56 protein-coding genes, 8 tRNA genes and 1 pseudogene are annotated in these 57,345 nt (G+C 31.5%); 20 read left to right on the forward strand and 45 right to left on the reverse strand.

From position 1 onward, the window contains the following. Positions 1–189: 189 nt before the first annotated feature. The 3 genes from CLHOM_RS12430 (at position 190) to CLHOM_RS12435 (ending at position 3,155) form a co-directional block, all read left to right on the forward strand. Positions 190–1,329 carry a helicase-related protein gene (locus tag CLHOM_RS12430; RefSeq protein WP_052222024.1) on the forward strand — a complete coding sequence of 380 codons (1,140 nt, stop codon included), beginning with the start codon at positions 190–192 and terminating at the stop codon, positions 1,327–1,329. Between the two features lie 115 nt (positions 1,330–1,444). Beyond that, the gene (locus CLHOM_RS18385) at positions 1,445–1,594 is read left to right on the forward strand and encodes a hypothetical protein (protein ID WP_161803226.1); all 150 of its coding nucleotides are present in this window, start codon (positions 1,445–1,447) and stop codon (positions 1,592–1,594) included. Next, complete coding sequence (locus CLHOM_RS12435; protein WP_052222025.1) at positions 1,545–3,155, forward strand: recombinase family protein; 1,611 nt, start codon at positions 1,545–1,547, stop codon at positions 3,153–3,155. Before CLHOM_RS18385 ends, CLHOM_RS12435 begins: the two co-directional genes overlap by 50 nt. A gap of 14 nt (positions 3,156–3,169) precedes the next feature. On the opposite strand, the gene rlmH is transcribed toward CLHOM_RS12435, so the two are convergent. The 6 genes from rlmH to CLHOM_RS12465 form a co-directional block, all read right to left on the reverse strand. Then, on the reverse strand, positions 3,170–3,649 hold the full coding sequence (rlmH, locus tag CLHOM_RS12440; protein ID WP_052222026.1) for a 23S rRNA (pseudouridine(1915)-N(3))-methyltransferase RlmH: 480 nt from the start codon (positions 3,647–3,649) through the stop codon (positions 3,170–3,172). Further along, positions 3,646–4,500, reverse strand: coding sequence for a response regulator (locus CLHOM_RS12445; RefSeq protein WP_052222027.1), 855 nt, complete (start codon positions 4,498–4,500; stop codon positions 3,646–3,648). Before CLHOM_RS12445 ends, rlmH begins: the two co-directional genes overlap by 4 nt. 64 nt (positions 4,501–4,564) lie before the next feature. Then, entirely contained in the window at positions 4,565–5,068 is a 504-nt protein-coding gene (locus CLHOM_RS12450) for an SEC-C metal-binding domain-containing protein (protein ID WP_052222028.1), read from the reverse strand. 74 nt (positions 5,069–5,142) lie between these two features. Further along, positions 5,143–5,712 (reverse strand): GerMN domain-containing protein, encoded by a 570-nt coding sequence (locus CLHOM_RS12455; RefSeq protein ID WP_052222029.1) that lies wholly within the window; start codon positions 5,710–5,712, stop codon positions 5,143–5,145. A 15-nt stretch (positions 5,713–5,727) separates the two neighbouring features. Continuing rightward, entirely contained in the window at positions 5,728–6,510 is a 783-nt protein-coding gene (locus tag CLHOM_RS12460) for an MBL fold metallo-hydrolase (protein WP_052222030.1), read from the reverse strand. Positions 6,511–6,541: 31 nt separating this feature from the next. Further along, positions 6,542–7,801, reverse strand: a complete 1,260-nt coding sequence (locus CLHOM_RS12465; RefSeq protein WP_052222031.1) for a UDP-N-acetylglucosamine 1-carboxyvinyltransferase — start codon at positions 7,799–7,801, stop codon at positions 6,542–6,544. Between the two features lie 313 nt (positions 7,802–8,114). Between CLHOM_RS12465 and CLHOM_RS12470 the strand changes: the two genes are divergently transcribed. The 4 genes from CLHOM_RS12470 to CLHOM_RS12485 all read left to right on the forward strand — a co-directional run bounded on the left by CLHOM_RS12470 (position 8,115) and on the right by CLHOM_RS12485 (position 11,155). Continuing rightward, positions 8,115–8,660, forward strand: coding sequence for a hypothetical protein (locus CLHOM_RS12470; RefSeq protein WP_052222032.1), 546 nt, complete (start codon positions 8,115–8,117; stop codon positions 8,658–8,660). A 152-nt stretch (positions 8,661–8,812) separates the two neighbouring features. Beyond that, positions 8,813–9,298: a dUTP diphosphatase gene (locus tag CLHOM_RS12475; protein ID WP_052222033.1), complete on the forward strand. Its 486-nt coding sequence runs from the start codon at positions 8,813–8,815 to the stop codon at positions 9,296–9,298. A 70-nt stretch (positions 9,299–9,368) separates the two neighbouring features. Then, positions 9,369–9,800 carry a DMT family transporter gene (locus tag CLHOM_RS12480; RefSeq protein ID WP_052222034.1) on the forward strand — a complete coding sequence of 144 codons (432 nt, stop codon included), beginning with the start codon at positions 9,369–9,371 and terminating at the stop codon, positions 9,798–9,800. Between the two features lie 161 nt (positions 9,801–9,961). Beyond that, positions 9,962–11,155 (forward strand): S8 family serine peptidase, encoded by a 1,194-nt coding sequence (locus CLHOM_RS12485; protein ID WP_052222035.1) that lies wholly within the window; start codon positions 9,962–9,964, stop codon positions 11,153–11,155. 393 nt (positions 11,156–11,548) lie between these two features. Here the strand turns inward: CLHOM_RS12485 and CLHOM_RS12490 are convergent, their stop codons facing one another. Together CLHOM_RS12490 and CLHOM_RS12495 are read right to left on the reverse strand one after the other, a co-directional pair. After that, complete coding sequence (locus CLHOM_RS12490) at positions 11,549–12,793, reverse strand: competence/damage-inducible protein A (RefSeq protein ID WP_052222036.1); 1,245 nt, start codon at positions 12,791–12,793, stop codon at positions 11,549–11,551. A gap of 227 nt (positions 12,794–13,020) precedes the next feature. Continuing rightward, positions 13,021–14,733, reverse strand: coding sequence for a methyl-accepting chemotaxis protein (locus CLHOM_RS12495; protein ID WP_052222037.1), 1,713 nt, complete (start codon positions 14,731–14,733; stop codon positions 13,021–13,023). A gap of 338 nt (positions 14,734–15,071) precedes the next feature. Between CLHOM_RS12495 and CLHOM_RS12500 the strand changes: the two genes are divergently transcribed. Next, complete coding sequence (locus CLHOM_RS12500) at positions 15,072–15,671, forward strand: tyrosine-type recombinase/integrase (protein WP_052222038.1); 600 nt, start codon at positions 15,072–15,074, stop codon at positions 15,669–15,671. Between the two features lie 123 nt (positions 15,672–15,794). On the opposite strand, the gene CLHOM_RS12505 is transcribed toward CLHOM_RS12500, so the two are convergent. The 18 genes from CLHOM_RS12505 to CLHOM_RS12590 all read right to left on the reverse strand — a co-directional run bounded on the left by CLHOM_RS12505 (position 15,795) and on the right by CLHOM_RS12590 (position 31,995). Then, complete coding sequence (locus CLHOM_RS12505; RefSeq protein ID WP_052222039.1) at positions 15,795–16,076, reverse strand: YciI family protein; 282 nt, start codon at positions 16,074–16,076, stop codon at positions 15,795–15,797. A 138-nt stretch (positions 16,077–16,214) separates the two neighbouring features. After that, positions 16,215–18,578, reverse strand: a complete 2,364-nt coding sequence (locus CLHOM_RS12510) for an ATP-dependent DNA helicase (protein WP_052222040.1) — start codon at positions 18,576–18,578, stop codon at positions 16,215–16,217. A 156-nt stretch (positions 18,579–18,734) separates the two neighbouring features. Beyond that, the gene (locus CLHOM_RS12515; RefSeq protein ID WP_052222041.1) at positions 18,735–19,355 is read right to left on the reverse strand and encodes an amidase domain-containing protein; all 621 of its coding nucleotides are present in this window, start codon (positions 19,353–19,355) and stop codon (positions 18,735–18,737) included. A gap of 149 nt (positions 19,356–19,504) precedes the next feature. Continuing rightward, positions 19,505–20,227: an amino acid ABC transporter ATP-binding protein gene (locus CLHOM_RS12520; protein WP_052222042.1), complete on the reverse strand. Its 723-nt coding sequence runs from the start codon at positions 20,225–20,227 to the stop codon at positions 19,505–19,507. Beyond that, positions 20,220–20,918, reverse strand: coding sequence for an amino acid ABC transporter permease (locus CLHOM_RS12525; protein ID WP_082204428.1), 699 nt, complete (start codon positions 20,916–20,918; stop codon positions 20,220–20,222). Before CLHOM_RS12525 ends, CLHOM_RS12520 begins: the two co-directional genes overlap by 8 nt. A gap of 130 nt (positions 20,919–21,048) precedes the next feature. Continuing rightward, on the reverse strand, positions 21,049–21,888 hold the full coding sequence (locus CLHOM_RS12530; RefSeq protein WP_052222044.1) for an ABC transporter substrate-binding protein: 840 nt from the start codon (positions 21,886–21,888) through the stop codon (positions 21,049–21,051). A 128-nt stretch (positions 21,889–22,016) separates the two neighbouring features. Beyond that, positions 22,017–22,961 (reverse strand): acetyl-CoA carboxylase carboxyltransferase subunit alpha, encoded by a 945-nt coding sequence (locus CLHOM_RS12535; RefSeq protein WP_052222045.1) that lies wholly within the window; start codon positions 22,959–22,961, stop codon positions 22,017–22,019. 58 nt (positions 22,962–23,019) lie between these two features. After that, complete coding sequence (gene accD / locus CLHOM_RS12540; RefSeq protein ID WP_052222046.1) at positions 23,020–23,889, reverse strand: acetyl-CoA carboxylase, carboxyltransferase subunit beta; 870 nt, start codon at positions 23,887–23,889, stop codon at positions 23,020–23,022. Between the two features lie 55 nt (positions 23,890–23,944). Further along, positions 23,945–25,288 (reverse strand): acetyl-CoA carboxylase biotin carboxylase subunit, encoded by a 1,344-nt coding sequence (locus CLHOM_RS12545; RefSeq protein ID WP_052222047.1) that lies wholly within the window; start codon positions 25,286–25,288, stop codon positions 23,945–23,947. An 8-nt stretch (positions 25,289–25,296) separates the two neighbouring features. Then, the gene (fabZ, locus tag CLHOM_RS12550) at positions 25,297–25,725 is read right to left on the reverse strand and encodes a 3-hydroxyacyl-ACP dehydratase FabZ (protein WP_052222048.1); all 429 of its coding nucleotides are present in this window, start codon (positions 25,723–25,725) and stop codon (positions 25,297–25,299) included. A gap of 14 nt (positions 25,726–25,739) precedes the next feature. Next, the gene (gene accB, locus CLHOM_RS12555; protein WP_052222049.1) at positions 25,740–26,231 is read right to left on the reverse strand and encodes an acetyl-CoA carboxylase biotin carboxyl carrier protein; all 492 of its coding nucleotides are present in this window, start codon (positions 26,229–26,231) and stop codon (positions 25,740–25,742) included. Positions 26,232–26,235: 4 nt separating this feature from the next. Continuing rightward, positions 26,236–27,477 (reverse strand): beta-ketoacyl-ACP synthase II, encoded by a 1,242-nt coding sequence (gene fabF / locus CLHOM_RS12560; protein ID WP_052222050.1) that lies wholly within the window; start codon positions 27,475–27,477, stop codon positions 26,236–26,238. Between the two features lie 15 nt (positions 27,478–27,492). Further along, a complete protein-coding gene (gene fabG / locus CLHOM_RS12565) occupies positions 27,493–28,245 on the reverse strand; it encodes a 3-oxoacyl-[acyl-carrier-protein] reductase (RefSeq protein WP_052222051.1) in 753 nt (250 codons plus the stop codon). A 33-nt stretch (positions 28,246–28,278) separates the two neighbouring features. After that, entirely contained in the window at positions 28,279–29,217 is a 939-nt protein-coding gene (fabD, locus tag CLHOM_RS12570; protein ID WP_052222052.1) for an ACP S-malonyltransferase, read from the reverse strand. 35 nt (positions 29,218–29,252) lie between these two features. Further along, positions 29,253–30,200: an enoyl-[acyl-carrier-protein] reductase FabK gene (gene fabK, locus CLHOM_RS12575; RefSeq protein WP_052222053.1), complete on the reverse strand. Its 948-nt coding sequence runs from the start codon at positions 30,198–30,200 to the stop codon at positions 29,253–29,255. A 63-nt stretch (positions 30,201–30,263) separates the two neighbouring features. Next, complete coding sequence (gene acpP, locus CLHOM_RS12580; protein ID WP_052222054.1) at positions 30,264–30,494, reverse strand: acyl carrier protein; 231 nt, start codon at positions 30,492–30,494, stop codon at positions 30,264–30,266. Positions 30,495–30,545: 51 nt separating this feature from the next. After that, the gene (locus CLHOM_RS12585; RefSeq protein WP_052222055.1) at positions 30,546–31,520 is read right to left on the reverse strand and encodes a beta-ketoacyl-ACP synthase III; all 975 of its coding nucleotides are present in this window, start codon (positions 31,518–31,520) and stop codon (positions 30,546–30,548) included. Between the two features lie 4 nt (positions 31,521–31,524). Then, positions 31,525–31,995, reverse strand: a complete 471-nt coding sequence (locus tag CLHOM_RS12590) for a MarR family winged helix-turn-helix transcriptional regulator (protein ID WP_052222077.1) — start codon at positions 31,993–31,995, stop codon at positions 31,525–31,527. A gap of 317 nt (positions 31,996–32,312) precedes the next feature. On the opposite strand from CLHOM_RS12590, the gene CLHOM_RS12595 reads away from it, so the two are divergent. The 3 genes from CLHOM_RS12595 to CLHOM_RS12605 are packed head-to-tail and all read left to right on the forward strand — an operon-like array spanning position 32,313 to position 35,307. After that, positions 32,313–33,314: a DnaD domain protein gene (locus tag CLHOM_RS12595; protein ID WP_052222056.1), complete on the forward strand. Its 1,002-nt coding sequence runs from the start codon at positions 32,313–32,315 to the stop codon at positions 33,312–33,314. Continuing rightward, positions 33,307–34,299, forward strand: a complete 993-nt coding sequence (locus CLHOM_RS12600) for an ATP-binding protein (RefSeq protein WP_052222057.1) — start codon at positions 33,307–33,309, stop codon at positions 34,297–34,299. Before CLHOM_RS12595 ends, CLHOM_RS12600 begins: the two co-directional genes overlap by 8 nt. Positions 34,300–34,347: 48 nt before the next feature. Then, positions 34,348–35,307 (forward strand): DnaD domain protein, encoded by a 960-nt coding sequence (locus CLHOM_RS12605; RefSeq protein ID WP_052222058.1) that lies wholly within the window; start codon positions 34,348–34,350, stop codon positions 35,305–35,307. A gap of 46 nt (positions 35,308–35,353) precedes the next feature. On the opposite strand, the gene CLHOM_RS12610 is transcribed toward CLHOM_RS12605, so the two are convergent. The 9 genes and pseudogenes from CLHOM_RS12610 to CLHOM_RS12650 all read right to left on the reverse strand — a co-directional run bounded on the left by CLHOM_RS12610 (position 35,354) and on the right by CLHOM_RS12650 (position 37,023). Next, positions 35,354–35,429 (reverse strand) — tRNA-Thr (locus CLHOM_RS12610). Positions 35,430–35,435: 6 nt separating this feature from the next. Then, a tRNA-Asp gene (locus CLHOM_RS12615) sits at positions 35,436–35,512 on the reverse strand. Between the two features lie 16 nt (positions 35,513–35,528). Then, positions 35,529–35,604 (reverse strand) — tRNA-Val (locus CLHOM_RS12620). Positions 35,605–35,614: 10 nt separating this feature from the next. Further along, positions 35,615–35,689 (reverse strand) — tRNA-Glu (locus CLHOM_RS12625). 11 nt (positions 35,690–35,700) lie between these two features. Beyond that, positions 35,701–35,776: transfer RNA gene (locus CLHOM_RS12630), tRNA-Thr, on the reverse strand. A gap of 6 nt (positions 35,777–35,782) precedes the next feature. Beyond that, positions 35,783–35,859, reverse strand: a tRNA-Asp gene (locus CLHOM_RS12635). Between the two features lie 16 nt (positions 35,860–35,875). Further along, positions 35,876–35,951 (reverse strand) — tRNA-Val (locus tag CLHOM_RS12640). 10 nt (positions 35,952–35,961) lie between these two features. Continuing rightward, a tRNA-Glu gene (locus CLHOM_RS12645) sits at positions 35,962–36,036 on the reverse strand. 169 nt (positions 36,037–36,205) lie between these two features. Further along, positions 36,206–37,023, reverse strand: a pseudogene (locus tag CLHOM_RS12650) (pyruvate, water dikinase regulatory protein). A gap of 173 nt (positions 37,024–37,196) precedes the next feature. Between CLHOM_RS12650 and CLHOM_RS12655 the strand changes: the two are divergent. After that, positions 37,197–38,432, forward strand: coding sequence for a BaiN/RdsA family NAD(P)/FAD-dependent oxidoreductase (locus CLHOM_RS12655; protein WP_052222059.1), 1,236 nt, complete (start codon positions 37,197–37,199; stop codon positions 38,430–38,432). 56 nt (positions 38,433–38,488) lie between these two features. On the opposite strand, the gene CLHOM_RS12660 is transcribed toward CLHOM_RS12655, so the two are convergent. From CLHOM_RS12660 to CLHOM_RS12680, 5 genes are all read right to left on the reverse strand, one after another. Then, entirely contained in the window at positions 38,489–39,241 is a 753-nt protein-coding gene (locus CLHOM_RS12660) for an acyl-[acyl-carrier-protein] thioesterase (RefSeq protein ID WP_052222060.1), read from the reverse strand. 13 nt (positions 39,242–39,254) lie between these two features. Then, positions 39,255–40,091, reverse strand: a complete 837-nt coding sequence (locus CLHOM_RS12665; protein WP_052222061.1) for a methyl-accepting chemotaxis protein — start codon at positions 40,089–40,091, stop codon at positions 39,255–39,257. 408 nt (positions 40,092–40,499) lie between these two features. Then, positions 40,500–40,691, reverse strand: a complete 192-nt coding sequence (locus CLHOM_RS12670; protein ID WP_052222062.1) for a DUF1858 domain-containing protein — start codon at positions 40,689–40,691, stop codon at positions 40,500–40,502. Between the two features lie 108 nt (positions 40,692–40,799). Continuing rightward, positions 40,800–43,418: a beta-barrel domain-containing protein gene (locus CLHOM_RS12675; protein ID WP_052222063.1), complete on the reverse strand. Its 2,619-nt coding sequence runs from the start codon at positions 43,416–43,418 to the stop codon at positions 40,800–40,802. Next, a complete protein-coding gene (locus tag CLHOM_RS12680; RefSeq protein WP_052222064.1) occupies positions 43,415–45,625 on the reverse strand; it encodes a peptidase domain-containing ABC transporter in 2,211 nt (736 codons plus the stop codon). The genes CLHOM_RS12675 and CLHOM_RS12680 overlap by 4 nt, the downstream gene beginning before the upstream one ends. Before the next feature lie 171 nt (positions 45,626–45,796). Here CLHOM_RS12680 and CLHOM_RS12685 point away from each other — a divergent pair, with 171 nt between their 5' ends. The 4 genes from CLHOM_RS12685 to CLHOM_RS12700 all read left to right on the forward strand — a co-directional run bounded on the left by CLHOM_RS12685 (position 45,797) and on the right by CLHOM_RS12700 (position 47,446). Next, on the forward strand, positions 45,797–46,267 hold the full coding sequence (locus CLHOM_RS12685; protein WP_052222065.1) for a GyrI-like domain-containing protein: 471 nt from the start codon (positions 45,797–45,799) through the stop codon (positions 46,265–46,267). Between the two features lie 71 nt (positions 46,268–46,338). Beyond that, a complete protein-coding gene (locus CLHOM_RS12690; RefSeq protein ID WP_052222066.1) occupies positions 46,339–46,581 on the forward strand; it encodes a hypothetical protein in 243 nt (80 codons plus the stop codon). A gap of 16 nt (positions 46,582–46,597) precedes the next feature. Continuing rightward, positions 46,598–46,855: a hypothetical protein gene (locus CLHOM_RS12695; protein WP_052222067.1), complete on the forward strand. Its 258-nt coding sequence runs from the start codon at positions 46,598–46,600 to the stop codon at positions 46,853–46,855. Between the two features lie 393 nt (positions 46,856–47,248). Continuing rightward, positions 47,249–47,446, forward strand: a complete 198-nt coding sequence (locus CLHOM_RS12700; protein ID WP_052222068.1) for a hypothetical protein — start codon at positions 47,249–47,251, stop codon at positions 47,444–47,446. A gap of 681 nt (positions 47,447–48,127) precedes the next feature. Here CLHOM_RS12700 and CLHOM_RS12705 read toward each other — a convergent pair. The 3 genes from CLHOM_RS12705 to proC form a co-directional block, all read right to left on the reverse strand. Then, on the reverse strand, positions 48,128–49,411 hold the full coding sequence (locus CLHOM_RS12705; RefSeq protein ID WP_052222069.1) for an adenylosuccinate synthase: 1,284 nt from the start codon (positions 49,409–49,411) through the stop codon (positions 48,128–48,130). 42 nt (positions 49,412–49,453) lie between these two features. Further along, the gene (locus CLHOM_RS12710; RefSeq protein ID WP_052222070.1) at positions 49,454–50,866 is read right to left on the reverse strand and encodes an NAD(P)/FAD-dependent oxidoreductase; all 1,413 of its coding nucleotides are present in this window, start codon (positions 50,864–50,866) and stop codon (positions 49,454–49,456) included. Between the two features lie 121 nt (positions 50,867–50,987). Further along, the gene (gene proC / locus CLHOM_RS12715) at positions 50,988–51,791 is read right to left on the reverse strand and encodes a pyrroline-5-carboxylate reductase (RefSeq protein WP_052222071.1); all 804 of its coding nucleotides are present in this window, start codon (positions 51,789–51,791) and stop codon (positions 50,988–50,990) included. 161 nt (positions 51,792–51,952) lie between these two features. Here proC and proB point away from each other — a divergent pair, with 161 nt between their 5' ends. The 4 genes from proB (at position 51,953) to CLHOM_RS12735 (ending at position 55,937) form a co-directional block, all read left to right on the forward strand. Further along, positions 51,953–53,086, forward strand: a complete 1,134-nt coding sequence (proB, locus tag CLHOM_RS12720; RefSeq protein ID WP_052222072.1) for a glutamate 5-kinase — start codon at positions 51,953–51,955, stop codon at positions 53,084–53,086. A 16-nt stretch (positions 53,087–53,102) separates the two neighbouring features. Continuing rightward, positions 53,103–54,353: a glutamate-5-semialdehyde dehydrogenase gene (locus CLHOM_RS12725; protein WP_052222073.1), complete on the forward strand. Its 1,251-nt coding sequence runs from the start codon at positions 53,103–53,105 to the stop codon at positions 54,351–54,353. Between the two features lie 32 nt (positions 54,354–54,385). Next, positions 54,386–55,198, forward strand: a complete 813-nt coding sequence (locus tag CLHOM_RS12730; RefSeq protein WP_052222074.1) for an alpha/beta fold hydrolase — start codon at positions 54,386–54,388, stop codon at positions 55,196–55,198. A gap of 178 nt (positions 55,199–55,376) precedes the next feature. Next, on the forward strand, positions 55,377–55,937 hold the full coding sequence (locus tag CLHOM_RS12735) for a biotin transporter BioY (protein ID WP_052222075.1): 561 nt from the start codon (positions 55,377–55,379) through the stop codon (positions 55,935–55,937). 61 nt (positions 55,938–55,998) lie between these two features. Here the strand turns inward: CLHOM_RS12735 and CLHOM_RS12740 are convergent, their stop codons facing one another. Beyond that, entirely contained in the window at positions 55,999–56,985 is a 987-nt protein-coding gene (locus CLHOM_RS12740) for a biotin--[acetyl-CoA-carboxylase] ligase (RefSeq protein WP_052222076.1), read from the reverse strand. A 109-nt stretch (positions 56,986–57,094) separates the two neighbouring features. Then, positions 57,095–57,345: group II intron maturase-specific domain-containing protein (locus CLHOM_RS12745; RefSeq protein WP_278321738.1), on the reverse strand; the 251-nt coding region annotated here is incomplete at its 5' end.

The raw sequence follows: 57,345 nt of genomic DNA on the forward strand, positions 1-57,345 counted from the left end.
TAGAAAAGAGTTCATGAATAATAAAAAGGATGTAATTAACACCCTTATACAATCAAAGTAAAATTTTTTACCTAATCTATGTACTTTTTGAATGGTACTTTTGTGTACTTTTAAATTATTGTTGACAATCAGACTGGAGTTATATTAAAAAATAGCTTATTAACATTCAAAAATTCCCTAAGAATATACATGACTTCTACCCCTGAAGAAATTTTCCCAGTAATTTTACAAAACGAAAAATCTTTAGGGAATACTACTACTAGTTCATTATGTTATATAAATTATGGTAATAACGCTATTATTAAACCCAAAGAGCTATTACTATACGATTTTAGACGTGATTATTCTTATATAAAACCAAAATATTTTAATAGTAAAAATGAAATTATAGAACTGATAAAAAATGATATGTCTCAATCTAAATGGCTTGTTTTTGTCACTAATAAAAAAGATGGTGAAGAATTTGTAAGACAGATAGGAAATGATACTGTTTTTATTACTGCAAACTCTAAAAAATCTAAAAATAGAGATGGTGAGATTTATGCTGAAATAGTAACTCAAGAAAAATTCAGCTGTAAAGTATTGGTTAGCACAAGTGTAATGGATAACGGTATCAACTTCAAAGACGATATTTTAAGAAATATCGTTTTATTTACAAGTGATAGAACTGAATTTATCCAGATGCTAGGAAGAAAAAGAAGAACTGATAATGAAAATTTAAATCTTTATATTTGTGCTAGAGATAGCTTATATTTTAATGCAAAATTATATAACTTAAAGCAACAAATACAAGCTATATGTTGTTTTAAAAGTAATCGTTCATCATTCGCGAAACAATATTCTATCGGTTCAGTAAGTGGTGTTGAATTGTTTAAGGGTTTATTTTATTTTGATGATAATTTAAACATTTGCATTAATGAACTAGCTGAAATAAAGATATATAATGATAAATTGTTTTATGAAAGTATCATAAGTGAACTGAATGATGGAATTAAGGAGGCTTTTATCAATAAACAACTTTCATGGATTGGATTAGAAAAAACATATAATCCATGTTCATGGGTATCCTATGTTGATTCCGACAAGAATAAAGCTGTTTTTTTTAAGTTTTTAGAATATTATTGTGATACTGACTTGTCAGATAAAGATTTTTATTCCTTTGGTGTAAAATTTAAAGAGCTTGCTAATATTGCATATGGAAAACAGCCAGGTGATAGACCTGATCGTAATTATAAAGAAGTAAAAATGCGTAGTTTTTTTAAAAGATACAACTTGGATTATGATATAGCGGTTAAGAATAAAGTATATACTTTGAGGAAAATTACGTAAAAATGACTATATATTATATATATGACAATATTTAATTATTAATTTCAAAATCAAAGATTAATTGGACTTATTTATTTTCTAAATTTATAAGAACAAAGGAAAGGAGCGTCTATTAATGGACAACCTAAATATGAAAAAACCTACATATGATGTAGTTATTGAAATTTTATCTGAGATTCTTTTAAATAAAATAGACTCAAAAGGAGGAATTTACAATGAAAAGGGCAGTGATTTATGCAAGAGTGTCGACAGCAGAGCAAGCTGAAGAAGGGTATTCAATTGATGCACAGATAGATACTGTAAAAAACAAATGCGTTCAGGAAGGAAGAGAAATAATCTGTGACTATATTGATAGAGGAATTAGTGGTAAATCTATTTCTAAGAGGCTTCAGTTGCAAAAGCTCTTAGAGGATGCTAAGCAAAATAAGTTTGATGAAGTATGGGTATGGAAAACCAATAGACTTGCTAGGAATCATCTTGACTTATTGAAAATAGTAGATCATTTAAACAAATATAATATTGGATTTAAAAGCTGTTCCGAATCTTTTGATACCTCTACTCCTACTGGTAAACTTTTAATGAACGTTTTAGCATCTATTGGAGAATTTGAAAGAGAAACCATAGTTGAAAATGTAAAAATGGGCATGAAACAGAGAGCAAGAACTGGAAAATGGAATGGAGGATTAGTATTAGGATATAAATCTGTTCAAAGTGAAGATGATGAGAATAAAACTGAGTTAATTATTGTAGAAGAAGAAGCTGCTACCATAAGATTAATATTCCAACTTTATTCAGAAGGTAAAGGACTAAAAAGTATTTCAAACTATATGAATTCTCATGGGTATAGATCTAAAAAGGGGAACTTATTCTCTATTATAACTATTAAAGAGATTCTTATGAATCCATTATATACTGGTACAATAAGATATAACTTAAGAGAAAATTGGAACGAGAAAAGAAGGCGAGGTATAAATAAAAATCCTATAATTGTTGATGGTCAACATGATGCAATTATCTCCAAAGAATTATGGGATAAAGTCCAAGAAATCTATAGCCAAAAATCTCAAAAACCACAGAGAGTATTCGCAGGAAGCTATCCACTATCAGGTATATTGAAATGTCCAGTATGCGGTTCTTCAATGGTAGCAGGAAGATCCAAGAAAAAGAATAAAAATGGAACATGTAAAATCCATCGTTACTATTATTGCGGTGCTTGGCGGAACAAAGGACTATCTGCCTGTAATCCTAATGCAATAAGAGCAGATGAAATAGAGCAGCAAGTATTTAATAGACTTCGTAAGGTTCTATCAGATGAAAGAATATTAATTGATGTAGTTAAAAGGATGAATGAGAAAAGGCAAAACACTATAAAACCATTAGAGCATAAATTAAATCAGATTGATAAATCACTATCAGATCTAGAAAACAGAAAAAATAGGGTATTCGAGCTATTTGAAGAATCTATTATTGATAAGCAAACTTTATCTAATAGGCTATCAAAAACGTCAGATGAGATGAGTGATCTTATATTAAACCGCGAAGAAATATTAGATAAACTAAAATCTCATACATCAGAGAAAATTGAGTTTAAAGTAGTTAAACATCTTATGCATACATTTAACGGATTACTTGAAAACTCAGATTTTGATAAGAAAAAAACCTTGCTTCATCTAGTCATTAATAAAATAATTGTTAAGGATAGAAAAAATGTTCAGTCTATTATTCTACAATTTAATAATGCAGTGCAAAAGACTATTATGGGTATAGGAAAAGATGAACCGTCAGACGATGATTCATCTTTTTTCAGCTTTTCATTAGAAATATAAATAAAAGTTTGCCGTTACTTATGGTACGGTTCCCCTCCAATAATCCTAAACCCCCTATATACCTGCTCTAAGAGCATAACCCTAAAAAGCTGGTGAGGAAAGGTCATCTTTGAGAAAGACAATTTAAAATCCGCTCTATTTAAAACTTCCTTTGATAATCCCAATGAGCCTCCGATAATAAAGGCAAGATTGCTGTTTCCTTTTATTCCTGAATCGCTAATTAATTGAGCTAAATCCTCCGATGATACCATTTTCCCTTGTATATCTAAGGCTATAACATACATATTGTCCTTAATATGCTTTAGTATGCTGTTTCCCTCTTTTTCTTTAATAAGCAACTCTTCCTTTTCAGAGGCATTGTCTGGAGTCTTCTCGTCATTTAGTTCCACTATATCCAGCTTGCAGTATCTAGTCAGTCTTTTGCTATATTCATCAATGGCAGCCTTTAAATATTTTTCTTTTATTTTGCCTACGCAAATTACAGTTATGTTCATCTTTTTTCCATCTTCTTTACTTCATTAATTTTCTCTACGGTTATATCTTTTGCTTTTATAATCAATTCTTTTTTGTCATTTCCATCCTTAGGGTAATCAGTAAATACACATGCTATGAATATATCTTTGAAAAGGTGGTTCTTTTCTTTTAAGCTAGAGAAAAGTAAGTTAATATTGTGAGTTACCTCTTCTTTAGTTCTTTCACTAATATCATAAAAGCTTGCACAAAAGCTCTGTAAGCCAAGTCTAAGAATGCCCTCATCTTTTTTAAGTATTTTCTTTACGTAAGGATATAATATATTTGTTAGATTTTCATATTCTTTTTCTATATCAGATGTAAACTCTTCAACAGTCTTAAATATGGTAATCATGCATATAGAAATATTTTTACTCTCTTCATTATCTTTTTTGATATCTGCAGCACCCTTAATATTTGTTTCTTTAGCAGCTTCAGCTTGTGATGTATTAGCTTTCTTAATAGTTTTTCCCTTTTCTATATCTCCAACAATCCTCTTTAATAATAGTTTTTCATCAAAAGGTTTTAAAATATAGTCAACAGCTCCTGCCATTATACTCTTTGCAAATTCTCTTTTCCTATTTTCAGTGGTTACTATTAGTATGGGAATATTTACTCCCTTGCTCTTTAATCTTTTTATAATTTCTATGCCACTTTCATTCCCTAAATTTAATTCTGTAATTATCAGATCTACTTTATAATTCAATTCAGCCAATGTATTAAAAAACTGAATAGAATTTATAGCTTCATATACATTTATATCATAGTCGGAAACAATTTCTTTGACTTTGCTTCTAATATAAGCTTTATTATCCAATATTATTATATTTCTCATAATCACAGCCCCTTATGTATATTTAAAAAACCTTACATCATCATGTAAGGTTTTAATTTAAGCTTTAGGCATTTGCTCCACAGCATTTTTTATATTTCTTTCCACTTCCACAGATACAAGGATCATTTCTACCTATTTTATCTTCTTTAACTACAGTTTTAGAAGCTCTCCATTGCTTTACTATTTCTTTTCTCTTTTCTTCTGAGAAAATTCCATCCCATTGTGGTAATGTATATAAGTATTCAGCTTTTGCATCTACCATATTAAAATATAATTTATCATAATCTATGTTTAAGCTAATTTCTGTATCTTCAGTAATGTTCTCCATATCTAATGCTTCAGTAAGGCTATCATTAATACCATCTAAAAATCCAACGAAAAATTTTATTTCTGTTTGAAATTCTTCTGCTAGTGTTTGAACCTTTCCTGAAACAATCTTTCCATGGTTTGCTAATATCTTTGAGTATATTTTTTTCTCCATTTCACCGTATTCTTTCCAGAATGCAGCTTCTCCTTTATGTTTTACATAATCGACAACCATATTTGTCCAACTTTCGTATAGGCTCATTGTTAATTCTCCTTTTGTAAATTATATTATACTATAATCCATAATATTATAATAAAGTTTTACTATTTTTTCAATTATTTATTTTTAATTAAAGCTATATCATTGTTATTGTAAGGTTTTGAAATATTAAAATTTCCACCTAAAGTATCGACATTTTTACTGTCGACTAAAATCTTTACTTTATCTACTGATTCAAGTTCTGTTAAGGATAAGGCTATACTTCTAAGACATGCTTCTTCCCTTATAGCTGTCATTTTGTATTTTGCATTACTACTTAAGTTTATATAAGCAATTTTATCTTTAATTGAAAAGCTAAGGAGCTTTGTTCCTTTAGGAAAAATTGGCTTTAATTGACTTCCAACAGAGGGCCCCTTTATGAGTTCTTGAATTATGATTTCACCAATAAGTTCCTCTTTATTAATAAGCCTTTCTTCTTTAATTGTTTCTGCCTTTTTTTCATCTGCTGAACCATCAAAATATAAATTTAATTTAAACCATTCATCATTTGAATCTGATTTAGATACCTTTAGATTTTTTATCTTTTCGCCATTATTTACAAATGGCATATTATTACTACAGCCAATAAACAGGGATAAAACTGACATAATTAGTATTGCTAGTATAAGTTTGTTAATTTTACCCATATAATACATCTCTCCTTAGAATTCAATGTAATTACTTGGCATGTCCCTTTTAGCCATTGTTACAAACACATCTTCATTGATCTTTACTCCATTTTCTCTTAAAACACTTACTACTGTTTCATAGGCCAATTCAGGATAGTTATTTGTTTTACTTAAATGCCCTAGGACAACTCTCTTACAATTATACTTTAACATATTTACTATTGCTTTGCCACAATCATAATTTGATAAATGTCCAACGTTACTTAATATTCTTCTCTTTAGATTATATGGATATGGCCCAAATTTCAGCATTTCTACATCATGATTACTTTCAAGCAGGACAATATCTGAATTCCTTATGCCCTTATCTACTTCCTCTGAAAAAAATCCTAAGTCTGTTGCAATGCTGACTTTAGTCTTTCCATCATAAACTGAATATCCCATTGGATCAGCAGCATCGTGAGGTATCCTGTAGCTTTTAATATTCATATCCTTTATGTCTACTGTATCCTCTATTATTTTTATATTCTCTTCTTTAATTTTCCCTATGGTTTTCTCCATACCCTTCCATGTAAGTTTGTTGGCGAAAATAGGTATACCATATCTTCTAGATAAAACTCCCACTCCCTTTACGTGGTCTATATGTTCATGAGTAATAAAAATTCCGTCAATGTCCCTAGGGTCTTTACCTATGCCTACAAGAGCATTTTCTATGCTCTTACCTGGCAATCCAGCATCTATAAGTATACTTCCTTTATCAGAAGCAACAAATATACTATTCCCACTACTTCCACTATATAAAGGACAAAAAATCATTATACCTTCTCCATTCGTAACTACATTTATATTAGTTGTCTATTTCTCTTGTAATGTTTGCTCCTAATGCGTTGAATTTCTTTTCAATAAAAGGATATCCTCTGTCAATATGTTCTATGTTAGTAACCTCAGTTACTCCATTTGCTATAAGTCCTGCTATTACCATAGCTGCTCCTGCTCTCAAATCAGTAGCTCTAACTCTTGCACCGCTTAAGTTTTGTACTCCTTCGATTATAGCAAGGTTATTCTTAACACTAATATTAGCTCCCATTTTTTTAAGCTCATCTACATGTTTATATCTGCTTTCCCATATACTTTCGTTAACTATACTTCTTCCTTTGGCTATGCTTAAAAGCGTTGTCATAGGTTGTTGAAGGTCTGTAGGAAATCCTGGGTAGGGAAGTGTTTTTACATTTACTCCTCTTATCTCTCCAGTTCTTTCTACAGTTATGCTGTCGCCATTTTCTGATATATCCACTCCCATTTCTACAAGCTTCGCGGTTATAGATTCTAGATGCTTAGGTATAACATTATTTATATTTATTTTTCCTCCACAAGCAGCTACAGCAATCATATAAGTTCCCGCTTCTATTTGATCTGGAATTACACTATAATTGCATCCTGATAATTCTTTAACTCCATTTATTTTAATTACATCAGTTCCTGTACCTTTAATATCTGCTCCCATGGTGTTTAGAAAATTAGCAACATCAACTACATGAGGCTCTTTTGCAGCGTTTTCAAGGACAGTTTTCCCTTCTGCAAGAGCTGCAGCAAGCATTACATTAATTGTAGCGCCAACACTTACTACATCAAAATAAATATTAGTGCCAACTAACTCATCAGCCTCCACAACTACTGCACCATGCTCTATAGTAACCTTTGCTCCTAAAGCTTCAAAGCCTTTAATGTGCTGATCTATTGGTCTTACACCTATAGAACATCCTCCTGGCATTTCAACTCTAGCTTTTTTAAATCTTCCTAAGAGGGCTCCAATTAAATAATAAGAAGCTCTCATACGTCTTACATCTTCTGTATTTGCATCATTGTTATTTATTGTAGTACTATCTATAGTTACAGTATTCTTATCTCTTTTAACTTTTGCTCCTAAGCTATGTATAATTCTCTCAATGCATTCTGTATCACTAATTTGAGGTATATTATCAATAACACAAATTCCTTTACTAGCCATTATAGCTGCAGGAAGAATGGCCACTGCTGCATTCTTTGCTCCACTTATCTCTATGTCACCATTTAATGGTTTTCCACCGTTAATAATCAGTTTTTCCATGTGATTATCCATCCTTATTTCTAATTTTATTATATTCCAAACCTATATACTTTTTTAATATTCATTTAAAAAGAACCTTTAAGATTTTTATTCATATATTTATCACAAATTTTATTATAGCATATTAATAAATATTTTTAATACAAATTTTTAATAATATTATAATGTAACTTTATAAAAAATTAATATTAATAATCATATTTTCATTCAACTTAGAAAAACTATTATTGAAATTATATCTAAAGTTTGAAATAGACAAATTATACAAATATGATATAATAACAATAAAAATTATTGTAGTCGGGGGATTAAAATGAAATACACTTTAGTTGCATTATTTGATAATGAGTCTAATAAGCTCATTGAAGTGACTCAAAAAAGCCTATGTAAAAAGTATAAGCTATATAAAACAAATCAACAATTTTATATTCCTATACAATCCATTATTGATCCTGAACTAGATAAATTTAATAAAATTGTTTTAGATACAATTAGCCCTTATAAAAAATTTAAGGTTCAAATTAATCCAAATTTTTACCTAGATAAATCTCAAAAGACAATAAACTTAAAGGTAGAAAATAGAGGATACATAACTAGAATTGCACGTAATATAACGGACACTCTCTCTTTAAGCGGATTTAACGTTAATCTAGATAAATGTCAAGATTTATTCATTTCTATTGCTAATTCAAACTATACCTTAAGGAAAACCCTTTCAGCTGAGGCTCCTAATGCCTTAACTTCAAAGGATGAGGATATGTCCTTTGACTTTGGTAAAATAAATCGTTTAGAACTATGGAAGTCTGTAAATAATAAGAAAGATGTCTTAGTAAAAGACTATCCTCTTCGTGAATATTAATACTTGATTTTAAACCGATTTCAAGTCCTAAAACTTGAGGTCGGTTTAAATATTTTAACAAAATTTTAATGTAAACGATTAGTGAACTTTCAATATTTCACGTAATAATATAAAATGTATTTATACAAAGTTTGAAGAAAGGGGAAGCGTTTATGAACCTTGAAAAACTATTTAATTTACAAAGTATACTAGATAAAAGAATTCTCGAAGAACACAATCTGCACGGCAAGTCCTTATTTTCAAAAAAAATTTTAGCACTTCAAGTAGAAGTAAGCGAACTTGCAAACGAAACCCGCTGTTTTAAATTTTGGAGTAATAAAGGTCCCTCTTCTAAAGAAGTGATACTTGAGGAATATGTCGACTGTCTTCACTTTATTTTAAGCATAGGACTTGAAAAAAAGTATTCAGATTTAGAGCTAAATGTAAAGACTGAAAATAAAGAATTGACGAAAAAGTTTATGCATCTTTATCTTGATATTAATGACTTTGTAGTATGTCCTACTAAAGATAATTATAAAACTTTATTTGAAGATTTTTTGCATCTTGGTACAGAATTAGGTTTTTCATTTGAAGAAATCGAGGTCGCTTACCTACATAAGAACAGTATAAATCATCAAAGACAAGATACCGGCTATTAATTTATAATTTACCTTCCACTTTTAATAGAAATTTTATTTTAGGACATAATAATCATGGAAGGTGATTTTCATGTTTGGACTTATTTGTTCCATATTAGCAGGAATTTTTATGAGTATTCAAGGTGTCTTTAACACCCGTTTAAGCGAAAAAATTGGTCTTTGGGAGACTAATACTGTTGTCCAGGGGATTGGTTTTGTAATTACTTTTGTTATCATGTTATTTATAGGTAAAGGGAATATTCGGAATATATCCCTTTCAAATAAGCTGTATTTATTAGGAGGACCCTTAGGAGTTGCAATTATTTTTACTGTAATATGTGGTATTTCAAAGCTAGGTCCGGCTTATGCCATAAGTGCTATTCTCATTTCACAACTAATTTCTGCTGGGTTAATAGAAGGCCTTGGCCTTTTTGATTCCAACAAAGCTGCTTTTGGACTTAGTCAATTTTTAGGAATAGCCATAATGATTTTTGGTCTTATTATATTTAAATGGAAATCATAAGAACTAGTAAAATTTACTAGTTCTTTTTTTATTTATAAATTACTTTGTAAAGTCATATCTATTTAGTAAAATAAAAACATATTATTTATTAAGCATCTAATTAACAAATACAAGGGAAATTAACTATATTATTAATAGAGTAATATTTCAGGAGGATTTGTATGTTTTCCCTAAAAAAAAAGTTAGATATAAATTTGCATAATGCTCTAAAAAATAAGCTCTATAAAAATTATAGAGTTATTATACATTGCAAGGCTCTTCAAAATAAAGTTGAACAAAAACTAAAGACTTATAGATGTGAAATTATTCGTTCTATTCCTTCTATTGGCTGCATTTGCTCAACTATATCTTCAGGAGTTATAGAAAAACTTATTGAACTTCCTCAAATAGACTATATTACCTTTGATACATTCTGTTTGCTATGTGGGAATAGTGTTCTTTCTGCTAATGGTATAGCTTTTGAAAAAAATTATAAATTAACTGGAAAAAACATTGGTATTGGAATAATTGATACAGGAGTATATCCCCATCCTGACTTAAAAAAACCTGGCAACAGGATAGTAAAGTTTTTAGATTTGATAAATAATTTTAATTACCCTTATGATGATAATGGACATGGAACTTTTATAAGTGGAATTATAGCCTCCAGTGGGGAGAGCTCAAATGGTATGTATAAAGGGGTAGCTGAAAAAAGCAATATTTATATGATTAAAGCTTTTAATAAAATTGGCAGGGGATATATTTCTGATATATTATTTGCTTTAGAAACTTTAATAAATGAAAGTAGCGAACACAATATAAGGATTATATGTCTTCCCTTCGAAATGATAGATTATAACGAATCTATATTAGCTTTATTTTCAAATCTCTTTTATAAAGCTATCGAAAAAAACATAATTATAATAGTACCTAGTGGCCATAATAGTAACGTAGAAAACTCTATGAGGGGAATAGCTTTACTTAAAAATTGTATAACAGTTGGCGGCATTGATGATCTAAGAGAAAAGAGGCCATTTCTTTCAGCCTCTGCTGGTAACACCGGAAAAGCAGCAAAACCTGACTTATGTGCTGTATGTGTAGATATTTGTTCTTTAAATTCTGATACCAATTATATTTCTGAAAGGAACGGTCAAAAGATCTATCCTAGACCTCTTGAAACACTATATACTAATTACACTGGAACCTCCTGTTCAGCAGCCTTTCTTAGTGGAGTATGTGCACTATTACTAGAAAATAATCCCGATTTAACATATAAAGATATAGTCTCCTTACTTAAGATATCCTGCAACCTTTTAAATATACCTAAAAACCTCCAGGGTGCAGGAATTATTGATATAAAAAAACTGCTTCCCTAAAATACACTAAAAAAAGTATATGTAAAAAACCAGGTTAATTAGCCTGGTTTTTTATATGATAAAATGTAATTTTTTGCTACTTACATATACTTACTATAAAATATTTAAATGTAACCTGAATGAAATCAAAATAACGCCCCTGATATTTTGAACACCTCTTGTGGTTACTACTATAATTAATATACACAGTAACAAATCCTAATATTATTCAATGAATAATATTAAACCCCATTTTATTTTATGTCTAAGCCCCCTTTTGATGTCCCTATGTTTACCTACGAAACACATTTGTATCTAAATTAAGTACACAAAAATATTATCACCTTTCGGGGGTATTGTCAATGTTAATATATTACATTAGTTTAATAATTTATTGTTTTAATTCGCTAAAGTCTACTTTCCTAAACACTTTAAAATTTCTCTTCTAAGCCATTCCAGAGTCCTAATTACTGTTGCATTTCGTATCCTTTGCCTATCTCCAATCAAATTGAATTCCTTTGTTTTAACCTCACCTTTTATATATAAGCCAACAAATACAAGACCTACTGGTTTTTCATCGCTTCCACCACCAGGACCTGCAATACCAGTAGTAGATAATGCTATATCTGTTCCAGAAGCTTTAGCAGCTCCCTCTGCCATTTCCGCAGCGGTTTGACTACTAACCGCTCCGTACTTTTCTAAAACTTCCTTCTTAACCTTAAGTCTCTTTATTTTAGCTTCATTTGTATATGTTATAAAACCTTCCTTGAAAACTTCAGATATTCCTGGGTAATTTATTAATGTACCAGATAAAAGTCCTCCTGTGCAGGACTCTGCAATAGCTATTGTAAATTTATTTTCTACCAGAAGCTTTCCTACAACTTCTTCTATAGATACTTCTCCTTCTCCGTAAACAGCTTCCCCAAGCCTATCTCTTATTTCTTTTTCTACAGGTGAAATAAGCTCATTAGCTTCCTCTGGATCTTTAGCTTTTGCAGTAATTCTTAAAGTAACTTCCCCTTCTTTTGCGTATGGTGCCACTGTAGGATTAACGGAATTATCTATTATATCTTCTATCATTGAAGCAACTTTACTTTCTCCTATACCGATAATCCTTAATGTCTTTGATTCAAGGACTCCTTGTTGGAATTTTTTTAGATAAGGAATTAAACATTCTTCAAACATCGCTTTCATTTCTCTAGGCGGTCCAGGTAATACTGCTAATATCTTATCCTTCTCTTGAATTATGCAGCCAGGTGCAGTTCCTACACTGTTATTCATTATAATTGCATCTTTAGGAAAATACGCTTGTTTTATATTGCTTTTATCCATACTTATATTTATTGTATTGAAGAAATTTTCTATGCTCTTTAGAGACTCCTCATGAAGTACTGCTTCCTTTCCAAAATAATCGAAAGCTACCTCTTTTGTTAAATCATCCTTAGTAGGTCCAAGTCCCCCCGTTGTTATTACTAAATCTGCTCTGCTAAAAGCTAATTCATAAGCTTCCTTCAATCTTTCCGCGTTATCTCCTACTACAGATTGATGGTATACCTCTATACCTAACTCTGCTAGCCTATTAGATATATAATGAGCATTTGTATTTACAATATTCCCGAGTAAAATTTCTGTCCCAACAGCCAATATTTCTGCCTTCATCTTTTAACCTTCCTTCTTAAATGTGAAAAATGCTTCGCACTTTTCTTTTATTATATCAAAAAATCAAATTCCCTATAAGTTAATTTTATGATATATGTAAGGTGCCTGCCACCTGAGAAAGGAGAATTAAAACCTTTTATGACATAAAACCTCCAAAACCTCCGGTGGCAGGCACCGGAGGTTTTGGAGGTTCCTTTATGTAGATATAAAGATGTGATACATATATACTATATTTTAAATTTTTGAACGAGTTCATTAAGCTTTTCTGCCAGCTGTGCTTGTGTTTGTGCTGTTTGCGCAATTTGCTCCATGCCTCCTGTTGCTTCGTTTATGTTGCATAGAATACTCATTGTACCTTCTGAAGATGTTTGTGCTGAAGTGGACATATTTTGAACAGCTAAGTTTACTTGATTTACTGTTGCAGAAAGTTCTTCTGATATAGAAGCTAAATCCTCAGACATTTTGCTTACATAGTCTGCATCATTATATAATTCCGTTCCACTTGCTACGAAGTGTGTAAATTCCGGAGTAACTTGTTCATTCATAAATTTTAATATCTCATTACTATTCTCTGATAATCCGTTAAATGCATCCTGAACTTTAGTAATAGTAACTTGTATACTTGAAACTGCCTGTGAAGATTGTTCCGCTAGCTTTCGCACTTCTTCAGCAACAACAGCAAAGCCCTTCCCCTGCTCTCCAGCTCTAGCGGCCTCAATTGCTGCATTTAAGGCAAGTAGATTTGTTTGTTCTGCTATACTTGATATAGTAGCTGCCATTACCTTAATTTGTTCAACTACTTTACCATCTTCTATAGCCTTTAAAATCATAGCTTCTTTTTGATTGTATACGGATAGTATAGATTCTTCTTGTTTCTTACCATTTTCCTTTACTTTTAAAGCTCGTTCCTTAAACTTACCAGCATTTTCACTTCCATCTAAGGCTCTTTGTGACATTTCTGTTATGCTTGAATTTACCTCTTCAACAGAAGCAGTGATTTCTTCCGCTGAAGCACTAACCTCCTGTGAACCTGCAGCAATTTCTTTTGTTGATTTATCTATAGTATCAAGTTTTGCATTCATTTCCTCCACGGTTGCAAATAACTCTTCTGAGGAAGCACTTAAATTTTGGGAATTATTCATTATTTCTTTTACTAGTCCTTTAACATTATCCTGAGCTAAATTTAATGAAGTACAGGTTTCTGCAAATTCGTCCTTCCATGGAAGTGTAATGGCTTTATCAAAGTCATACTCAGACAGCTTTTTAGAAAATCCTTGGATAATTTTTAATGCCACTGATATATGTTTTGTCATAACTATACCCAAAAGCACTGCGATGACAATACCGCCTATAATAAATCCAATCACAGTATTACTTGACTTTTTATAAATTAAATTATTATCCTCGTTAGCTTCTTTTGCAGCATTGACATTTAAAGATATTAATTCACCTATTCGTTTTTCAACCTCCTCTCTGGTACTGGTTACAGAAGATACATAGTTTATAGCTTCATCTACTTTATTTTCTCTAATTAATTTTATTAAAGTATATTGTTGCTCTTTGTATTTTGTTATGATATCAGTAAAATCTTTAAAGATTTTTTGCTCTTCATCACTGAATTTTGTTTTAGAATATAATTCAATATCACTTTCATAGTTTTTTATGTATTTTTCAAGATTTTTTGAGATTTCTTCTCTATTAGAATTTTTATTATACAAAACATTTAGAGTATCTCCCCTAAATCTCAGTAGTTCCTTATTAATATCATTTAATAAATTACTTGCTGTTAAATGGTTGCTGTACATCTCATTTCCATTGACATTAATTTTTTTTAGTGTAATCATACTGATAAGACCTACTACCCCAATAAAGATTGCTACAATCAAAAAAGACACCAGCAGTTTAGTTCCAACTTTAAATTTGCCTAGAAAATTCATCATTTCTATATCCCCCTTCATATATGTAAATAATTTTGTGATTACTGTTAGAAAATTTAATAAAATTCAATGTGTTTTTTTGGATAATAATCAATTTTTACGACATATTAGTACAAAATAAATATTTTGTATAACTTTCCTTTAATTACTTACATGATTTTCTATTATTTGTTACAAATTATGTTACGGCCACTATTATAATAAAGATATAATTCTAATTTTCTTCAAGTTATACTATAATTATACAGAAAATCATTTTTTTTATGTACTTAACAAGTATTTGTGCTATAATAAACTTGTACAAAATATTTATTTTGTACAGCTTTTGGAAAGGAGAATATATGGCAAGAAAGAATCAAGAGACAATAAAGTACTTAACACAAAATGAAATGAGGAATCTGTTCACTGTTATAGAGAATTCTAATAGTATTCATTCAGTAAGGGATTTAGCAATATTTAGAGTTGCATATCGATGTGGATTTAGGGCATCTGAAATTGCATTAATTAAATTAGAAAATTATAATAGGGAAAAAAGAGAGCTCTTTTGCCAAAGGCTTAAAGGAAGTAAGAGTAATACAATAAGACTGGATGAAAAAACTAATGCAGCTTTGCTAAAGTACATCGAAAAATATCAAGTTACTAATAATTATGAAGCATTATTTAAGAGTCAAGAAAAAAACCCTATTTCAAGACAAACTCTGGACTTTTTAATGAAAAAATATTGCAGACAAGCGTACATAGAAGATAAGACAAAACACCATTTTCATACAATTAAGCATACAACAGCAGTTCATTTAGCTGAGTCTGATATGGATATAAAAGAACTTCAGTGGTGGCTTGGACATAAATCTGTTTCAAATACAGAAATATATTTTCAATTTACTACAAGGCAGCAAGAAAAAATGTATCAGAAATTGGAAATCAAAAGTGAAATGGTTTAATATATTATTCATTATAATATGACATTTGAAAAGCGCAGCTTAGTAGGCAGAAAGCCTACTAAGCTGCACTTTATATATGTAATATTCTAGCTAAACTTTTTCTAGTAAATTTTCAATCCATTATTACGCAATTTTAATGTTACTGTCTAATATTATTAATTCATAGCTATATATTTTATTTTTAATAAATATATTGTTATTGGCAATTTCTCTCGCTTCTTTTAAATCTCTTGCTTTAAATACTATGGATCCTCCATTTTTATTAAAGTATCCGCCGCCAATTAAATACTTATCAGTACCATTTAAGTTTGCTCTCTTTATGTGAGCTCCTGTACATTTTCCTTCTGTCCCTTTGCCTTCGATAGAATAATTTACTTTTACGAAAAAGTTAGCTCCTATTTTCATGAAAATACCTCCATTAACCAAAATATACCGTAAAATGCTATACTTTGATTATATAGAACATATGTTCGATTGTCAACAGTTTTTGACTTATTATTTTAATTATCTTTTTATTATGTTAATAATCTACAATATTCTCACTTATTTACTAGTATTCTCCCAAAATTCCTTAACCGCTCCACTCAACTCATTGCTATTCTTACATATTCTTGGATTACTCCACTCCTTTGGAAATAAACTATAATAATTTCTATGCAAGAACCTTTCATCAATGAGTAATACTATCCCTCTATCCTCTTCTCTTCTTATAACTCTTCCGGCAGCTTGCATTACCTTATTCATCCCAGGATACATATAGGCGTATTCAAAGCCTTGATTGTTTTTTTTCTTAAAATAATCATTAATTATATTTCTTTCTAAACATATTTGAGGCAGTCCAACTCCCACAATTATTGTCCCTATTAATCTGTCTCCTACTAAATCAATTCCTTCTGAAAAAAGTCCTCCCATAACTGCAAATCCAACTAAGCTCTCTGTATTACCTTCTCTAAAATTCTCTAAAAAGCTTTCCCTTTCTTCTTCATTCATAGAAATTTCCTGATATATAGTTTTAATATCTAGATTTTTTTCAGAAAATCTGTCATGAACTTCTCTCATATATTTATGGGATGGAAAGAAAACTAGATAATTGCCTATTTTAGCTTTAACAACTGTATTCAAGTCTTTAAGTATTTTATCATAAGTAAATTCTCTCATTTTATAGGTAGTGGATATATTAGAGTCAATTGTTAAGCATAAATTATCTCTGCTAAAGGGTGAATTTAATCTTAGCTTATAGCTTTCAGAATCTCCACCTAGTATGTCTATAAAATAATCCATAGGCATCAGCGTAGCAGAGAAAAACACCGTTGACTTACCTCTTTTAGATGCTTCCTTTAATAAATGAGAAGGATCAAGACAAAACAATTTAAGCTTCAAATTATTATTTTGTTTTTCCCCATAAGTGACAAAACTTTCATCGTAATATTCATTGGTTCTTATAAAAGCTAATGCTTTAAAATAAAAATCTAAAAGCTTCTCTTTAAATTCATTATTTTTATCTTTATTTTCTAATAACCATTTTTCAGCTTTTGGCATCAGCTCCATTAGTAAATATATTATTTCCATAGGAGCATCCTCTTCTATATGCTCATTATCCTTTACCTCACAAAGCTTCCGTATTTCAATCATATGTGAATTTAATTTATTTAAGGTTTTAGAAATATCCTTTGAATAGTTCATGCTAAGCTTTTTTAAATTAAGCATTTCTTCTTTATTTATTTCTGCCGAAAACATTTCTCTTGCTCTATCTACCAAATTATGTGCTTCATCTATTAAGAATGTAAAATCTGTTGTTCCCTCTAAAAAGAACCTTTTTAGATATACTCTAGGGTCAAATACATAATTATAATCACAAATAATGCAATCTGAAAAAAGAGATAACTCCAGTGAAAATTCAAAAGGACAAATCTCATATTTTTTCCCGTATTCCTCTAAAACCTCACGCGAAAAGTTTTCTTCATTTAGATATATATCTTTTATTGCTTCATTAATTCTATCAAAATACCCCTTTGCAAAGGGACATTCCTCAGAGTTGCATGCTGCATCTGGTTTAAAGCATATTTTGTCCTTTGCTGTAATTGTTAGGCTCTTAATTTTTAGTCCTTTTTCTCTAAGATTATTTATAGCTTTCTCTCCAGCTGTTCTTGTTATAGTTTTTGCGGTTAAATAAAATATTTTTGATGTATACCCTTCTCCCATTGCTTTTAAACTTGGAAATAAAGTGGCTATGGTTTTCCCTATACCTGTTGGCGCCTGTATAAATATCTTTTTACCTTCATTTATGGTCTTATACACTGATACTGCCAGCTTTCTTTGACCTTCTCTATAATTTTCAAAGGGAAACTCTAAACTTTTTATTGAATCATCCCTATAATTCTCCCACATACTTAGAGTTTTTGCCCACTCTATATAGCTATTTACTATTTGAAGGAAAAATTCTTCTAGCTCCTTGAAACTGAAAGCTTTAATAAATCTTTTAATGTCTTTAGTATCTATTTGATAGTAGGTAAGCTGAACATATATATTTTCTAAAGCCTTTTCCTTAGCGTATATAAATGCATAAGTTTTTGCCTGAGCCCAATGTATCAAATTATAATCTTCATTTATAAACTCTATTGGCGCTGTAGTAGTCTTAATTTCATCTATTGTAATTATTCCATCATTATCAATTATTCCATCTGCACGTCCGCTTATTTCTAGTGATATGTCTTCTTTTTCAAATGTATATGAAAGGGACACTTCAGCTGTATATTCCTTTGGAGCAGCTTTCTGTATTTTCTGATGTGCTTTTATAGCATCTGTATTTCTTGAACTGCCTGTAAACGTAGAATTCAAATCTCCAGATCGAAGTATAAATTCTACAAGATTTCTAACAGAAATTTTTATTGTGTTCCTATTGCTCATAGCTTAGTCCTTCCTTTTATTCTTCGTTACAAACTATAATAACTTACTTATATATTACATTATAAAGTAAGTTGTATTAAAATTAATACCCTAAGTTTTGTTTCTAAAAACTTAGGGTATCATACATAATTTCAAATGATTACTAATCATTAAAACCTAATCATCTTTTATCCTATAAATATACACTTGCCTTACTGTTTTATCAAAAAACTTATTTAAATAAGTAAATAAAGAGACGTATAATCTATTTTCAGTGTGTTGCGCCATATATAAATCGTATTTGCTTATCTTATAATTGAAACCCTTATCATGAATTACCTGAGTATGGTATGGATAGTTATTGTTATCAGGATTCCCGTACTGAATAACGTCTCCCTCCTTTAATATAGTATACAATCTATCAAAGTTATTCACTGCTTCTTGGACAGTTATTGCAATAGAAACAGCAGCTCTGTTGTGTCCAATTCCACCTTCATTCGCCCAATGTCTCCTAAAATACCTAGCAGCTCTCCAGCTTATAGCTATATTAGTTAAGCTATTAGTATCCTTTGTTCTGCAAAACCATGATTCCACCTTATCCCACCTTATGCCAGTCTCCTTCATACCTCCAGCTCTTAATACCTGAGATATGAAATTTGCACAATCATCCTGTTCAAAATATGGGTATTCCTTTATATTTGGAAATAAAGCATACTTTTCAGCATATTCTTTTGCACGCATTCTATCATAGTCATAGTTCATGCCCGTAACAAAGCTTCCATTATTATATTCTCTCATAGATAATCCTTTAATATAATTGATACTAATATATAATACTTGCTCTTCTATATTTTTATTACAAAAAAATCGCTAATCCCTAGTTACTAATCTCTATATGTCTTTATATTATATAGAAATTAGTGACTAGGGACTGGTTACTATAAATTTTACAACACTTTACTTAAGAAATCTTTAGTTCTCTCCATTTTAGGGTTACCGAATACTTCCTCTGGTGTTCCCTCTTCTAAAATTATTCCTTGGTCCATAAGGAATACTCTATCCCCTACTTCTCTTGCAAATCCCATTTCATGAGTTACAACAACCATGGTCATGCCTTCCTTTGCCAATTCCTTCATAACCTCTAGAACTTCCCCAACCATTTCTGGATCTAAAGCTGAGGTAGGTTCATCAAATAACATAACATCTGGAGACATAGCAAGAGCTCTTGCAATAGCTATCCTTTGTTTTTGGCCTCCTGAAAGCTGTTTTGGATAGGCATTTGCCTTATCCTTAAGTCCAACTCTTTCTAAAAGTCTAAATGCAATTTCTTCTGCCTTTTCTTTAGGAATATTTTTAACCTTTATTGGTGCTAAAGTAATATTATCTAGTACACTTAAATGAGGGAAAAGATTAAATTGCTGAAAAACCATTCCCATCTTTTCTCTTTGTTTATTTATATCATTCTCCTTAGAAGTGATAGATTGTCCTTCAAATATTATTTCTCCCTTTGTCGGCTCTTCTAAAAGGTTAAGGCATCTTAGGAAGGTACTCTTTCCTGAACCTGAAGGTCCTATGATAACAACAACTTCTCCCTTTTTAATATGAGTATTTACTCCTTTTAATACTTCTACATTTCCAAAGCTTTTGTGTAAATCGTTAACCTTAATCACTAACCTTCATCCTCCTTTCAACTACCCCTAATAATTTAGATAAGGAAAATGTTAATACAAAGTATATTGCCGCTGCTGTAATTAGCGGTGTAAATATTTTATAAGTTGTTCCTTGAACTACACTTGCACTAAACATAAGCTCTCTTATTCCTACTACTGATACTATTGCTGATTCCTTAATTACTGTAATAAATTCATTACCTAAAGCAGGTAGAATATTTTTGATAGCTTGAGGTATAATTACAAATCTCATAGACATTTTATGAGTAAGTCCTAATGATCTTGCTGCCTCCATTTGACCTTTATCAATGGACTCAATACCACCTCTAATAATTTCAGCTATGTATGCTGTACTATTAATAGTCATTGCAATGACAATAGATACAAAACTCACTAAATCATTCCCAAAAACCTGTATCTGAGGCATGGTATATCCAGAATTTTGGATTAATTGAGCTACTCCATAATAAAGAATGAATACTTGTACAATTAAAGGGGTTCCCCTTACAATTTCAATATATACAGATGCAATCCTTTTTAATACTTTGCTTTTGGATAATTTCATTAACGCAAATAGGGTACCAGTTACAGAACCTAATAAAACTGTAAAGAAGGATAAGGCAATGGTAATTCCCGTTCCCTCAAAAAAATACCCTAGATAGGTAGATAAAAACTCTGATATTCCCAACACAAATTCCTCCTTGTATAGAAATATATTCTTACTATATTAAAACTCAATAAAAGATAATGGTAAATACCATTATCTTTTATAATAAAGCTTATTAAATTTAAATCAATAGAAATTTACAATAATATTAATTTTATTGAATTAATGAAGTTGCATCTATTACAAATTTATCGATTTTTCCTTCTGATAATAATCTATCTATTGTCTTATCGATGGCAGCAACTAAATCTTGTTGTCCTTTTTGAACTCCAATTGCTGATCCTCCATCTTCTTCTCCTACTTTAATATCTGATATTGCTAAATCAGCGTTCTTATCTACATGTCCTTTAGCTACTGGATATTCCATTATTATTGCATCAACTTTGTTAGTCTTTAATGACATAACTAATTCTGGAATCTTTGCTAGTGATGTAACTTTAGCATCTTTAACTTGCTCTTTAGCTATTCCTTCTTGAATTGAAGTAGATTGAGCTCCAACTCTTTTTCCTGTTAAGCTGTCTACTGTTTTGTATTTATCCTTATCTGCAGCTCTTACAACAACGCTTTGTACTGCTCTATAATATATCTTTGAAAAATCTACTTCTTTCTTTCTTTCATCTGTTGGAGTCATTCCTGATATTACCATATCAACTTGACCTGTTTTTAATGCAGGAAGAAGTCCTTTAAAGTCCATATTCTTAATTTCAAGAGTTACTCCTAAATCTTTAGCTATTTCTTTAGCAATTTCAATATCAAATCCAACAATTTCACTTTTTCCATCTTTAATCAATACAAACTCATAAGGTGCATAATCAGCAGAAGTTCCTAAAACTAACTTTCCTGCTTTCTTTATTGCATCAATTTTAGCTGACTCTACTTTTTTTGTTTCATCTGTTTTTCCAGTTTCAGTCTTCTTTCCGCAGCCTACAAATGCAGCAGTTAAAAGCATTATAAATGCTAATAATATAGCACTGGTCTTTCTTATTTTTTTCATTTTTATTCCCCCTAGTATTATCTTCCGCATCATTATACATCACCGTTTATATTTATTCAAGCACTTTGTATAAATTATTTCTTCAGTAAAAATGCGAAAAAGTGGAATATATTTCCCAAAGTAAATAGTTATTCTAAAAAGCTTCCTATTGCCCTATATTTATTATATCTCTTGTCTAAGGTTTCCTCTATATTATCACTTAAGCTTTTAAAAGGAACCTTAAGCAGTTCATTTTTTATAGTTTTTGCCATTTGGTCTACATCCTTATGTGCTCCACCTTTTGGCTCTTCTATAATTTTATCTATTATATTATACCCTTTTATATCTTGGGCTGTTATTTTCATAATAGCTGCGGCTTCCTTTACTTTTGAGGAATCCTTCCATAGAATACTTGCAAAGCCTTCTGGAGATAAAACAGAATATACTGCATGCTCTAGCATCCATATTTCATCTGCAACAGATAGTGCTAAAGCTCCACCACTACCACCTTCTCCTATTACAATTGATATAATAGGAGTCTTTAAGATAGACATTTCCATTAGGTTTCTTGCAACAGCTTCTCCTTGACCTCTTTCTTCTGCATCCATTCCAGGATAAGCTCCTGGTGTGTCAACAAAGCATATTACAGGCCTCTTAAACTTTTCAGCCTGCTTCATTAATCTTAATGATTTTCTATACCCCTCTGGTCTTGGCATTGCAAAGTTTCTTTTTATGTTTTCATTCATATTTGTACCTTTTTGTTGTGCTATTATGGTTACTGGCATACTATTTAGCTTTCCAATTCCCCCAACAATGGCAGAATCATCTTTATAATATCTGTCTCCATGAAATTCTATAAAGGAATCAAATACTCTTTCAATATAATCAAGAGCTGTAGGTCGTTCTAACATTCTTGATAGGGTCAGTTTATCCATAGGAGATAAATTACTATACACGCTTTCCTTAAGCTTTTTAAGTTTATCTTCTAATCTAGTAATTTCAAGAGATAGATCTACTTCTTTTGTGTTAGAAAATTGCTTTAACTCTTCGATTCTATTACTAAGTTCATTTATTTTCTTTTCACTTTCCAGCATCCTAGGGTCCTCCTTTCTAAAGGCGACAGAAGTTATTTTCTAAACTTATAACAAAATATTAATGCATTTCTAATATTTTATATAATACCTTTTTTAACTCTAAACGATGAACTATTTTATCTAAAAAACCATGGTCTAATAAGAATTCAGCACTTTGGAATCCTTCTGGAAGCTTTTGCCTTATAGTTTGTTCTATAACTCTCTTACCGGCAAAACCTATTAAGGCACCTGGTTCTGATAATATTACATCACCTAACATAGCAAAGCTAGCAGTAACTCCTCCTGTTGTAGGATCTGTAAGAACGCTAATATACGGAAGTCCCTTTTCCCCATGTCTTGCAACAGCTGCACTGGTTTTAGCCATTTGCATTAGCGAAAACATTCCTTCTTGCATTCTAGCCCCTCCGGAAGCAGTAAACAAAATTACAGGAAGTTTATCCTTTGTTGCTCTTTCTATTGCTCTTGTTATCTTTTCTCCTACTACGGAACCCATGCTGCCCATCATGAAATTACTATCCATAACTCCCATTACTACATCTTTTCCAAATATCTTGCCATAACCAGTTACTACTGCCTCATCCATTTGCAGATCTTCTTTAAAACTATCTACCTTATCCTTATACCCATTAAAATCTAAAGGATTTAAAGTAATCATACCTTTATCAAGTTCTCTAAAGGTACCAGTATCTAATATATACTCTATTCTTTCTCTTGCATTCATCCTATAATGCTTTCCGCAAGAAGGACAAACTTTTGAATTTTCCTCTAAGTCTTTCTTATATATTGTTTTACCACAGCCATCACATTTAATCCACATACCATTAGGTATGTTAGGGACAGCATTGTTTTCATCTTTTGTATTTGTAATCTTATTATTTTTTAATGTTATATATTTAGTTTTTCTTCCTAAAGGATTAAATTTAAACAACAATACTTCACCTGCCTTAAACAGCAATAAATGCTGTTTTGGAATAACTTAAAACCTAATAATTAAATTCTTTAGCAATAAATCCTGTATTATAATCCCCTTTTTCGAATATTGGATTATATAATATTTCTAGCTGAAACTCTATATTGGTATCTATACCTTCAATTAAGAACTCTTCAAGTGATCTTCTCATTTTAGCGATAGCTTCTTTTCTGTCCCTTCCATGAACTATAAGTTTTGCTACCATAGAATCATAAGTTGGAGGAAGTATATATCCATCATAGATTCCACTATCAATTCTTACTCCATTTCCACCTGGCATATGCTCAATATTTATTTTGCCTGGGGATGGCCTAAAGCCCATTTTAGGATTTTCTGCATTAATTCTACATTCTATAGCATGACCATTTATTTTTATGTCTTCCTGCTTTAAGGAAAGTTTTTCACCTGCAGCTATATTTATTTGCTCTTTAATAAGATCTATCCCTGTAATCATTTCTGTTATAGGATGTTCTACCTGTATTCTTGTATTCATCTCCATAAAATAAAAATTATTATCATTATCTAATAAGAACTCAATGGTTCCTGCACTTTTATAGTTAACTGCCTTTGCAGCCCTAATAGCTACACTACCCATTTTTTCTCTTAGCTCTTGCGACATTACAGGGCAAGGTGTTTCTTCTAAAACTTTTTGATTTCTTCTTTGAATTGAACAATCTCTCTCCATCAAGTGAATTATATTACCATAGGAGTCTCCAAGAATTTGAAATTCTACATGTCTTGGATTTTCAATAAACTTCTCCATATACATGGTGTCATCTCCAAAGGATATTCTTGCTTCCCCTTTAGCTGAATCAAAAACCTTTTTAAGTTCTTCTTCATTTCTTATAATCCTTATTCCTCTTCCTCCGCCACCGCTAGAAGCTTTGATCATTACAGGATATCCAATTTCTTTTGCAGCCAGCACAGCTTCTTCTAAAGTATCTATGCTTCCCTCAGTCCCTGGTATTACAGGAACTCCTGAGCTCATCATGATTTCTCTAGCCTTTGACTTATTACCCATATTCTCTATAGCTGCAACACTTGGACCTATAAAAACAATATTACAATCCTTGCACATTTGTGCGAACTTGCTATTTTCTGATAAAAATCCAAATCCTGGATGAATGGCTTGTGCTCCACTTAATACTGTAGCACTCAATATATTCTCCATATTTAGATAACTATCTTGAGGCTTTGCAGGTCCAACACAAATAGCTTCATCAGCCATGTTCACATGTAGTGCATTTTTATCTATTTCAGAATAAATTGCAACTGTGTGTATTCCCATTTCCCTACAAGCTCTAATTATTCTAACAGCTATTTCTCCTCTGTTAGCAATTAAAATTTTATTAAACACATTTACACCTACTTCCCTACAGCAAACATTAACTCAGCCTCAACTGCCTTTTCACCGTTTACAGTAGCTATTCCTTTGCCAATTCCAGCAGGCCCCTTCATTTTGATTATTTCAACCTCTAATTTAAGTACATCCCCTGGAACAACTTTACGTCTAATCTTAGCCTTGTTTATTCCTCCAAAGTAAGCAATTTTTCCCTTGTAATCTTCCATGCTAAGAAGAGCTATAGCTCCTACCTGTGCCAGTGCTTCTATAACTAGGACACCTGGCATAACTGGCTCTTCTGGAAAATGTCCTACAAAGAAATACTCATTCATAGTAACATTTTTATAGCCTACTGCCCTTTTTCCTACCTCTAGCTCTTCAACCTTATCAACAAGTAAGAAAGGATATCTATGAGGTATAATCTCTTGAATTTCCTTAATTCCTAGTGCCATACATTTTCCCTCCTCTATAGCTTAGCTACTTTAAATAGTGGTTGACCGTACTCTACCATTTGCTCATTTTCTACTAATATATCTAGTATTTCAAAGTTATCTTCTGCCTCTATCTCATTCATAAGCTTCATAGCTTCAATGATACATATTGTGTCACCTTTATTAACTCTTTTACCTACCTTTACAAAAGGCTCTTCCTTTGGTGATGAAGAAGCATAAAAAGTTCCTACTATAGGTGATTTAATAGTCAATGCAGTTCCATCTGTTTTTACATTATCAACTACTTCTACCTTTGTATCTACGCTTGCTTTTTCAAAGCTAACTTCTTTCATAACATCATTTGTGTTTACTGCAGTATCTATATTCTTTACAGGATTAGTGCTCTCGATTTGAACCTTTTCTACTTTGCCCATCTTTATTCTGATTCCTTCAGCTTCAATTTCAAAAGAAGTCAAATTAGAATCGCTTACTGTCTTAATAAGCTCCTGAATACTTTTATAATCCATCTTACTACCTCTCATCCCATTTCTTTAAAAGTATTGTTGAATTATGTCCTCCAAAACCTAGTGAATTAGACATAGCATATTTTACTTCCTGCTCTCTTCCCTTGTTTGGAACATAATCTAAATCACATTCTTCATCAGGTATCTTATATCCGATAGTTGCTGGCACAAAGCCTTCACTTGCTGATTTTGCACAAATAATAGCTTCAATAGCTCCCGCTGCTCCTAATAAATGTCCAGTCATAGATTTTGTAGAGCTTACTGGAATTTTATAAGCAGCTTCTCCAAAAACAGTCTTAATAGCAGCTGTTTCAAACTTATCATTATATGGAGTACTAGTTCCATGAGCATTAATATATGATACTTCAGAAGGTTCTATTCCTGCATCATTTATAGCTTGTTTCATAGCTCTAGCTCCACCTTCTCCATCTGGTGCAGGTGATGTCATATGATAAGCATCACAAGTAGCTCCATATCCTACAACCTCAGCGTATATCTTTGCATTTCTCTTTAAAGCATGTTCAAGAGATTCAAGAACTAATATTCCAGATCCTTCTCCCATAACAAAACCATCTCTATCCTTATCAAAAGGAATAGATGCTCTAGCTGGATCTTCACTTGTACTTAAAGCTGTAAGAGACATAAAGCCTGCTAATGATAAAGGGGTAATTGAAGCTTCAGCTCCTCCTGCAATAATTATATCTGAACTTCCACTTCTTATGTTGTGGAAAGCTTCTCCCACTGCATGAGTACCTGTAGCACAAGCAGTAGTTAAGGATAAACAAATTCCCTTTGCTCCAAATTTAATAGCCACGTTTCCTGCAGCCATATTGCTTATTATCATTGGAATAAAGAATGGAGTTATTCTATTTGGACCTTTTTCTAAAAGCTTAATATGTTGTTCTTCAATAGTGGCAATACCACCAATTCCTGAACCAACAATAACACCAAATCTTTCTTGATCTATAGCATTCAAATCAAGTCCTGAATCTTTTACTGCTTCTTCTGCAGCAACCATTGCAAATTGAGAAAACTTATCCATTCTTCTAGCTTCTCTTTTATCCATAAGTTTGTTTGCATCAAAATCTTTTACCTCAGCTGCAATTTTAACCTTATATTCACTTGCATCAAAAAGTGTTATTTTATCTATTCCACACTTACCTTCTTTTACGCTATTCCAAAAAGTATTTACATCATTTCCTATAGGAGTTACAGCTCCTATACCAGTTATAACTACTCTGTTTTTCATTTTTATTTACCTCCCCTAAATGTGCATGCCTCCATCAACACTAATAACTTGACCTGTTATATAGTTTGACATATCAGAAGCTAAAAATGCTACAGTATTGGCTATATCTACCGGTTCTCCTAATCTATTAAGTGGTATGCTAGCTTTAATATTCTCCTTAACCTTATCTCCAAGAACCTCTGTCATGTCTGTTTCTATAAAACCTGGTGCTACAGCATTTACTGTTATACCTCTGCTTGCTATCTCTTTAGCTACAGACTTTGTAATTCCAATTATTCCAGCCTTTGCTGCTGCATAGTTCACTTGACCTGCATTTCCAGACAATCCTACTACTGATGAAATATTGATTATCCTTCCACTCTTTTGCTTAATCATTATAGGCACTGTATGTCTTATGCAATTAAATGCTCCTTTAAGATTCACTTCTATAACCTTGTCAAAGTCTTCTTCCTTCATTCTCATAATAAGAGTATCCTTAGTTATTCCAGCATTATTAACAAGTATATCTATGGAACCTAGATTTTCCTTCGCTGCATCAACTATTTTTTTAGCTTCTTCAAAGCTGCTTACATCTCCTTGAACAACTACAGCCTTTACTCCTATTGCTTCTATTTCCTTAGCTACCTCTTGAACTGAATTTATATCACTTCTATAGTTTAACACTAAGTTGCATCCAAGTTCAGCTAGCTTCAAAGCAATTGCTCTTCCTATTCCTCTGCTAGCTCCTGTAACTATTGCATTTTTGCCTTTTAAATTAATTATATCCATCAAAATCCTCCTATAAACTGTTGACACTAAATACTAAGCTTCCTTTAAAGCTTCAACCACAGTATTTAAAGAGCTCATATCTTCTACGTTAAATATTTTCACATTCTTATCTATTTTTTTAATAAAGCCGCTCAAAGCCTTACCTGGCCCAATTTCAACAAATGTATTTATTCCATCTTTTATCATGTTTTCTATAATATCTTCCCATAAAACTGAGCTCATTACTTGCTTTCTTAATAATTCTTTTATAGCTTCTTTATTTTCTATATAGTTCCCAGTAACATTTGTTAATACTGGTACTTTCATATCATTAAGCTCAATGCTTTCAAGTTCCTTATAAAGTTTCTCTCCTGCTTCTTTTAGCATAGAAGTGTGGAAAGGAGCACTTACTGCTAAAAGCATTGTTCTTTTAGCTCCTAATTCCTTTGCCTTACTACAAGCAGCTTTAACAGCTTCTATTTCCCCGGCAATAACTATTTGTGAAGGACAATTATAGTTTGCCACCTCAACTATTCCAGTTTCTTTACCAAATTCACAGGCTTCCTTTACTTTTTCTCTATCTAAGCCCATAACTGCAGCCATAGTTCCTACTCCCTGTGGTACAGCCTCTTGCATAAATCTTCCTCTTTTTTTAACTAGCTGCACTGCATCTTTAAATGAAAATACTCCACTATACACTAAAGCTGAATATTCTCCAAGGCTAAGACCAGCTACAGCTTCCGCCTTGATTCCGTTTAATTCTAGTGCCTTTAAGGCTACAATACTTGTAGTCACAATTGCTGGTTGAGTATTCTCAGTCTTATCTAATTCTTCTTTACTACCTTCAAAGCATAACCCACTTATAGAGAAACCTAGAGCCTCATCTGCTTCTTTGAATATTTCTCTACAGTCTTCTATATTATCATAAAACTCCTTGCCCATTCCAACATATTGGGCTCCCTGTCCTGCAAATACAAATCCTATCTTATTCATTGTAACCCTCCAGCTTAGTTAATATAAAAAACTAATTAATCAAATAATTGAATTTTAGTGTTTTTCATTATACTATCAGCTTCACTAAACATTTCTTCTATTATTTCTTTACAGCTTTGCTCTTTTTTCACCAAGCCTGCTATTTGTCCTGCCATTACTGATCCCATTTCAACATCGCCGTCTACAACCGCTCTTGGAAGTGCTCCTTTTCCTAGTTCCTCAAACTTTTCAAGATCAACACCCTCTTTTTCAAGAATAGCATATTCTCTTGTAAGTTTATTTCTTAAAACTCTAACTGGATGTCCTGTAGGTCTTCCTGTAACCACTGTATCTATATCCTTAGCTCTAAGAACTCTATCCTTATAATTTTGGTGAACAGTACATTCATTAGCTACTAAAAATCTTGTTCCAACTTGAACTCCTGAAGCTCCTAGCATAAAGGCTGCTGCTACTCCTCTTCCATCTCCTACTCCTCCAGCTGCAATTACAGGTATATTTACCGCATCTACAACTTGTGGAATAAGAGTCATAGTTGTAAGCTCTCCTATATGACCTCCTGCTTCAGTTCCTTCTGCGATTATTGCATCCGCTCCGCTTCTTTCCATTCTCTTTGCTAGAGCAACAGAAGCAACTACTGGTATTACAGTAATTCCATGTGCTTTCCACATTTCCATGTACTTACCTGGGCTTCCTGCTCCTGTAGTAACTACTTTAACTCCTTCTTCACATACTAGCTTTGCTACTTCGTCAGCATTGCTGCTTAAAAGCATTATATTAACTCCAAAAGGTTTATCTGTTAGTTTTTTAGCTTTTCTTATTTCTTCTTTAATGTGTTCTACTGGGGCATTAGCTGCTGCAATAATTCCGAGTCCTCCAGCATTTGATACAGCTGCAGCTAGAGAGCTGTCAGCTATCCAAGCCATTCCCCCTTGAATGATGGGATATTTAATTCCTAATTTCTTGAATATAGAAATGTTACGCATATTACCCTCCCTATAAAATGAGACTGCCGGTATAAAAGCAGTCTCGTTTATTTAAATACCTTATTATTCAACCTTTGAACTTATGTAATCAACTAAGTTCCCGATAGTTTTAATTCCTTCTAAATCTTCATTAGATATTTCTAAATCAAATTCTTCTTCAAGTTCCATAGCTATTTCAAAAATATCTAGAGAATCAACACCTAAATCTTCTTGAAACTTAGAGTCTAATTGTACTTCTGCTTCATTGATTCCTAAGTGTTCTGCTATTACCTTTCTTACCTTTTCAAATATCATGATAAATCCTCCTAAAATTTAAATTTTATTATAAAATTAAGCTTTAAATAGCTAACTCCACTCAATTAATTGTGCACCGAAGGTAAGCCCTCCGCCAAATCCTACTAGAATTATTTTATCCCCACTTGATAGCAAACCTTTTTTATTAACTTCATCTAAAGCTATAGGAATACTTGCACCAGAAGTATTTCCATATCTGTCTAAATTTATATAGAATTTTGAATTGTCAACCTTAAGCTTTTTAGCAACAAACTCAATTATCTTAGCATTTGCTTGATGAGGAATGATATATTTTATATCTTCAAGAGTATAAGGAGTATCCTTTAATACTTCCTCAATGCACTTAATTACTATTTTTGTTGCAAATTTAAATATTTCTCTTCCGTTCATTGAAACAAAGTTTTTAGTATCATTATTAGATTTACAGTAAGGATTATTTAGCTGCACCGCAGGTAACACAAGATGTTCTCCTCCAGTACCATCAGAACCTGTATATAAACTTATTATCCCTTGCTTGTCACTTCTTTGAAGTACAGCAGCTCCTGCTCCATCTCCAAATAATATGCAGGTGTTTCTATCTTCCCAATTTAGTATTTTAGATAGAGTTTCTGCCCCTATAACTAAAGCTGTTTTTATCTGTCCTGTCTTTATAAACTGAGTAGCTATGCTAACAGCATAAATAAATCCTGTACAAGCTGCACTAACATCAAAGCAAGTAGCATTTTTCGCTTCTAACTCCTTTTGAACCATGCAAGCTGTTGATGGAATAAAATTATCTGGTGTTGCTGTGGCTACTATAATTAATTCTATATCCTCAGGACTTATACCAGCATCCTTTATTGCTCTTCTAGCTGCCTCTACTGATAGCATTGAGGTTTCTTCCCCTGTTGAAACTCTTCTTTCCCTTATTCCTGTTCTTTCTACTATCCATTCATCATTAGTATCTACAAGCTTTGATATATCTTTATTTTTAACAACATTATCTGGAGCATAGCTTCCAGTTCCTAGTATTCTCACTTCAAACATAATATTATTCCTTCTCACTTTGATTTTTTATTAAATATTTCTTTGTGAAGAATGCATTTAGTTTACTTAGCGCAGTAGTTAATATTTTTTCTTCATCCTCCGATAAATCTTCAATAGTTGCTGCAATCATGTCAGAATGAAATTTTTCATGTACTCTATAAGCCAATTTGCCTTTTCTAGTAAGTATAATTTTTACAACCCTTCTGTCATCTTCACATCTCTGCCTTTGCACATAACCTTTTTTAACCAAATTATTTATGGCCGTTGTAAGTGTTCCCACAGTAATTCCTAAATCGGCGGCCACCTCTGACATGGTTCTTGGATTATACATTCCAATGGTGTCAATAGTATGAACCTCTGTTACTGAAAGGTCATTTAATTTCCCAGACTTCAAGGCTGATTGCTCTATAGTTAAAATGTCATTAAAGGTGTCTACTAGTAATTCATTTAGAACAGCTTTTATAGACTTTCCCACCATATCACACTCTTTCCGTCCATTGATTACTCAATAATATATACTTCGATAATCAAATATTTTGATAATCAAAGTATATATTATATTTAATAGTCTGTCAACGTGAAGTTAATCTTTTTTGTAATATACCCAAAATTTAGTAAAATATATTATTAATATGATTTTTATTTAATAATTTTATTTTATTGTATATAATATACAGTGATTAAGAGTATATTTGATTTAGTTATTCATTGAGATAAACTCTACATTTTGTTATAATTAATAATTAAAGCTACTATATATAGTGTTATGTAACTTAGAAAGGGTGGGGTTTAATGAGCACTTTCATGTTTAAATACAAAAATAGTGAATTCACTCCTGTAAGTAATATATTTATAGATAAATTTATGTCAAAAGCAAGAGGAGAATATATTAAGGTATATCTTCTTGGTCTTAGATACTGTCTTGCTGGTGAGCTCGGTGCTAACTCTTTTAGCCTTGCAAACACCTTAAACTTACTTGAAAGCGATATTATGAATGCTTGGGATTATTGGAATGAAGAAGGAGTTATTAAAATAACTGAAATAGATTCCTTGGGCAATTATTCTATAGAATTTTTAGATCTTAATTCAACCTTAGAGGAACCTAAGGAAGATATTAATCTTTTATCAGAGCTAAAAAATAGCTCGATTAAAGATATGATGGAAGATATAGAAAAACTTCTAGGTAGACCTTTATCCAGCAAAGAAATTACCTTATACTTAAGCTGGCAAAAGGATTTTAATTTTTCTCCAGAATTAATACTTCTACTAATTCAATATAGTGCATCTAAGGGTAAAACCGATTATAGATACATGGAACGGATAGCAATTTCTTGGCATGATGCTAAAATAAAAAGTATCGATGAGGCACAAACCTTTATAAAAGCAAGAGAGGATAAATGGCTAAATATGAAAAAGATACTAAAGTATTTAGGCATTCAAAACATGGATATAATGAAACCTCAAGAACAGATGATTGAAAAATGGCTTGATATATACAATTTCCCACTTGAGATGATATATAAAGCTTGTGATATCTGCTTTGAAAGAATAAATAAATGCGACTTTAAGTATATTGACGGAATCTTAAATAGCTGGTTTAGAAACAATATACAAACTCTTAAAGATGTTGAAACGAAATCTAAAACTAAACCTAAATCAGGTTTTAATAAAAACAGTAATTACATAAATTATAACAATAATTCCTCATCTAATACCTTTACTAATCGTAAGCAAGGTTCTTATAATATAGATGAAATAGAAAGAAAACTATTAGGATGGGATAATAATGATTAAGGGGTACAAAGCTCAAATATTAAATATATATGAAAAAATTAGAGAAGAAGAGTTAAACCTTTCAAAAGAAAGAAGGAAGGAAATCATCGAAAAACTTCCTGATGTTATAGAGATTGAAAAGCAAATAAGTAGATTATCAATTGAATTATCCCTGTCCTCTTTTAAGCCAATAAAAAATAGAGATTTATATATTAGTAAACTTAGAGAGGAAATAAACGACTTGAGAATAAAAAGATCTGAACTCCTTGTATGTAATGGATATCCTATGGATTACTTGAATCTTCATTATAGATGTACTAAATGTAAAGATACTGGTTTCATAGGAACTACTCCTTGCAGCTGTTATAAGGAAAAACTTGCTGAAATCTACTATAATAGTTCTGACCTTAAATCAGTATTAGAAAGAGAAAGTTTTGATAACTTCAATTTCGATTTATTTTCTAAGGAACGCAGTGATAATTACCCTTCTAGCCCTAGAAAGAATTTAGAGAACATAGTAGAAAATTGCATGATTTTTATAAACTCTTTTCAATCTAATAAGGATAATATTCTTTTTTATGGAACTCCTGGCACAGGTAAAACCTTTTTAACTCATTGCATTGCTAAAGCACTATTAGATAGCGGTTTTTTAGTGGTCTATAGAACTGCTAATAGTTTGATAAATGACCTTAGAAAAATAAGATTAGAGCATGATAGTAATCTTGAGGATTTATTACTCAATTGTGATCTTTTGATTATTGATGACTTAGGTACTGAACAAATTACTAATTTTACTCTCACTGAGCTGTTTAACTTAATTAATGAGAAATTACTACGAGAAAAGAAGATGTTAATTTCAACAAACTTCACTTTAGATGAAATATTAAAAACTTATTCTGATAGAATAACTTCAAGACTTCTTGGCAACTTTACTGTTCATAACTTTTATGGTAATGACATAAGGATAAAGAACAATTTAGATAAAAAGAATATAGCTCTTAAGTGATTTATAGTAAAAAGAAAAAAACTTTAAGATAGGTAAAGGTGATTCACCATGATAGATGAACAAATAGAAGTAGAAAAAATTATTGAGTATTATAAAAGAGAAATAGATAGTAATAATGAACAAATAGAAACTATAATTAATAATTTCTTAAATAGAATAGATTGCTCCGTAATAACCCTTGCTGTGGACTATGCTATATTAAAGAATAAAAAAGAAGCAAGTTTTATTATAGATACTTTAAATCAATGGATAAGATTCGGTCTTACTACTACTGATAAGGTTAAAGACCACTTAGGCTTATCTTCAACCTCTTCTAACAGTCTAAGCAACTCTGAGGAAGCCTATTGTATGATAGAAGATATTGAAAAAGATGAGATCATAAGATCGCTTAAAAAGAAAATAGGCAATAGGATAGGCATAGAAAAGGAACTTTTAGATCTATTTAAAGAAGTAGAACCTAAAGTAGTGACCTTGTGTATAGATTATTGTAGTAAAAATAAAAAAGCTAGTTTACCTTCTTTTATGAAAACAATAAATGAATGGAAAGCGGCTGGATTAACTACATCAGAAAAAGTAGAGATTTTTTTACATGATAACAATATAAACCTAAACTACACTTCTAAGAACATAAAGCCTAATAATGTGGTGGATAGCAAAAACAAGAAAACAGGATTAAAAGTTTCTAAATCCGATTTTGGAAAAGTTAATACTATGGAAGACAGGTTTAATGGCAAAATTATTAAAGAGGTTGTTAAAAAAACAGTATTTAATGAAGATTCTTTTAATCAAATAGAATATTATTATAGAAAATACTTTAATGACGATAATAATGAAGTAGCAAATATCAGAGAATTCTGCAGTGAAATAGATAATAGTATTATTTTCAGGTCCCTAGTGTATGCTAAAAGCATAAACAAGAATAATTATAAATACTTAGAAAGCTTTGTACATAGACTAAAAGAGAAAAATATATTTACTCTACAGGAACTTAATAATTATTTAAATTAGTTCCTGACAAAAGAAAAAAACCTTAGATTAAATTCTAAGGTTTTTTTGGTGCTGGCATCAGGAATTGAACCCGAAACCTACTGATTACAAGTCAGTTGCTCTACCTATTGAGCTATGCCAGCGTATTATGGCGACCCAGAAGGGGCTCGAACCCTCGACCTCCGGCGTGACAGGCCGGCACTCTAACCAACTGAGCCACTGGGCCACAATTTTAAAATTTGTGGTGGGCACAACAGGGCTCGAACCTGTGACCCTCTGCTTGTAAGGCAGATGCTCTCCCAGCTGAGCTATGCGCCCACAAATTTAATGGTGACTCCTAGGGGAATCGAACCCCTGTTACCACCGTGAAAGGGTGGTGTCTTGACCGCTTGACCAAGGAGCCTTATATTTTATTGGTGCTGGCATCAGGAATTGAACCCGAAACCTACTGATTACAAGTCAGTTGCTCTACCTATTGAGCTATGCCAGCATATTATGGCGACCCAGAAGGGGCTCGAACCCTCGACCTCCGGCGTGACAGGCCGGCACTCTAACCAACTGAGCCACTGGGCCACAATTTTAAAATTTATGGTGGGCACAACAGGGCTCGAACCTGTGACCCTCTGCTTGTAAGGCAGATGCTCTCCCAGCTGAGCTATGCGCCCATAAATTTAATGGTGACTCCTAGGGGAATCGAACCCCTGTTACCACCGTGAAAGGGTGGTGTCTTGACCGCTTGACCAAGGAGCCTTATTATATTCTGCCTTGCGTAAAGTGGCTATGCTTTCACACCCGACGAAGAATATAATACAATAAATTTAATATAGTGTCAACACATTTTGTACATTTTTTTATTTTATTTAATCTATTTGAGAAATTTCGCACACTTATTTTGAAATTTATCTAGTATATAGATAATCTACTTATTATCGAAATCATATCCTATAGTTTCCATAATTATTAAGGCAGTATCTTCAATAGCTCTTTTAGTTACATCTATAACTTTGCATCCTAGTCTTCTCATAACCTTATCAGCAAATTCTAATTCTTCTAATATTCTTTCTCCATTGGCATACTCAATTTCCTTAAAGGCAGTCTTTATCTTTATCAATCTATGTTTTCTTATTTCCATAAGCTGTATAGGATCTATAGTTAATCCTACGATTTTTTTCTGTCTATTTCAAACAAATCATCTGGCAAAGGTATTTCCGGCATTAAAGGTATATTTAAGGCCTTAATTCCTTTATTAGCTAAATACATGCACAGTGGGGTTTTAGAAGTTCTCGAAAGACCTATCAGTACTACATCTGCATTTTTTAATCCATTATAGCTTTTGCTGTCATCGTATTGAATTGCAAACTCCATAGCTTCTATTCTTCTAAAATAGTCATCATCCATTTTCCAAACTGCTCCCGGTTTGTAATCCGGATGTTTTCCTATCATTCTAGAAATTGTACTTATGCATGGTCCTAGAATATTTATTATGTTAATTCCTCTTTGAATACATCTTTCAACAAGAAATTCTCTAACATCCACTAATACAATGGTGCTTACAATTAAAATATTTTTAGGGTCTTTATCTTTTAAATTATTCATAAATTCTATAACGTCTTCGGTGCTTTTTATATATGGAACCCTTTGAACCTGAATATCTCCATTAAACTGGTTAGCAGAAGCTTTTGCTACAAGTCCTGCAGTTTCACCTATGGAATCTGATACAGCGTATATTATTAGCATAATAATCTCCCCCTGTTTTTAGGCAAATTTAAAATACCTTATGATAAAATCATAAGTGTCTTTTATCCATATTACAACATATTGTTTATTAAATATTTAATTTTTATGTGTTTTTATGTGGTAAAATAGAATGAAATAAAAATTTATCTTTATAAGTCAAAGGAGAGATTATTTTGATGCATGAACTCATAGTAGTCGGTGGAGGAGCATCTGGCATTGCAGCAGCGATTACAGCTAAAAATCTTGGAATTGACGTGGCAATACTTGAGGGAAACAGTAGAATTGGCAAAAAACTTCTTACCACAGGTAATGGAAGATGTAATATTGCTAATGAATGTACTGATCATAGCAGATACCATAGTGAAACTCCTAATTTTTTTGAACCAATCCTAAATTCCTTTAATCTTTTAGAAACTAAGAACTTCTTCAATGAACTGGGATTGCCCTTAGTTACCTTAGAAGATGGTAAAATGTATCCTATGTCTCTTCAAGCTTCTTCAGTTGTTGACATTTTAAAAGCTTCTTTAGAGGAAAAGGAAATTCCCATTTATTTAGACACCAAAGTAACTGATATTAAAAAAGAAAAAAAAGGCTTTACTATATCATCTAATTCACCAGAAAAATATTTTTGTCATAAGCTTATAATATCCTGTGGAGGAAAATCTGCACCAAATACAGGTTCTGATGGCTCTGGATATTCTCTTGCAAAAAAACTCGGACATAGCATTGTAACTCCAATGCCTGCTCTAGTTCAGTTAAAATTAAATTATACAAAACTAAAAGCCTTATCAGGAGTTAAATTTGAAGGTTCCTGTGATATTTTAACAGATGGAAAAACAGCTAAAAAAGAATCTGGAGAGATTTTATTTACGGATTACGGAATATCCGGTCCCCCTATTCTTCAATTGAGCAGAATAGCTTCAAAGGCACTTTCAAAGGGATCAAAGGTAACTTTAAAAGTGGATATTATAAATAACATGAGCTTTCCAGAATTAAAACTCTTCTTAGAAAATCACTGGGGAACCTTTGGATACAGAAGTATCTACGATTCTTTTATTGGAATTATAAATAAAAAGCTTATTCCTATAATTTTAAAGGAAGCCTTCATTAATAACATACATAAATGCTGCTGGGAACTAAGCTGGAAAGAAAAAGAAGCTATTTATTCTCTTCTAAAAGAATGGGAATTTACTGTTATAGACACAAATGGATTTGCAAACTCTCAGGTAACCGCTGGCGGAGTAAACTCCTCAGAATTGGACCCCAATACTCTTCAGTCAAAGCTAATTCCTAATCTCTATTTTACTGGTGAAATAATAGATGTAGATGGTGATTGCGGCGGTTTTAATCTTCAATGGGCATGGTCCTCTGGAGTAACAGCAGGAAAACATGCAGCTGAAAATAGATAATGCAAAAAATAGATCAGAGATTAGCTTTAATCAGCTAATCTCTTTATTACTTTCTATCAGCATTTATTTTTTTGCCATACAGTTTCTCCCAAAGTAATTCCAACTTCATCCTGATTAACGATTTTATGAAGAAAAACTACCTTATCATCACTAAATACTGAATCAGTTTCTATTTTGATACTTTCTCCATATTTAGTTTCCTTTTTATATATAATTTTTATGTTCTTTAAAGTATAATTTAACACTATGTCTAATGGTACACTTTCAATAAGCCATGCTGCATATTTTTCATTATTAACATGACCATTTGTGTCTATGTCACTATATCTTGTCTTAAACTCAACAACATTTTCTATTTTGGATAACTTTTTCATATCTTCAATTTTAATTATTTCATTATTTTCTCTTATTCCATATGCTTCTAACAAGTCTTCGATGACTCTTATAGGTTTTCTCTCCTTAATATCAATCAAAAGCCATATAGAATTAGCCTTCGCTAGTACATTCCCCTCATAGTCCCTTATTTCAAACTTTCTGTAGGCGTAAAATTTATTGGCTCCACAGGGTTCTGTTCTCACTATTATTTTTTCACCATATGAAGGATATTTTTCTATATGTATGTCCCATTTATAAAGAATCCAAGCCATATTATTTTTTATCATATAATCTATTCCAATACCTAAGGTTTCACTTTGGTAGGTAGCTATATCATTAAAATAATCTATTAAGCTTGTCATAAGGGCTTTTTTTCTATAATCTACTTCATAATAATGTATTTCATATTCTTTTTCTGTTATTTTTCTTACCATTATTAATACCTCTTTAAAATTTAACTGCTATGTTTTCTAATACCTTTGCAGTTTGATTTATTTCATTTATAGCTGCTGTAATTTCCTCTAAAGCAGCAGCCTGTTCTTGGAAATTTTCATTAACTTTGCCTACATCACCAGTAACAGTAGCTACAGATTTTTGAATTTCTTTTATTACGTTCTCAATTTTCTTTATAGATTGACTGCTTGAGCTTGATAACTTTCTTATCTCTTGAGCAACTACACTAAATCCTCTACCAGCATCTCCAGCTCTAGAAGCTTCTATAGCAGCATTTAGACCCAAAAGATTTGTTTGATTGGCTACATTCCTTATAAACTCCAGAACAGAATCTGTATCTCTAGTCCTATCATTGGTATGATTCATATTATTTAAAATGTTTTCACTTGATTTTCCCGATTCTTGAATACCAGCTGATATGTTGCTTATTGCAGAAGTAATTTGATTTAAAGACTCAGACAAGTTCTTAGATAATTCAAATATCTCTTCTTGTTTCTTTAGACTTTTAGCAATTGCAATATTACCTACTATTTTGCCTTGATCATCTGATATTGGGATAGCTATGGTTTTTATTGGAACTCCATAAACTTCCTTTGGAACAACAGCATTAATAACCTTCTTTTCATGAATTGCCCTATAAGACCCACTGCCTGGAGATAGCTTGTCTCCCGTTTTTCCCTTCATTGGAATGTTAGTATCATTAACAAGCTTTAAACAATATTCGGTATTATTGATTCCAAATATTGTATCATCCTCTAAAATAATTTTTAATTGTGGAATAAGCTTATTAAATGCATCCATTGTTTCGTTTTGTTCAATAGCTGTAATCATACAGAACCTCTAAACCCCCTATAAATTTATTTCCCTACTAATATTTATTATTCCACATAATAATTATATACTATTTATAAAAATAAACCTATATTTTATATAATTTTCTTTAATTAGGAATAGAAGAAAAATGCGATGCATTTTTAAAATTGACAATGCACAATGGACAATTGACAATGAAGGATGTTTTGCTAAGGCAAAACTAGATTTTATATTGCAGCAAAGCTGCAATTATTAAAATTGGTAATTAAGCTCTGCTTAATTACTTCCTTCATTGTCCATTGTCAATTTTCAATTGTCAATTTATAGGAATTTTACGTCGTAAAATTCCTAATTTAAGACAAAAAAATAAAACTGCCTCTATGTAACTGCAGTTTTATTTTTAACTTGATATTTAAAATATCAAGATTATAGGTCTTTATTTAAAGCTTCTAATAACTTTTCAATATCCATTCCGTGAACCATAGCTGCTTCTGCTAAAGTTTCGCCTTGTGCTGAAGGACAGCCTACGCATCCCATTCCAAAGCTCATAAGTATAGCTGGGCTACTTGGAAAATTTCTTACTATTTCACCAATAGTCATATCCTTAGTTATCTTCATAATTTTCACCTCACTTTATTATCTGTTGATATTATACCATAATTGTCGGAATTAATAAAGAATATTCAATAATAGAGTTTATAATATTATTTACAAGAAACTTCTTATCTAATCCTTCAAATTTATTTTTTCCAGTAAATAATATAGAATTTTTTTACGCTTAGTTATTACCTGTGCTTCACAATTCATGCCTATCTTTAGTTCTCCTTTTTCACCTTTGTAGCTATATAGAGGTCTATTTTCAATTTCAGATTCTACTAAATAATAACTTATTCCTGACTGCTGATCTACTCTAGAGTCTGTACCTATTTTTGTAATTACACCACTTAGTTCACCATATTCTTTGTATGGTAGTGCTTCAAAGTGATATTTTACGCTATCTCCCAATTTAATACTTGCAATATCTTTATTTGATAAGTATAGCTGAACCTTAAATTGAGAATTATCTTCTGGAACAATTGTTGCTATTTGTGTACCTGGTTGCAGCAACTCTGCTACATTTATTTCATTAATTATATGGATAGTTCCATCAATAGGCGCTCGTACAACACAATCTTCTAAATTTAGGTTAGCTACTTTAAGATTTTTTTCTATTTCACTTACTTTTTCTTTATTCGCTTTAATATTCTCATCAAGCTGAACTATGTTATCTGTTTCATACTTTGACAAGGTTATATTAGAAAGTTCAAGTGCTAAAGCGTTCATTTCAGGATCATACTTATTTTTCTCTAAATTAAAATATAGATTCTCTAGACTTTTTTTGCTTTCGTCAATTTCTTTATTAATGTTTAAGTCTCCAGAATTTGTATACTTCTGCAGCTCAATTTCAGCGATTTCTAAAAGAAGTTGAGTACTTTTAATCTCTCTTTGAATATTAGTAATTACTGTATTCCTTTTATCTATTAACTTTTTTACTAAGCTTTCCCCCTGGTTTATTGCAGCGTCTAATTTTCTAATATTATTTTGATAATCTATAAATTTATAATAATATTCACTATTTTGAGCTGTAAAAAGGTTTGTGTTTTCATTTATTGATTTCTCTAAGTTTCTTAAATTATATATAGTATTTGATACATAGTTTATTTTACTGCTACTTGAATTAGATGTAGCTTGCAGCTGTCTAATTAAATCTTCATTATCTTTTACACTCTCATATAGATTTAAAAGATAATCGTTTTTATACTTTAAAACATCCGTTTGAGCATTTTGATATGCATATAGCTTATTATTAACAACTACAATTGTATCTGAATTAGTAGAATAATTCTTATCTAATATTGCAGCATCTAATTTTTTCTGATATATATCCACATTATATTTGTAATCTAAATATTGCTTAGCGTAAATTGAATCATTATTTCCAAATAGATTAGTATTTTGAATAGCACATTGCTTCAAAATATTTAAATTGTCTAAATTTTCTTCTGCCTTCTGAATATCGTTTGCACTTGCACCAGCAGTATTATTTAAGACATTTAAAGCGGCTGTGGCCTCCTCTATACTTTTTTCAACACTTATTAAATATTGATTTTTATATTGTTCTAATTGTAATAGCGCTGATTGTACTGCATTATCTTTACTAGTAGCATTTGTTGAGCTATAGCTTGATGTTGCATTATCAAATTCTCTCTTAGCTTGCTCTTCAACCTTTTTTAGTTTATCTAAATTGTATGAATAACTAACATACTGATTGTAATATTTGTCATTTTGCGTTGAAAAGAGATTATTATTCTCTTTAACAGATCTAATTAAAAGATTAAAATTTGCAATATTATCATTTGCAGTACTTATTTTTCTTGAAACCTCACCAGAGTTTATGCTTAATTCTGCAAGATTCGCTGAGTTTTCGTTTATAGTATTTTGAATATTTATCATGTATTGATTTTTATATTTTTCTAGTTCAAGCTTTGATAGCATTAAGGAAACATTAGCATCATCAAGTTCATTTTGAACATCCACAGCACTTTGCTTTTCTTTTTCCTTAACATTTTCTAAAGCTATTTTTCTCTGCTCAATATCATTCTGAATCTTTTGAATGGATATCTTATAATCATCGTAACGATTAGAAAATAAACTATCTTGTCCCAAAAATGTATTTACATTTTTATTTATTGCTTCCTTAAGTTTTGTAAGCTTATTAATACTTTCCTCAGCTTTATTTATTTGACTTTCTAAGTTTTTTGCATTTAAGGATTTTTCATTTTTGCTTTGTTTTAGTTGTAATTCAGTTTGCATAGATTCTAAGCTAATTTTTTTAGAATCTATTTCAAACTTTTTATATTTATAGTAAAATTCTTTTTCTTCCTGTAACTCTAAATTAAATAGATTTTTTTTATCAAAAATACTTTGTTTAAATTTTTCTAAGTTTTTTAATTCTGTATTTAATTTTGAAAATTCAGTATCTAGTGTATTTTTTTCAACATTTAGATTACCATAGTCAATAGTATAAAGAATATCCCCCTTAGATACCTTTTTTCCTTCTTCAAGATAACTTGCAGAAACATTTCCTCCCACTTTATTGACAATTGAACTAATCTTTTCATTAGGTCGTACACTTCCTTTAGATTTTACCACTATATCAATTTTGCCAAAGTATGACCAAATTATAGCAATGGATAGAATTGCAATTAATATATAAGCAAAAATACTTGTGAATCTATAAGGTCTTGCTTCAAGAATTTCTCTACTATCAGTAATATCCCCTAAATTTTGTACTATCTCTCTCATGCTAAAATCACCTCTTTTGCACTTACTGCTTCATAGTTATCTGGAAGTTGATCTCTCCACAATTGAAAGTACCTGCCTTGCTCTTTCATCAAAGAGTTATGTGTACCATATTCTACTATTTTCCCTTTTTCCAAGACACATATTTTATCACATCTCATTATGGTACTAAGTCTATGAGCAATAATTATAGTAGTAATATTTTTACTTAAATCATACATGGTTTTTTCTATTGCTTTCTCTGTTATAGAATCTAAGCTGCTTGTAGCTTCATCCATAATAAGTATTTCAGGAGTTCTTAATATAGCTCTAGCAATGGCTAGCCTTTGTTTCTGACCACCTGAAAAATTAGAACCATTTTCCTCAACTAATGTATCATACCTTAGAGGAAGAGAATTTATAAAGTCATGAATTTTAGCTTTTTTACAGGCTTCGATTATTGCTTCTAACTCTAAAGAGGGATTCCCTAGCGAAAGATTTTCAGTTATAGTACCACTAAATAGAAATATATCTTGAGATATACATGCAATTTTATCTCTTAGAATTTCTATGTTTATATCCTTAACATTGTATCCGTTGATTAAAACTTCACCCTTTTCACACTGATAATAGTTCATTAGTAGCTTGGATAAGGTTGTTTTACCTGAGCCACTTTCCCCTACAAGGGCTAGTTTTTCTCCGGGCGCTATTGAAAGACTAATATTCTCTAATATAAGCTGTCTAGTTCCATATCTAAAATCTACATTTTTAAATTCTATTTGTCCAACTAATGAAGAAGGCTTTATCTTCTTGTCCTCATTTGGTGCTTTTTCAAGGCCTAAATCTAAAATTTCTCCTAGTCTGTCAGCTGCAACTATTGCCGTTTGCAGTTGAGTTTGAAGATTTATTAAGTTTTCAATTGGATCTAAAAAATATGCTAATAAAGAGTTAAAGGCTAATAATTCACCTACAGATAGCCTTCCTTCCATGCATTCATAAGCTCCTATCCAAAGTATTGCTATTCCGAATATTGATTTTACTGTCCCCTTTATGGAAGCTTGTACATTGTTTATAAGGCCGTTTTTAAAAACACTTTTTATAAGTTTAATAAATCTTTTTTCTGTTTCAAAATTTACTTCTCTTTCAGCATTGAAAGCTTTAATTGTCTCTATCCCATTTAAAGATTCCACTAAGTAAGAAGTAATTTTTGAATTATCTTCCATAGTCTCTCTATTTACATCTTTGATTGCTTTATTAAAAGAAAAAACTATAATTGCATATAATACCACTGGAATTAAAGTAATTCCAAATAATAAATGATTTTGTGTATATAAAATTACTGCTCCTGCTATTGCCATTAAAGTGTCTATCATGATACTTAAAGTGGCTCCTGAAATTGCTTCTCTTATTTTTGTAGCATCATTAAATCTAGATACTATTTCTCCAACCTTTCTAGTACCAAAAAAGTTCATAGGTAATCCGATAACATGTTCATAATATCCGAGCATCAATGGGATATCTATCTTCTGAGCTAAGTACATAAGAAGTTGAGTCCTAAAGGCATTTAATAGTATTTTAAATATATTTAATGCAATAACACCAATTGAAAGAATATGTAGTGTTTTTTTTAAGCTATATTGCAAGATATCATCTACCAGTACTTTAAAATAAAAGGATCCTAAAATACCAAGCAAAGTAAAAATTAAAGAGGTAAAAAATATATTTATAAGTAAGCCTTTTTGAGGCTTTAGCAATCCTAAAAATCTAGAAAATAAGCCTTTTGTCTCATCTCCTTTTTTAAACTTAGCAGAAGGTACTAAAAGTATTAAAACCCCAGTCCATATTTTAAAGAAATCTTCTGGCTTATATTTAACTATTCCCTTCCCTGGATCTGCAATAAGTAATTCCTCTTTATTGATTCTATGTATAACCACATAATGTAACAAGTTTCCTTCCATTACAACATGAGCTATAGCAGGAAGTGGAAACTGTGAAAATATATCATCTGGCTTTGAAGCCTTCACTCCCTTTGCAGTAAAGCCTAAGCTCTCAGCTGCTTTAATAACTCCATAGGCACTTGTACCAAGTTTATCTGTACCTGCAACTTCTCTTATCTTAGATATTGGTATACTTAATCCATATTGCTTAGATATAGTTGCCAAGCATGCTGCTCCACAATCTTTGAGATCATGTTGCTTTATACATGTATACTTTTTAAATGGATTTTTCATGTTTTCCTCCTAAGTATGTGTATATTAATTTAAATTTTTTAAAATTTTTACATAAATTTATTTTACACTATTTACAAAAAAAAAATAAAGATGTTATTATATTACATATGAAAATTTTGTTAACATTTATATGCAATTGTAAAATTATACACATAAAGGCAGGTGTTTTGAATGATTTTAGAAAAACAAGAGTTAAAATTAAGTAATTTAATATCCCTAAGAAAAAAAATGACCCAACAAGAAATGGTTTTAGAAATGAAAAAGCTTGGAGAGTACATAAAAGAACAAGGTTCTGAAAAAAATGGTCCTGTGCTAACAGCTACTTTTGGAATTGAACAAAGAGGCTTTGAACAAATTCTGGACATAGAAATACTTATACCTTTAAATAAAGAAATTGAAGCAATTAATACTTATAAACTAAAAAAAGAATTTTTCTTAACAAATGCATTAAAAATAACACATATTGGCAATCCTGTACTGTTGCAAAATACTTATAATGAGTTAAATGAGTATATACAAGAAAAATGTGTACAACCTATAACAGCTGCTTATAATGTTACACTAAAAGATATTGTAGATTCGTCAAAGATGGATGAAGCTGTAATTGATATTTACATTGGATTGAATCCAAACAAACTTTAGGTAATAACTTCTTTAGGGCCCGAGGAAGTTTATTATAAAATTATATAATTCAATTTTAGGAGGTTTAAATTATGGAATTAATTTTAGATTCTCGTTTTGATTCGTTAAGTTTCACTGAACTAAACGAAATCAATGGTGGAGTAAACGGGTGGCAAGTTGCTGCTATAACTGTTGGTGCTGTGGCATTTGCATTTGCACCAGTAATAGGCGCTGCAGTATTTGCAGGTGGCGGTCTTGCATCTGCTGGATTAGGTGCTGCTTTTGGTGCTGCAGCAGGTGGGGCTACAATTATTGATGAAGCTTTAAAATGGTAATGAGGAGGATTTAATTATGAGTGCTACTTTATTAACTTATTCTAATGATTTTGAATGTTTGAATGACTATGAGCTACAGTTCACTAATGGAGGAACTGTCTTTGGAGCTATCGCAGGAATCTGCACTTCTGCAGCTGGTGCATGTGCTATAGTTGGTGGAGCTTATGCTCTACAAGGTGCTGCTGCTGGTGCTACTTTAGGACCTATTGGTGCTATTGCTGGTGGTGTTATAGGAGTTATTGCTGGAGCAATGATTACGTATAATAACATTTAGTTAGTATTTAATTATGAATAAAAAATTAAGTTTAGGTGTTTTAATAATAGGTATCTGGTTCATATTTATTGGTGTCATAAAAATAATTAATAGCGAGCTAAGAAACATTTCTACCAGTTACCACCTTTCCTCATTATTAATTATGCTTGCTGGAGTCATTCTAGTAGTTTCTTCGTTTAAGATGCCTAAAAACTAGACTAACCCAGAAATAGTACAATACTTATTTATTACCTATTCACAACGTAGTTTACAATTACGTAACATTATAAACTGCGTTGTGAATCAACTTTATTATATGGTATAAATAGTATTATTAGAATACATAAAATCTAACTTATTGTAAATTACGAGATGAGCTAGATTTAAAATACAACTTTAAGGAGGTACAATATCATGAAACATAAGTGGTTTATAGCATCTAATATATTCTCTATATTAGCTGGCTTCTTTTTCTTGCTTTCCTATTTTATTGACAATACTAATGTACTTTATTGTATATCTGGTATTTTATTTTTAATTGGAGGTACACTAGGTTTGCATATATCTATAAAAGCATTAAAGACTACTAAAAGTAACTCAAATAAGTCCTAATCCCATTAGTGCTATTTCCTCAATATAATAGACATACTAAAACTCGTTATATTTGATTCTTTCTTATAATAGCTTGTTATTTTTTAATATACTTACTTTTTAGCTAACTTACTATAAAATTCTTCATGGATTAGGTAACCAATAGAATCATGTATTCTTTGCCTATTATAAAATATTTGAGCATACTCAAATACAGCTGACCAGTATTACTACAAGTTTTAAAGTTTTTTACATAGAGTACTTCAATTCGTAATTTGAGTGCAGTCCTCCAACCATGCTATACTAAAGCCAAGTTTGGATCAAGAAGTTTCCTAGCTTATGTTGAGCAGCCAGCATACAACTAAATAAACTCAATTAAGAAAAATACACCAAAATATTTACCAGAGTATATTATAACGGACTTTTGCTTATCTTCTTTATAATTCTTAATAATTCCTGGGAGGGACTTGCCTAAATATTTACTTCCCTCCTTCATGTTTTTAAATATCTGAAAATATATATAGACAATAAGTGTCATGACTTTATGAAAAATAATAAGAAAACGGATACTCTCCAGCACTCCACTAAGGTACCAGGCACATCTCCCAAAATGTAGATTTTGTTTAACTGACTAAAGAAAAAGTTCACAGTAATCTGTTCCACCTATTACTATGAACTTTAATATATCATTTATTATTTAAATTACAAATCGCCAACCTCTATTGTTTGATTTCTCTTAGGTCCAACTGATACTATAGATACTTTTGTTCCTGTGAATTCTTCTATTCTCTTTAAATACTTTTTAGCGTTCTCAGGTAACTCCTCGTAGCTTCTAGCATTTTGTATACTATCATCCCAACCATCAAGTTCTTCGTATATTGGCTCACATTTAGCTAAGTCTTCTAGTGAAGCTGGGAAATAATCTATAACCTTACCTTCAAATTTATATCCTGTACAAACTTTAATTTTTTCTATTCCAGCAAGAGTATCTATTTTAGTAACAACAAAGCTTGTAAGACCTGAAATTCTAGCTGTGCTCTTTAATATTACAAGATCAAGCCATCCACATCTTCTAGCTCTTCCTGTTGTCACTCCGTATTCATGGCCTTTTTCTCTTAAGTATTCTCCCATTTCATCTTCTAATTCAGTTGGGAATGGTCCTTTTCCTACTCTTGTAGTATAAGCCTTAGCGATACCGACTGCTCCAGTTATTACAGTAGGCCCTATACCAGCTCCTGTACAAACTCCTCCAGCAATTGTATTTGAAGAAGTTACGTATGGATATGTACCATAATCTATATCAAGTAATGATCCTTGTGCCCCTTCAAATAATACGTTTTTGTTATCCTTTATTTCCTTATAAATTCTTACAGATATGTCTGTAACAAAAGGTTTTATTCTCTCTGCGTAAGCTAAATATTCGCTATATACTGCAGTAAAATCCAGCGTTTCCCCTCCATAAAGACTGATTATAGCATTTTTGTCTTCAATGTTTTGCTTTAGTTTTCTTTCTAAAACCTCTTTATTAATTAAGTCGCATATTCTGATTCCGCTTCTTTCAACCTTATCTGTATAACATGGTCCTATTCCTTTTCCTGTAGTTCCAATATCATCCTTGCCTCTTGCTTTTTCCTTTAAGCCATCAAGTATTCTATGGTAAGGCATTATTACTTGCGCTCTATCGCTTATTATAAGCTTATTTGGAATTACTTTAACCCCTAATTCTTCCAAGTAATTAATTTCATCAAATAGAGCTTTTGGATCAATTACAACTCCATTACCTATTACATTTAACTTATCATCGTATAATATGCCTGAAGGTATTAAATGCAACTTATATTCCTTGTCTCCAACTATTACAGTATGTCCAGCATTATTTCCTCCTTGGAATCTGACAACCACCTCAGCTTTTTCAGCAAGGTAATCTGTCATTTTTCCCTTTCCTTCATCGCCCCACTGGGCACCTAGCACTATAAATGCTGCCATGAAATTTCCTCTCTTTCATTATAAAATATTACTTTACAAAATTTATTTTGAAGATTTATCTACTATGTCCCTTGCAACTATTACACCAGTAACTGAAGCTTGCATAAGTCCTCTAGTCATTCCTGCTCCGTCACCAATAGTGTATAGATTTTCAATTTCAGTTTCAAACTTATTGTTTGTTTCAAATTTACTTGAATAGAACTTTACTTCAACTCCATATAATAATGTGTTTTTGCTATAAAGTCCTGGAGCAATCTTATCGAAAGCTTTTAAAGATTCAATAATTGAAGTTAAATGTCTTTGAGGAAGCACGAAGCTTAAATCTCCTGGAACTGCTGATTTTAATGTAGGTCTTGTAGTAGATTTCTTTAACCTAGCCTCATCAGTTCTTCTTCCATTTAATAAGTCTCCTAATCTTTGAACCATTATTGGTCCACCTGTTAACATATTTCCAAGCTGTGCAATATACTTACCATAATCTATTGGTTGATTAAAAGGCTCTGTAAAACTTGTAGAAACAAGCATTGCAAAATTAGTATTCTCAGTTCTTAATTCTGCCTGTGAATAGCTATGCCCATTTACTACAGCAATTTCATCATCATAATGCTCTTCTGACACTACTCCACCTGGATTCATGCAGAAGGTTCTTACTTTATTATCAAAAGTATCAGAGTAATAAACAAGCTTTGCTTCATATAAGTCTTTAGTTAAGTGATCCATAATAGAATTAGGAACTTCTACTCTAACACCAATATCTACAGCGTTATTTTTAGTGCTTATGTTGTGTTTTTTTGCCTCTTTAGAAAGCCATTCTGCTCCTCCACGTCCTGGAGCTACTACAACATATTTTCCCCTAACTTCTAATTCACCTTGTTTATTCTTAAAAACTATTCCAACAGCTTTTTTATCTTCAACAATTAACTCTTTTGCTTCACTTAACTCACAAAAATCTGTTTTTGTATTATTTATTAAATGGAGGTACATGCCTTTTAGAACATCATAAGCTAGCTCAGTTCCAAGATGTCTAACTGGGCATTCTACTAATCTAATATTATGCTTACTTGCTTCGTATTTAATTTCTTCTACTCTTTCATTATTTAATCCATGTACTGTTTCATTTGCTCCAAAGCTTAAGTATATCTTGTCACAGTAATTGATTAACTCCTGAGATTCTTCTTCAGAATAATATTCTAAAATTCTTCCACCTACCTCTGGGCTAAGAGAAAGCTTCCCATCTGAAAAAGCTCCAGCTCCTGACCATCCAAAGGTAATTCCGCATGGATTACAGTTTACACATTTTCCTGTATCTCTTGCTGGGCACTTTCTTTTTTCAATACTTCTTCCTTTATCTATTATCAAAACATCTAATTCTGGATTCAACTTTGTAACTTCTAGAGCAGTAAAAATACCTGCTGGGCCTGCTCCAATTATTATGACATCATAAATATTTTTCAATATTCATCCCCTCCCTATACATAGTATCAAAGCTCTATTATTTAGTCAATATTGAATACGAATTATTAAATGATGTTTCTGTTAAACATTCGTATCGTATCAAATTATACAATTTCCATTTTTATTTGTTCATGTTTTTTGCTTTATCTACACATTTTTCCATAGCCTCTATAACTGCTGCTCTCATTCCGCCTTTTTCAAGAACAAATACAGCTTCAATAGTAGTACCTCCAGGTGAACAAACATCATCCTTTAAGCTTCCAGGATGTTTACCTGTCTCTAATACCATTTTTGCTGAACCGTAAACTGCCTGAGCTGCCATTTTGTATGCTTTATCTCTTGGAAGCCCCTTTAAAACAGCTCCATCTGCTAAAGCTTCAATGAACATAAAAACATATGCTGGAGAAGAGCCTGTAAGTGCAGTAACAGTGTCCATGTGTACTTCTTCAATTACTTCAACCTTACTGAAGCACTTAAATATCTTTTTTATTTCTTCTAATTCTTCATTTGTTACATTTTTGTTAGGACATAAAGCACTCATACCTTCTCCTACCAAAGCTGGAGTATTAGGCATTACTCTTACTATCTTTCTTTCCTTACTTCCTAAAAAGCTTTCAGAATTCTCTATGGTTATACCTGCAGCTATAGTTACAATTATAGTATTTTCATTTATGCTTTCTTTTATTTCACTTATTACATCTTTATATTTATTTGGCTTTACAGATAAGAAAAGTATATCTGAATTCTTTACTACATCAATATTATTCTTTCCTATTAATATATTAGTTTCCTCTTTAATCTTTTCTAGCTTAGCTTTATCTGGATCGCCAGCAATTATGTTTTTTCCTTCAATTAAATTAGATTTCACTATCCCCTTGATCATTGCACTTGCCATGTTTCCACAGCCGATAAATCCTATTTTCATATCATATAGCCCCCTATTAAATTGAATTCAATATTACTTTTGTGATATAATTTGTTAAATTAACAATATACTTATTATACACCTTTTACCCTAAAAATAATTAATTTATTGTCTAATTTAATAGAAAAAGGGGGCAAAACTGTTTAACAGTTGATAAAAACATGAATAATTCTAGACTTGAATACTTAAAAAACGTAAAAAGGATTGTAGTTAAGGTTGGTTCTTCTACTTTAACACATTCAACCGGGCTGCTTAACTTAAGCAGAATTGAAAATTTAGTAAGGCAGTTTTCAGATGCTCATAATCGTGGAATTGAGGTCATACTAGTATCATCTGGGGCTATAGCAACTGGTGTAGGTAAGCTTGGGCTTAAAGAAAAACCCAAAACCATTCCCGAAAAGCAAGCTTGTGCTGCTGTTGGTCAAGGAATTTTACTTCATATGTATGAAAAACTTTTTTCTGAATATGGAAAAATCGTTGCCCAAATACTTCTCACTAGAGAAGATATATCTCATAGAATGAGATATTTAAATGCAACTAATACCTTTTATGCTCTACTTGAACAAGGGGTTATACCTATAGTAAACGAGAATGATGCTATTGTGGTAGATGAAATAAAATTCGGAGATAATGATACTTTATCTGCTATGGTTGCTAGTCTTGTAAATGCAGATTTACTAATATTACTTACTGATATAGATGGACTATATGATTCTAATCCAAAATTAAATCCAGAGGCAAAATTTATTAGTCATGTAAAAGAAATTACCGAGGAAATAATCGCCTCAGCTGGTGATGCTGGCAGTTCCCTTGGAACTGGTGGAATGATAACTAAAATTCATGCGGCTAAAATAGCAACTTCTTCAGCTTCCTCAATGATCATAGTTAATGGGGATGCTCCTAATGTAATTAAAGAAATACTAGATGGTAAAGAGATAGGTACATTCTTTGAAGCACAAAACAGGCCCCTAAAGGCTAAAAAACACTGGATGGCATTTGGAACAAAGCCAAATGGAAATATAATTATTGATAATGGTGCTGAAAAAGCATTATTAAAATCTCATAAGAGTCTTCTGCCAAAAGGAATACTTTCTGTTCAAGGTACTTTTTCTGAAGGCTCGGTAGTATCTATTTTAAATTCCAAGGAAGAAGAAATTGCTCACGGTATAACAAATTATAATTCTTCTGAAATAGATGCTATAAAAGGTTTGAATTCTTGTGACATAGAAAAAAAGCTGGGCTATAAAAATTATGATGTGGTAATACACACAAATAATATGGTAATATTAAATTAGGAGGAAATTTCATATTATGGATATAAAGGAATATGTTATCGAAAAAGCAAGTCTTGCAAAAACTGCAGCTAGAAAAATGGCTATATTAAATACTGACACTAAAAATAATGCACTACTGGCAATGGCTGATGCATTAATAAGTAATATGGACACTATTATTGAAGCTAATGGTGTTGATATGTCCTTTGGAAAAGAAAAAGGCTTATCCGATTCTCTACTAGATAGACTTATGCTAGATAAAAAAAGAATTGAAGCCATGGCTCAAGGTCTAAGAGACGTAGCTTCTTTGGATGATCCAATTGGAGAAGCTCTTAGAATGTGGAAAAGACCTAACAATTTAAAAATAGCTCAAGTTAGAGTTCCTTTAGGTGTTATAGGAATAATATATGAAGCTAGACCTAATGTAACTGTAGATGCTGCTGCTCTTTGCATTAAATCAGGAAATGCAGTTATTCTAAGAGGTGGCTCTGAAGCTATAAACTCAAATAAAACAGTTGCAAGAATAATTTCAGAAGCTGGAGAAAAAGCCGGTCTACCACAGGGTGCAGTTAGTCTTATAGAAAATACAGATAGAGATGCTGTAAATGTAATGTTAAAGCTTAATAAATATATTGATGTAATTATTCCAAGAGGTGGAGCAGGCCTTATTAACACTGTTGTGCAAAATTCAACTGTACCTGTAATTGAAACAGGAGTTGGAAACTGCCACTTATATGTTGATGACTCTGCAGATTTAGCAAGAGCTATAGATATTACTGTAAATGCTAAAACTCAAAGACCTGCTGTTTGTAACACAATAGAAACCTTATTAGTTCATAAGGATGTAGCTGAAAAATTCCTTCCTGAAGTTGCAAAGGTTCTAGGATCACTTGGTGTAGAGTTAAGAGGCTGCCAAGTTACTCAAAGCATAATAACCTGCAAAGCTGCTACTGAGGAAGATTATGAAACAGAGTTCCTAGACTTAATCCTAGCAGTTAAAGTAGTAGATTCTCTAGATGATGCTATAGAGCATATATATAGATACAGCTCTAAGCACTCTGAATCAATACTTACAAATAATTATGCCAATTCTCAAAGATTCTTAAATGAAGTGGATGCTGCCGCTGTATATGTAAATGCTTCAACTCGCTTTACTGATGGATCAGAATTTGGCTTTGGTGCAGAAATAGGTATAAGTACACAAAAATTGCACGCAAGAGGGCCAATGGGCTTAAAAGAACTTACTTCTTCGAAATATATAATATATGGAGAAGGTCAAGTTAGATAAATTTCATTTTAATTTTATGGGAGGTTTATGTTATGCCTTATCAATCTATCAACGGGGTAAATTTATTTTATGAACTTAAGGGGAATCTAGAAGCAGATGAAACCGTGGCTTTTTTTAACGGCGTTATGGCTTCTACAAGTAGCTGGGCTTTTCAAGTACCAGTATTCGAAAAATTGGGCTTTAAGATATTACTGCATGACTTTAAAGGTCAGCTTATGTCCGAAAAACCAAAAGGTCCTTACAGTTTCAAAGAACATGCTAAGGAAGCAAAAGAGCTAATGGATAGCTTAGGCATTAAAAAGGTACATATTGTAGGTACTTCTTATGGCGGAGAAGTTGCTATGAGATTTGCCATGGATTATCCTGAATATGTAAAGAGCATTTCAGTAATAGATTCTGTAAGTGAATTAGATGAGGTTTTAAAATATTTTGTTGAAGGTTGGAAAGCCCTTGCAGAGAGTAAGGATGGTGAAAAGTTCTTTTTTGGCATGATGCCTTCAATTTACGGGAATGACTTTATAAAAGAAAACTTGGCTATGCTAAAAGAAAGAGCCACTGCTTTAAAATCAGTATCTAAAGACTATTTTGAAGGACAAGTAATTCTTTATGAAACTTTTAGAGATGATGTTTATATGACTAATGAGCTAAACAAAATAAAATGCCCTGCTCTCATTGTTTGCGGAGAAGAGGATATTTTGAAACCTAGAAAATTCTCAAAGATAATGGCTGATAATATTTCTAATTCTGAATTTGCTATTATCCCAAGTTCCGGTCATGTTACTATTTTTGAAAAACCTAATGTATTAAATTCTATACTTTTAGGATTTATAATAAAAAATAAATAATCTATTTATGGAATTTATGATAATGGAAGCTAGCTACCTGGCTTCCATTAATAATTTAATATATTATCAACAACAATCTAAAACATATTCTTTTATTTAAGTATTGACAATAGTAGCATCATTATTGTAAACTATTTTTAGAGTACTGGTTTACAATAATATTCGAGGTGATTTACTTATGAAAATAACAACAAAAGATATGATTTTAGTTTCTTTATTTACTGCATTAACTGCCATTGGTGCCTTTATAAAAATTCCATTTACTCCGGCTCCTATTACCCTGCAATTTTTCTTCACAGCTCTAGCAGGAATACTTTTAGGTTCAAAGCTTGGTGCAGCTTCTCAAATTATATATGTTGCTCTTGGACTTGTAGGCGCTCCTGTGTTTACAAAACCTTCAGGACCTTCATATATATTTGAACCTACTTTTGGATATTTAATTGGTTTTATAATATCCGCTTATATAATTGGTAAAGTTGTAGAAACTTATAAAAGTTCTAACTTTCAAAATCTAATGCTTGCTTGCTTATTAGGGCTTTTAGCTATGTATTCTATTGGAGTACCATATTTATATATTATACTTAAATATATATCACATTCTTCTATAACCTTTATGGCAGCATTAAAAAGTGGTTTTATCTTATTTATTCCTGGAGATTTAGTGAAATGTATCGTTACTTCTATTATAGGAGTAAGGGTTGTACCTATTTTAAAAAATCAAATACTGAAAACTTACTAATTCAGCAAATTAGTTCTATTTTGCTAGAGTAACATATAAGGAGCATATATCTTTATGCTCCTTATATATACCCAAAAATTCCTCTAACAGAAACCTCTCCAGAGATTATTTCTTCTACCTTACCGTTTTCAAATTGAACTACTAGTTTTCCTTCATTAGTCAAATCTAAGGCCTTTGCTTTTACACTACTTCCCTTTTCAATTATTTTAATTTGATTACCTATTAAAGCGGAGTTTTCTTTGCATACCTTTATTGAACTTTCAATATTGCCATTATCTAAAAACTCTTCGTATAACTCTTCAAAATTATTTAATATATTTGCTACAAGTTCTTTTCTTTTTATATCATGTCCTTGCTCAATTTTAATTGAGGTAGCAACATTTCTAATGTCCTCTTGGAAATCTTCTTCCTCTGTATTAGCATTTATACCTATTCCTATTACTGCATAATTAACTCTATTTAATTCTGCACTCATCTCCGTTAATATTCCACAGAGCTTTTTCCCATTTAGAACTATATCATTAGGCCACTTAATAAGAGTTTTAATGCCCATTTGTAAAGCAGCTCTGCAAACAGCTGCAGCACCTATTTGAGTTACTTTTGCCATATGTATTGGATCCACTTCTGGTCTTAGTATTATAGACATCCATATGCCCTTATATTTTGGTGAAACCCAGTTTCGTCCAAGTCGTCCTCTACCCATAGTTTGCTCTTCACTAATAACTACAGTACCTTCCTTTTCTCCTTTAGCAGCTAATTTTTTAGCTTCATCATTAGTAGAGTCTATAGATTCTAAATATATAATTTTTCTACCCATAAATTTTGTTTTTAAATTCGGTGCTATTTCTTGAAAAGTCAATCTATCTGGAGAATTTGTTAGCTTATATCCCTTTCTAGATACAGATTCAATATTATAGCCCTCTTCCTTTAATCGCTTTATATATTTCCAAATAGCTGCCCTTGTAACTCCTAAGGCTTCACTTATTTTTTCTCCTGATACAAAACTATTTTCATTCTCTTTCAATAAGTTTATAATCTGCTCTTTCACAAAAACTTCCTCCTTATTCTTGAGTAAACAAGAGCGTCACCGCCCAAGCTCCTCTACAAAACCGTACGTGCCCTATTAAGGCATACGGCTTTTCACATCATATTTCAAATCATATATAGAATAAGCTAACGCTTATTGTCGGTTCTAATAGTGGAAAAGTTTTAAGTAGACCATTATAAAATGATTCTAGAGTATAACTCCTCTTTTGACTTCTTCTATTTAGCCATTTAAAGAGCAGATATTTAACTGTATTTTGATAACTTTTCACACTTCTTGTATTATCAGTTACACCATAATACTGGTAGTGCCCTCTAAGCTTAAGATTAATTTTCTTAATAAGCTCACATACGGGCATTATTC

It is taken from the genome of Clostridium homopropionicum DSM 5847, assembly GCF_001263795.1.
GTDB lineage: Bacteria > Bacillota > Clostridia > Clostridiales > Clostridiaceae > Clostridium_H > Clostridium_H homopropionicum.

Excerpts from the sequence above, each read along its gene's own strand:
- CLHOM_RS12475 (WP_052222033.1), top strand. The coding sequence starts at position 8,813 with ATGAACCTTGAAAAACTATTTAATTTACAAAGTATACTAGATAAAAGA.
- CLHOM_RS12705 (WP_052222069.1), bottom strand. The coding sequence starts at position 49,411 with ATGGCAGCATTTATAGTGCTAGGTGCCCAGTGGGGCGATGAAGGAAAG.
- CLHOM_RS12515 (WP_052222041.1), bottom strand. The coding sequence starts at position 19,355 with ATGAGAGAATATAATAATGGAAGCTTTGTTACGGGCATGAACTATGAC.
- CLHOM_RS12535 (WP_052222045.1), bottom strand. The coding sequence starts at position 22,961 with ATGCTGGAAAGTGAAAAGAAAATAAATGAACTTAGTAATAGAATCGAA.
- CLHOM_RS12485 (WP_052222035.1), top strand. The coding sequence starts at position 9,962 with ATGTTTTCCCTAAAAAAAAAGTTAGATATAAATTTGCATAATGCTCTA.
- fabZ (WP_052222048.1), bottom strand. The coding sequence starts at position 25,725 with ATGGCACTAGGAATTAAGGAAATTCAAGAGATTATACCTCATAGATAT.
- CLHOM_RS12510 (WP_052222040.1), bottom strand. The coding sequence starts at position 18,578 with ATGAGCAATAGGAACACAATAAAAATTTCTGTTAGAAATCTTGTAGAA.
- CLHOM_RS12465 (WP_052222031.1), bottom strand. The coding sequence starts at position 7,801 with ATGGAAAAACTGATTATTAACGGTGGAAAACCATTAAATGGTGACATA.
- proB (WP_052222072.1), top strand. The coding sequence starts at position 51,953 with ATGAATAATTCTAGACTTGAATACTTAAAAAACGTAAAAAGGATTGTA.
- CLHOM_RS12605 (WP_052222058.1), top strand. The coding sequence starts at position 34,348 with ATGATAGATGAACAAATAGAAGTAGAAAAAATTATTGAGTATTATAAA.
- CLHOM_RS12600 (WP_052222057.1), top strand. The coding sequence starts at position 33,307 with ATGATTAAGGGGTACAAAGCTCAAATATTAAATATATATGAAAAAATT.
- CLHOM_RS12735 (WP_052222075.1), top strand. The coding sequence starts at position 55,377 with ATGAAAATAACAACAAAAGATATGATTTTAGTTTCTTTATTTACTGCA.
- CLHOM_RS12445 (WP_052222027.1), bottom strand. The coding sequence starts at position 4,500 with ATGAGAAATATAATAATATTGGATAATAAAGCTTATATTAGAAGCAAA.
- CLHOM_RS18385 (WP_161803226.1), top strand. The coding sequence starts at position 1,445 with ATGGACAACCTAAATATGAAAAAACCTACATATGATGTAGTTATTGAA.
- fabF (WP_052222050.1), bottom strand. The coding sequence starts at position 27,477 with ATGAAAAACAGAGTAGTTATAACTGGTATAGGAGCTGTAACTCCTATA.
- CLHOM_RS12680 (WP_052222064.1), bottom strand. The coding sequence starts at position 45,625 with ATGAAAAATCCATTTAAAAAGTATACATGTATAAAGCAACATGATCTC.
- CLHOM_RS12585 (WP_052222055.1), bottom strand. The coding sequence starts at position 31,520 with ATGTTTGAAGTGAGAATACTAGGAACTGGAAGCTATGCTCCAGATAAT.
- CLHOM_RS12730 (WP_052222074.1), top strand. The coding sequence starts at position 54,386 with ATGCCTTATCAATCTATCAACGGGGTAAATTTATTTTATGAACTTAAG.
- CLHOM_RS12685 (WP_052222065.1), top strand. The coding sequence starts at position 45,797 with ATGATTTTAGAAAAACAAGAGTTAAAATTAAGTAATTTAATATCCCTA.
- CLHOM_RS12660 (WP_052222060.1), bottom strand. The coding sequence starts at position 39,241 with ATGGTAAGAAAAATAACAGAAAAAGAATATGAAATACATTATTATGAA.
- proC (WP_052222071.1), bottom strand. The coding sequence starts at position 51,791 with ATGAAAATAGGATTTATCGGCTGTGGAAACATGGCAAGTGCAATGATC.
- CLHOM_RS12455 (WP_052222029.1), bottom strand. The coding sequence starts at position 5,712 with ATGGGTAAAATTAACAAACTTATACTAGCAATACTAATTATGTCAGTT.
- CLHOM_RS12500 (WP_052222038.1), top strand. The coding sequence starts at position 15,072 with ATGGCAAGAAAGAATCAAGAGACAATAAAGTACTTAACACAAAATGAA.
- CLHOM_RS12725 (WP_052222073.1), top strand. The coding sequence starts at position 53,103 with ATGGATATAAAGGAATATGTTATCGAAAAAGCAAGTCTTGCAAAAACT.
- CLHOM_RS12460 (WP_052222030.1), bottom strand. The coding sequence starts at position 6,510 with ATGATTTTTTGTCCTTTATATAGTGGAAGTAGTGGGAATAGTATATTT.
- fabG (WP_052222051.1), bottom strand. The coding sequence starts at position 28,245 with ATGGATATAATTAATTTAAAAGGCAAAAATGCAATAGTTACAGGAGCT.
- CLHOM_RS12670 (WP_052222062.1), bottom strand. The coding sequence starts at position 40,691 with ATGAAGATAACTAAGGATATGACTATTGGTGAAATAGTAAGAAATTTT.
- CLHOM_RS12505 (WP_052222039.1), bottom strand. The coding sequence starts at position 16,076 with ATGAAAATAGGAGCTAACTTTTTCGTAAAAGTAAATTATTCTATCGAA.
- CLHOM_RS12700 (WP_052222068.1), top strand. The coding sequence starts at position 47,249 with ATGAAACATAAGTGGTTTATAGCATCTAATATATTCTCTATATTAGCT.
- CLHOM_RS12530 (WP_052222044.1), bottom strand. The coding sequence starts at position 21,888 with ATGAAAAAAATAAGAAAGACCAGTGCTATATTATTAGCATTTATAATG.
- CLHOM_RS12450 (WP_052222028.1), bottom strand. The coding sequence starts at position 5,068 with ATGAGCCTATACGAAAGTTGGACAAATATGGTTGTCGATTATGTAAAA.
- CLHOM_RS12595 (WP_052222056.1), top strand. The coding sequence starts at position 32,313 with ATGAGCACTTTCATGTTTAAATACAAAAATAGTGAATTCACTCCTGTA.
- CLHOM_RS12435 (WP_052222025.1), top strand. The coding sequence starts at position 1,545 with ATGAAAAGGGCAGTGATTTATGCAAGAGTGTCGACAGCAGAGCAAGCT.
- CLHOM_RS12470 (WP_052222032.1), top strand. The coding sequence starts at position 8,115 with ATGAAATACACTTTAGTTGCATTATTTGATAATGAGTCTAATAAGCTC.
- acpP (WP_052222054.1), bottom strand. The coding sequence starts at position 30,494 with ATGATATTTGAAAAGGTAAGAAAGGTAATAGCAGAACACTTAGGAATC.
- CLHOM_RS12490 (WP_052222036.1), bottom strand. The coding sequence starts at position 12,793 with ATGAAGGCAGAAATATTGGCTGTTGGGACAGAAATTTTACTCGGGAAT.
- fabD (WP_052222052.1), bottom strand. The coding sequence starts at position 29,217 with ATGAATAAGATAGGATTTGTATTTGCAGGACAGGGAGCCCAATATGTT.
- rlmH (WP_052222026.1), bottom strand. The coding sequence starts at position 3,649 with ATGAACATAACTGTAATTTGCGTAGGCAAAATAAAAGAAAAATATTTA.
- CLHOM_RS12675 (WP_052222063.1), bottom strand. The coding sequence starts at position 43,418 with ATGAGAGAGATAGTACAAAATTTAGGGGATATTACTGATAGTAGAGAA.
- CLHOM_RS12665 (WP_052222061.1), bottom strand. The coding sequence starts at position 40,091 with ATGATTACAGCTATTGAACAAAACGAAACAATGGATGCATTTAATAAG.
- CLHOM_RS12495 (WP_052222037.1), bottom strand. The coding sequence starts at position 14,733 with ATGATGAATTTTCTAGGCAAATTTAAAGTTGGAACTAAACTGCTGGTG.
- accB (WP_052222049.1), bottom strand. The coding sequence starts at position 26,231 with ATGGATTATAAAAGTATTCAGGAGCTTATTAAGACAGTAAGCGATTCT.
- fabK (WP_052222053.1), bottom strand. The coding sequence starts at position 30,200 with ATGCGTAACATTTCTATATTCAAGAAATTAGGAATTAAATATCCCATC.
- CLHOM_RS12690 (WP_052222066.1), top strand. The coding sequence starts at position 46,339 with ATGGAATTAATTTTAGATTCTCGTTTTGATTCGTTAAGTTTCACTGAA.
- CLHOM_RS12430 (WP_052222024.1), top strand. The coding sequence starts at position 190 with ATGACTTCTACCCCTGAAGAAATTTTCCCAGTAATTTTACAAAACGAA.
- CLHOM_RS12695 (WP_052222067.1), top strand. The coding sequence starts at position 46,598 with ATGAGTGCTACTTTATTAACTTATTCTAATGATTTTGAATGTTTGAAT.
- CLHOM_RS12480 (WP_052222034.1), top strand. The coding sequence starts at position 9,369 with ATGTTTGGACTTATTTGTTCCATATTAGCAGGAATTTTTATGAGTATT.